We start from the raw sequence: 56898 nt of genomic DNA, 5'->3' as shown, positions 1-56898 counted from the left end.
CCGTGACGCCCTTGCGCGCGACTTCGAGCGCGAGCGACTTCGTGAAGCCGTGCATGCCGGCCTTCGCGGCCGCATAGTTGGTCTGGCCGACGGAGCCCTTCGAGCCGTTCACCGACGAGATGTTGACGATCCGCCCCCAGCCGCGCTCGACCATCCCTTCGCAGACGGGCTTGGTCATGTTGAACACGGAGTCGAGGTTGGTGCGGATCACCGCATCCCAGTTGACCTTGTCGAGCTTGCGGAACGTCATGTCGCGCGTGATGCCCGCGTTATTCACCAGCACGTCGATCGGGCCGACGTCCTGCACGATCTTCGCCACGCATTGCTGGCACGAATCGTGGTCGGCCACGTCCACCGGATACGCGCGGAACTCGCGGCCCGCTGCGTGCATCTCGGTCAACCAGCGGTCAGCGCCAGTATTGTTCGGCGAATACGTGACGACCACCTGGAAGCCCGCGTCGTGCAATCTGATGCTGATTGCCTCGCCGAGGCCGCCCATTCCACCTGTCACAACTGCAATTCGCTTAGTCATCCTATGAGTTACAGACAATTGAAGTAATCGGTGATGTGGTGCGGCAACGTGGCACACGCTGCCGTTCACACCGCTTCGATGCGCCGCCGGCCTGGTCTGGCCAACCGGCGCGGCACGCGCATCGCACACTCGCGCGACGTGTTGTGTACGACTTGTCCGGCGCGAAAAACATCTGGCGCGCGGGCGGGCGACTGCCTGCCTGCGCGCCGTGGGGTTCAAATCTTCAGTCGCGTTCGACCGCGAGCGCGACGCCCATCCCGCCGCCGATGCACAGCGACGCCAGGCCGCGCTTCGCATCGCGCTTCTGCATTTCGTGCAGCAGCGTCACCAGGATCCGGCAGCCCGACGCGCCGATCGGGTGGCCGATCGCGATCGCCCCGCCGTTCACGTTCACCTTCGACGTGTCCCAGCCCATCTGCTTGTGCACCGCCAGCGCCTGCGCCGCGAACGCCTCGTTGATCTCCATCAGGTCCAGGTCGCCCGGCGTCCATCCCGCGCGCTCCAGGCAACGGCGCGACGCCGGCACCGGGCCCATCCCCATCACGCTCGGGTCGACGCCTGCGTTCGCGTACGCCTTGATCCGCGCGAGCGGCGTCAGGCCGAGTGCCGCCGCCTTCTGCGCCGACATCACCAGCACCGCCGCCGCGCCGTCGTTCAGACCCGACGCGTTCGCCGCCGTCACCGTGCCGTCCTTCGTGAACGCCGGCTTCAGCCCCGCCAGCGCGTCCGCCGTCACGCCATGGCGCACGAATTCATCGGTCGCGAACTGCAGCGGCTCGCCCTTGCGTTGCGGGATCGACACCGGCACGATCTCGTCGTCGAAGCGGCCCGCCTTCTGCGCGGCTTCCGCCTTGTTCTGCGATAGCGCCGCGAATGCGTCCTGCTCTTCGCGCGTGATCCCGTATTCCTTCGCGACGTTCTCCGCCGTGATGCCCATGTGGTACTGGTTGTACACGTCCCACAGGCCGTCGACGATCATCGTGTCGACCAGCTTCGCGTCACCCATCCGGAAGCCGTCGCGCGAGCCCGGCAGCACGTGCGGTGCCGCGCTCATGTTCTCCTGCCCGCCCGCGATCACGATGTCCGCGTCGCCCGCCACGATCGCGTTCGCCGCCAGCATCACCGCCTTCAGGCCCGAGCCGCACACCTTGTTGATCGTCATCCCCGGCACCGCGCTCGGCAGCCCGGCCTTGATCAGCGACTGACGCGCGGGGTTCTGGCCCGAGCCGGCCGCCAGCACCTGGCCCATGATCACTTCGCTCACCTGCTCCGGCTTCACGCCGGCACGCTCCAGCACCGCGCGAATCACCGTCGCGCCCAACTCCGGCGCCGCGATCTTCGCAAGCGAGCCGCCGAATTTGCCGACCGCGGTCCGCGCGGCCGATACGATCACTACGTCCGTCATGTTCAGTTCCTGAATCCGAGTCACGTTGCTTTGCCGCCACCGGCTCGCGCCGGTCCGGCGCGGGATGCCGCGCACTGCGCGTGCGGCTCGACATGGCCGCTGGCTCGCTGGCGTGCGAGCCGTGCGCATGCCTGCCGCATGCCCTCGCAGCCACTGCGACGCACGGCAGCGCACGGCAGTCGAAGAATATGGCCACCGCCCGCCGCGTGGCACACGCGGCGTCCGGCGGCAAGAATGCTGCCCGGCGTGTCGCGCACATGCGCGACACGCACATGCCATTACGCTGCCGATTCGCGCGCAGCCGCTTCCTTGTCCTTGCGCCCGCCGTTCGCCGGCTTCGCGGCGCCTGCCGCCGCGCCGACCGCGTCGAAGCCGCTTTGCGCGGCCTCGATCACCTGGCCCGTGGCGGCGCGCACCGTTTCGGCCGCCGCGCTCGCCGCCGACAGCGCCGAGTTCAGCGCGGCGACGACCGGCGCCGTGCCGGCCGGCGCGTGCTTCGAGAATTCGCCGAGCGCGTCCTTCACGCGCTTGTCGGCCTGCTCGTACTGCGCCTGCGCGGCCTTCGCGAACTCGGCCTGCGTCGCCGTCGCGATGTCGAACAGGTGACGGCTGTACGACGCCGCCTTGCCGGCCGCCTGCTGCGTCGCGCCGAGCTGGCGCGTGAAGAAGTCCGCCGGGTTGCTGCCGTTGAACGCACCCTTCAGGTGGTCTTCGTATTCGGCGAGGGCCGCCTTCGTCGCCTGCACGTTGAGCTCGACCACGGCCTCCAAGCCGCGGAGCGCCGGTTGGGTGGCCGCGAACAACGCGGTCACGCCGGACTGGTAATCAGCAATGAATTTCTCGGGGGCGAAAACGGACATCGGGCACGCTCCTGTTAGCAATGCGAGAGATCATGTAAGAAAAACGGAAGTCGAACGATTCGTTCGGCCTCTTATTTATCGCACACATTTCATTGAATGCGAAAAGTTTAGAGCACCCATTCTAGACCGATTAATTGTCAATTAAATGGCATTAATACTCGGTATAAACCCTAACCCCGCTCGCACCCTCAATTCTTCATCAGCGGCGGTCACATTCTTTCAGGGACACATTACAACATGTTGTTTTTACGGAAATTTTACACACATCCCCGGCAAGCCACCGTATCGGAAGGCAAAATTTACGTGACCTTTATTGCGATTATTGGAAAATAGCGAACATTCATTGGCGAACGAGCCATTCGAAATCGTTTTCATATTTACTCAGAAAACCATTTCAGAATTGCTTGTCAAGCAATGGAATAAGGCCAGCTGTATCGACCCGAAAAGAACGAGCTATGGGAGGGAGAATCGCGCGGGCCCGGATGCCGCGCGGCCAGCAAGAATGAGGGTCAGCCGGCCAGTTCCTGATGCAGCGCGCGGAATTCCTGCGCGAGCTTGTGGCCCGGCTCGAGATGAATCACAGGGGTCGCCTGCTGATGCGACTCGCGGATCTTCACGGACGACGACAGCCGCGACGCGAGCACCGGCAGCCCTTCGCCGACGAGTTCGTCGACGAGCCGCTGCGGCAGGCTCGCACGCGGCTGGAACTGGTTGATCACGATCCCTTCGACCTCGAGCGCCGCGTTGTGATCCTGCTGGATCTCCTTCACGTTCTCGAGCAGCGTGTACAGCGCTCGGCGCGAGAAGTCGTCGCAGTCGAACGGGATCAGGCAGCGCTCGACCGCGATCAGCGCGGAACGCGTATAGAAGTTCAGCGCGGGCGGGGTGTCGATATAGACGGCGTCGTACGTGTCGAGCTCGTTCAGCGCGTCGCGCAGCTTGTAGATCTTGTAGCGCGACTCTAGCTTGCCGTGCAGCGTATCGAGATCCGGATGCGCAGGCATCACGTCGAGGTTCTCGAACGGGGTCGGATGGATGTACGACGTGATGTCGACCGGCCGGAAGTTGAACGTCAGCGCGGTTTCGAAGAAATCGGCGACGCCCGGCGCGGCTTGCGCGGCGCGCTCGCCGAGCAGGTACTGAGTCGAATTCATCTGCGCGTCGAGGTCGATCACGAGCGTGCGCAACCCTTCGCTCGCGCTGACCGCCGCGAGATTGCAGACGATCGTCGATTTGCCTACGCCGCCCTTCTGGTTGAACACGACACGCCGCATGGTTCCCTCTTGCCCGAAGCGCCGGAAAAAGAGCAGCATAGCCGAGTCAATATTGCAGTTGCGTGACTTTGCGCAACAACAACGAAGCGAGCCGCGGGCCGCCGTCCGACGCCGGGCAACGGATGCGACCCCGCAATGCGCAACGGTCGCCCGTCACCCGTCACCCGTCACCGTCACCCCCATCACGCGACGATCGGCTTGCGCCGCACCTCCGACAAATAGATCAGGATCAGAGACACCCACACGATCCCGTACAGGAACATGAAGCAGGTGGTCCGCACGCGCAGCAGGTCGAGCAGCATGCCGAACAGGATCGGCAGCAGGAACCCGCCGAGTCCGCCCGCCAGCCCGACGATGCCGGTCACGACACCCATGTTGTCCGGGAAATCGTCGGCGACATACTTGAAGGTGGACGCCATCCCGAGTGCGAACACCGCGCCGAGCACGAAGGTCAGCGCAACGAAGCCCGCAATCGGCATCGACATGTGCAGCGACGCGGTGCCGTCGATCGTGTGGATCACGAAGTCGGTGGCCGGATACGACAGCAGGAACAGGCTGATCCACGCGACCCACAGGCCCCACCACGTGACCGCGTGCGCGCCGAAGCGGTCGGCAAGCGCGCCGCCGAGCGCGCGCAGCACCGAGCCCGGCAGCGAGAAGCCGGCGGCGAACGCCGACGCCGCGACGAGCGACATCCCGTATTCGGCTTTCAGGTACTGCGGAATCCACAGCGACAGCGCGGTGAAGCCGCCGAACGTGATCGAGTAGTACTGGCACAGCCGCCACACGCGCGGATCGCGCAGCACCTTGAACGCATCGAGCCACGAGCCGCCCCGCTTGCCGGCGCCCGGATCGGGCGCCGACGCGAACCAGAAGATCGCCGCGGTGACGAGCAGCGCGACCGCGTACACACGCGGCACGAAACGCCAGCCGTACGCGGACAGCAGCAGCGGCGTGACGAACAGGTTGACCGCGGCGCCGGCCGTGCCCGCGCCGAACACGCCCATCGCGAAGCCGCGCCGCTGCGGCGGGAAGAAGCGCGCGACGTACGGCGTGCCGACCGCGAACGACGCGCCGACGCAGCCGAGGAACAGGCCGATCACGAGGAACTGCCAGAGCTGGGTCGCGTAGCTGACGATGTACACGGGCACCGCGCAGACGACGAGCAGCACCGTCATCACGATGCGTCCGCCGAAGCGGTCGGTCCACGTGCCGAGCGGCAGGCGCATCAGCGCGCCGGTGAGCACCGGCGTCGACGTGAGCAGCCCGAACTCCGTGCCGTTCAGGCCGAGATCGGTGCGCAGCTGCACGCCGAGCACGCCGAACATCATCCAGACGACGAAGCACACCATGAACGCGAGCGTGCTCGCGGCGAGCACCGACCATGCGCGCAGCGGCACCGCCTGCGCGTTCGCGAGCGTACCGGTATCACTAGTTGCCATGCCTCACACTCCGTTTCATTGAACGAGCGGCCCGTTCGCGCCATCGAGCGCGATGCCTTCGACGCGCGCATTGCCCGCGAGAATCGCCACGTACTGCCGCATCGCGTTGCGCCGCACCCGTTCCGCGAGGAACGCGGCAATCCGCGCTTCGACCTCGTCGAACGGCACAGGCTCGCCGGCCACGCGCTGCTCGATGCGCACGATGTGAAAACCGTAGCGCGTGTTGACGAGACGCGGCAGCACGCCGAGCGCGTCCGAGTCGAACAGCGCCGTTTCGAATTCGCGCACCGTGTCGCCGCGCAGCAATTGCCCGAGGCTGCCGCCGAGCGCCGCCGACGGACAGTTCGACGACGCGCGCGCGACTGCTTCGAACGTGTCGGGCGCGGCGAGCACGCCGGCCAGCGCCGCTTCCGCGCGGCTGCGCAGCGGTGCGAGCGGCACCCGGTCGGTCACCGCGAACAGGATGTGGCTCGCGTACACGATGTCGTTGCGGCGGAATCGCGCCGGATGCTGTACGTAATAACGTTCGCAGTCCGATCGATCCGGTTGCGGCACGTGCGTGAGTTCGCGTTCGAGCAGCGCGTCGAGCGCCGCGTCGTCGAGCGGCACGCCATCGGCAATCAGCGCAAGCGCGACTGCACGCTGGCGCAGCAGCTCGCGCACGACGAGCGCGCGCCGCGCGGCGTCATGCGGATCCGCCGCGTCGTCGTGATGCGCACACTCGGCCGCGATCACCTCGTCGCCGATCGCGACGCCGTTCACGCTGAGCGGTGCGGACAGGGCTTCCGGTATGGCGTTCATGCTGCCTCCCGCCGGGCCGCCCCAAGGGCGTAGCGGGGAATTCGCGGAGCACTGCTCCGCGCCCGCGCAGCCGGCCGGCTTTGCAAAGCCGGCCGTGGGACGGCATTCGCCCACTCGGGGGACAGCGAACGAACGTGAGCGTGTTGGCTGTTCATGCATCCTCCTCAGCGCTTGCGCACGAGCTGATACGGCCGGATCAGGTACGCGACCGACGCGATCCCGCTCCAGACATGCACCATCCGTGTGAACGGCGACACGAGGAAGATCGTGAAGCCGAGCAGGATATGCAGGCGGTAAGTCAGCGGCACGCCGACGAGCAGGCTCGCGATGTCGGGCCGGAACGTGACGACACCCTTCACGTAGCCGGTGAGCTGCTCGAACATCGCGCCGTCCATGTGGCGCGTCGACAGCACGACGGTGCCGAGCCCGAGCGCGAGCTGCACCCACAGCATCAGCACGATCAGGATGTCCGACTTGCGGCTGTTGCGACGGATGCGCGCGTCGCCGAGCCGCCGTGCGATCAGGATCGTCAGGCCGATGATCGACGCGACGCCGGCCGCGCCGCCCGCGACCATCGCGACGAGCTGGTGGCCCGACGCCGACAGGAACGGCGACACGAGCCAGTGCGGCGCGAGAAAGCCCGCGAAGTGCCCGAGCACGACGACGAGCACGCCCCAGTGGAACAGGTTGCTGCCGAGCCTGAGCGCACCGTGCCGCAGCAGTTGCGACGAATCGCTCTTCCACGTGTACTGCTCGCGGTCGAAGCGGATCAGGCTGCCGACCAGCAGCACCGCGACACAGATGTACGGATAGATTCCGAACAGGAATTGATGCAGGTAATCGTTCATGGCTTTCCCTTTCCTTCGCCTGTAGGGCCGATACGCCTATGCGCGCCGCGCAGGCCGTTGGTCGTAGAAGCGCACGGGCTCCTCGGCGGGCGCAGGAGTGGCCGCGCCGACGAAGCGCACCGCCTCGTCCGCGTACGCGGCGTCGAGTGCGCGGTAGTCGGCGGCGCTCGGCCGTTCGGCCGCCGCGTCGTCGTCCGGCTCCGACGGCGCATCGATCGGTGCAATGCCCGCGAGCGGCAGCAGCGCGCCGACGACGAAACCGTAGTGGCTGCCGCGCTTCGCGAGCTGTGCGGCGAGCGCGCGCAGGATCTCGCCCGTCTCGCCGAGCAGGCTGCGCGCGTCGGGCGCGGGCAGCCGCGACAGGTACTCGAGAAACGCCGGCAGGTGATCGGGCAGCTCGCCGGGCTTCAGGTACAGGCCGTGCCGCTCGTACATCTGCAGCAGGTCGACCATCGCCTGGCCGCGGTCGCGCGATTCGCCGTGCACGTGCTCGAACAGGTGCAGCGACGTCGCGCGGCCGCGATCGAACAGCGCGACGTAGTTTTCCTGCAACGTCAGCAGGTCGCGCTCGCGCAGGTAGGCGAAGAAACGCTCGAGCCCCACGCGCACCGGCTTCGGCAGGCGCACGTGGTCACGCACGTGCGCGTCGATCGAATCGAGCGCGTCGAGCAGCGTGTCGTCGGGGTATTCGAGCAGCGCGGCGAATGCCGCATAGGTCGGATCGGGTGCCGCGTTCATCAGGATGCCTCCCGGATCGGAATCGTCTTCGCGCCCTTCCTCGGGCTGAACAGGCTCGCCTCCGAACGGCCGTCCGAGCAGCCGTTGCCGAACGAGAAGCCGCATGACGCGCGCAGGTCGTACGCGTCCTCCGCGTATTCGCGGTGCGTCGTCGGGATCACGAAGCGATCCTCGTAGTTCGCGATCGCGAGATACCGGTACATCTCCTCGACCTGCTCGAGCGACAGGCCGACCTGACGCAGCACCCCCAGCGCATCGATGCCGTCGACGTGGCGCGCGCGCATGAACGCGCGCATCGCGAGCAGCCGTTCGAGCGCGAGCTTCACCGGCACCTCGTCGCCCGCCGTCAGCAGGTTCGCGAGATAGCGCAGCGGAATCCGCAGCGACTCGACATCCGGCAGGAAGCCGTTCATCCCGAGCGTGCCGCTGTTCGCGGCTGCGTTGATCGGCGACAGCGGCGGCACGTACCAGACCATCGGCAGCGTCCGGTATTCCGGATGCAGCGGGAACGCGATCTTCCAGCCGATCGCCATCTTGTACGTCGGCGAACGCTGCGCGGCATCGAGCCACGCGGCCGGCACGCCGTCGCGTTCCGCCTGCGCGATCACCGCGGGATCGTGCGGATCGAGGAACAGCGACAGTTGCGCTTCATACAGATCGGCTTCGTTCTCGACGCTGGCGGCCTCGCCGATCCGGTCCGCGTCGTACAGCAGCACGCCGAGGTAGCGGATGCGGCCGACGCAGGTTTCCGAGCACACGGTCGGCTGGCCGGCTTCGATGCGCGGATAGCAGAAGATGCACTTCTCCGCCTTGCCGCTCTGCCAGTTGTAATAGATCTTCTTGTACGGACACCCCGACACGCACATCCGCCAGCCGCGGCACTTGTCCTGGTCGATCAGCACGATGCCGTCCTCCTCGCGCTTGTAGATCGAGCCCGACGGACACGACGCGACGCACGCCGGGTTCAGGCAGTGCTCGCACAGGCGCGGCAGATACATCATGAAGGTGTTCTCGAACTGCCCGTAGATCTCCTTCTGCACGCTCTCGAAGTTGTAGTCCTTCGCGCGCTTCTCGAACTCGCCGCCGAGGATCTCTTCCCAATTCGGGCCCCATTCGATCTTCTCGAGCCGCTGGCCGCTCACCAGCGAGCGCGGCCGCGCGACCGGCATCGCCCGCGCGTCGCCCGCTTCCTGCAGGTGCGCGTAGTCGAACGTGAACGGCTCGTAGTAGTCGTCGATCTCGGGCAGATGCGGGTTCGCGAAGATCTGCGCAAGCAGTCGCCACTTGCTGCCGAGGCGCGGCTCGATCCTGCCGTCCGCACGCCGCTTCCAGCCGCCGCGCCAGCGCTCCTGGTTCTCCCAGTCCTTCGGATAGCCGATGCCCGGCTTCGTCTCGACGTTGTTGAACCACGCGTATTCCATCCCGTCGCGGCTCGTCCACACGTTCTTGCAGGTCACCGAGCAGGTATGGCAGCCGATGCACTTGTCGAGGTTCAGCACCATCGCGATCTGTGCGCGTACCTTCATGACGTTTCTCCCGCGCGAACATGTTGAGTGGCGGCTCCGGCCTCTTCCCCGTCGAGCCAGTCGATCTTGTTCATCCTGCGCACGACCAGGAACTCGTCGCGATTCGAGCCGACCGTCCCGTAGTAGTTGAAGCCGTACGACAGCTGCGCATAGCCGCCGATCATGTGCGTCGGCTTCAGCGCGATGCGCGTCACCGAGTTGTGGATGCCGCCGCGCGTGCCGGTGATTTCCGAGCCCGGAGTGTTCACGATCTTCTCCTGCGCGTGATACATCATCACCATCCCGGCCGGGATCCGCTGGCTCACGACCGCCCGCGCGCACAGCGCGCCGTTCGAGTTGAAGCATTCGATCCAGTCGTTGTCGGCAACGCCGATCGCCTTCGCGTCGTCCTCCGACATCCACACGATCGGGCCGCCGCGCGACAGCGTCAGCATCAGCAGGTTGTCCGTGTACGTGCTGTGGATCCCCCACTTCTGGTGCGGCGTGAGGAAGTTGAGCACGCGTTCCGGGTTGCCGTTCGAGCGCTTGCCGACCATGTGCGCGTAGCTGCCGGTATCGATCGGCGGCTTGTACACGCACAGCGCTTCGCCGAACGCGCGCATCCACGCATGGTCCTGGTAGAGCTGCTGACGGCCAGTCAGCGTGCGCCACGGCACGAGTTCGTGCACGTTCACGTAGCCCGCGTTGTACGACACGTGCTCCGATTCGATCCCGCTCCATGTCGGCGACGAGATGATCTTGCGCGGCTGCGCCTGGATGTCGCGGAAGCGGATCTTCTCGTCGGCGCGCGCCGCGGCGAGATGCGTATGGTCGATGCCCGTGATCCCCGACAGCGCGCGCCACGCCTTCACCGCCACTTCGCCGTTGGTTTCCGGCGCGAGCGACAGGATCACCTCGGCCGCATCGAGCGCGGTGTCGATGCGCGGCCGGCCCTGCGTCGCGCCGGCTTCGCTCACGCGATAGTTGAGCTCGCCGAGCAGCTTCACTTCATCCTTCGTGTCCCAGCCGATCCCCTTGCCGCTGTTGCCGAGCTTGTCCATCAGCGGCCCGAGCGACGTGAAGCGGCGGTACGTGTTCGGATAGTCGCGCTCGACCACCGTCACCGCCGGCATCGTGCGGCCGGGAACCGCATCGCACTCGCCGCGCTTCCAGTCGCGCACGTCGAACGGCTGCGCGAGTTCTGCCGGCGTGTCGTGCGCGATCGGCGCGAGCACGACGTCGCGCTCGACGCCGAGGTGCCCTTCGCACAGTTCGGAGAAACGCCTCGCGATCCCCTTGAAGATTTCCCAGTCGCTCTTCGACTGCCACGCCGGATCGACCGCCGCCGACAGCGGATGGATGAACGGATGCATGTCGGACGTGTTCATGTCGTCCTTCTCGTACCACGTCGCGGTCGGCAGCACGACGTCCGAGTACATGCAGGTCGTCGACATCCGGAAGTCGAGCGTGACGAGCAGGTCGAGCTTGCCGCGCGGCGCGTCGTCACGCCACGTCACCTCTTCGGGACGCGGGCCGCCCGTCGCGCCGAGATCCTCGCCCTGCACGCCGTGCGTCGTGCCGAGCAGGTGCTTCAGGAAATATTCGTGGCCCTTGCCGGACGAGCCGAGCAGGTTCGAGCGCCACACGAACAGGTTGCGCGGGAAGTTCTCGGGCGCGTCGGGGTCCTCGCACGCCATCTTCAGCGTGCCCGACTTCAGCTGCTGCGCGAGCTCGGCGCCCGCGCGCGCGGGGTCGGCAAGCTGCGCGCCGACCTGCAGCGGGTTCGTGCCGAGCTGCGGCGCGGAAGGCAGCCAGCCCATCCGCTCCGCGCGCACGTTGTAGTCGATCGGCGAACCGTGGAATTGCGTCTTGTCGGCGAGCGGCGACAGCAGCGCGCTCGGGTCCATCGTGTCGTAACGCCACTGGTCGGTGTGCGCATAGAAGAACGACGTCGCGTTCATGTGCCGCGGCGGACGGTTCCAGTCGAGCGCGAACGCGAGCGCGGTCCAGCCCGTCTGAGGCCGCAGCTTCTCCTGCCCGACGTAGTGCGACCAGCCGCCGCCCGGCTTGCCGACGCAGCCGCACATGATCAGCATGTTGATGATCGCGCGGTACGACATGTCCATGTGGAACCAGTGGTTGATCCCCGCGCCGATGATCACCATCGACTTGCCTTGCGTCTTGTGCGCATTCTCCGCGAACTGCCGCGCGACCGCGATCACGTCGGCGCGCTTCACGCCGGTGATCGCTTCCTGCCACGCGGGCGTGTACGGCAGATCGTCGTCGTAGCTCGTCGCAACGTCGCGGCCGCCGAGGCCCTGGTCGAGCCCGTAGTTCGCGACGAACAGGTCGTAGACGGTGGCGACCAGCATCTCGCCGTCGCGCGTCGCGACACGGCGCACGCCGATGCGGCGCGACAGCGCCGACTGGTGCGGCGTGTGATTGAAGTGCGCGTGCGGCTGGTTGCCGAAATACGGGAACAGCACGTCGACCACGTCATCATGCGCGGCCGTGCACGTCAGCCGCGGCGCCAGCGCCGCGCCTTTCGACGTTTCCGCGCGCAGGTTCCACTTGCCCTTGTCACCCGCGCCCTCCTTGTCCTGCTGCCCCCAGCGGAAGCCGACCGAGCCGACCGGCACGACGAATTCGCCGGTCGCGTCGTCGATCATCACGCTCTTCCATTCCGGATGCGCGGCTTCGCCGAGCGCATCGTCGAAGTCCGACGCGCGCACGAGCCGCTCCGGCACGTAGCCGTCGCCGTGCGGCACGAGCCGCACGAGACACGGCATGTCCGTGTAGCGCTTGCAGTAGTCAACGAAGTAGTCGCTCTTCCCGGCGAGATGGTATTCCTTCAGGATCACGTGCCCCATCGCGAGCGCAAGCGCCGCGTCTGTGCCCTGCTTCGGATGCAGCCACAAGTCGCCGAATTTCGCGCCTTCCGAGTAATCGGGAAACACCGACACGACCTTCGTGCCGCGATAGCGCGCCTCGACGAGGAAGTGCGCGTCCGGCGTGCGGGTCTGCGGGACGTTGGAGCCCCACATCATGATGAACGTCGAGTTGTACCAGTCGGCCGATTCGGGCACGTCGGTCTGCTCGCCCCAGGTCTGCGGCGACGCGGGCGGCAGGTCGCAATACCAGTCGTAGAAGCTGAGGCACACGCCGCCGATCAGCGACAGATAGCGCGAGCCCGCCGCGTACGACACCATCGACATCGCCGGGATCGGCGAGAAGCCGACCACGCGATCGGGGCCGTGCTGCTTCACCGTGTAGACGTTGGCCGCGGCGACGATCTCGTTGACCTCGTCCCAATTCGCGCGCACGAACCCGCCGAGGCCGCGCCGGCCCTGGTACGCGCGCCGTGCTTCGTCGTCCCCGACAATCGCGCGCCACGCGTCGACCGGCGCGAGTGTCTTGCGGCGCTCGCGCCACAGCTTCACGAGCGCGCTGCGCACGAGCGGATACTTGAGACGGTTCGCGCTGTACAGGTACCACGAATACGACGCGCCGCGCGAGCAGCCACGCGGCTCATGGTTCGGCATGTCGGCACGCGTGCGCGGATAGTCGGTCTGCTGGGTCTCCCACGTGACGATGCCGCCCTTCACGTAGACTTTCCACGAGCATGAGCCCGTGCAATTCACGCCATGGGTCGACCGGACGATCTTGTCGTGCTGCCACCGTTTCCGATAGCCGTCTTCCCATTTCCGGTCCTCGTCGGTGACGGCGCCGTGTCCGTCGGAGAACCGGGATCTCGTAGTCGTGAAATAGCGCAACCGGTCCAGGAAATGGCTCATTGGGGGACCTCGTTTCCGGTCTGTCGGCAGACCCTGGTTATTCAAGGAGGTCGAATCACCGTTGCAAAGGCGAATTCGTTCCTTGCAGGAACGAACGACGATCCGGCCAGATAGATCACAACGTGATAATTATTTCGGGCTTCCGGATCGGGGGTTTTGATCGATATCAGAAAAGGCGGCAAGGTATCCGGCATGGATCCGGAGAGATGAAACCGATTTCGGCGGCGATGCCGCGCGATGCGGGACGCGCGTGGCCAGCGTCCGCCGCTAGAAACTCCCCGCCACCGTTCCCAGCACGATCACCACGACCAGCGCCGCCAGCGCGCCGATCACGCCGACCATGACCATGTCGCGATAGCTTTGCCGGTGCGTCGTGCCGCACACCGACAGCAGCGTCACGACGGCGCCGTTATGCGGCAGGCTGTCGAGCGTGCCCGACGACATCACGGCCACGCGATGCAGCAACGCCGGATCGATATGATGCTGCGCGGCCAGTTGCAGATACGTGCCGCCGAGCGCATCGAGCGCGATGGTCAACCCGCCTGACGCCGAACCCGTCAGCGCCGCGAGCAGGTTCGTCGCAACCGCGAGCGACACGAGCGGGCCACCGCCGATGCCGAGCACCCACGCGCGCACCACGTCGAACGCCGGCAGCGCCGCGATCACCGCGCCGTACCCCACGAGGCTGCCGACGCTCAGCACCGGCAGCACCGACGCGTTCGCCCCCGCATCGACGCTCTCGCGCAGTTTGCCGAGACGGGCACGATTCATCGCGACGAGCAGCACGACGGCCAGCGCCAGCGCAACCGACACGCCCCATACGCCGCTCACCGCGGACAGCGTCGTGCCGCCCCAGCGCGCGTCGGCAAGATACGACGCATCGAGATGCGGCAGCACGATCATGTTCATCGCGAAGTTCGCGCACACGACGACCACGAGCGGCGCAATCGCGATGCCGATCGGCGGCCGGCGCTCGCTGACTTCGCCGCGCTCGATCTCGGCCGGATCGAACGATTGCGAGACGGTCGCGCGTTCGCGCACGAGTTCGGCATCGCCGCCGCTTGCGGGCAGGTCGGCGGCCCCGCCGAAGCCCTCGCCCGCGCGGCGCGCCGCCGCCTCCTGGCGCGCGAGCCACCACAGGCCGAACGCGACCATCGCGATGCTCGCGATGATGCCGAGCCCCGGTGCTGCGAACGGCGTCGTGCCGAAGAACGGCATCGGTATCGCGTTCTGGATCGCGGGCGTGCCCGGCAGCGCCGACATCGTGAACGTCGACGTGCCGAGCGTGATCGCGGCGGGCATCAGGCGGCGCGGAATGTTCGCCGCGCGGAACAGCGCCTGCGCCATCGGCGCGAGCACGAAGAATGCGACGAACAGACTCACGCCGCCGTATGTGACGACCGCGCCGCCGATCACGACCGCAAGGATCGCGCGCTTCGGTCCGAGCCTTTCGGTCATGCACTGCGCGATCGCGTCGACGGAGCCGCTGTCCTCCATCAGCTTGCCGAACAGCGCGCCGAGCAGGAACAGCGGAAAGAACTGCGCGAGAAAGCGCGCGGCACTGGACATGAAGGTCTGCGTCCAGTGCGCGAGCACCGGCTCGCCGGACACGAGCGCGGCCAGCATCGCCGCAACCGGCGCAAGCAGCAGCACGCTCCAGCCGCGATAGGCGAACCAGATCAGCAGCGCGAGACTCGCGAGCATGCCCGCGAGCCCGACGGCCAGCGACATCGACGACAGCGCGGCGCCGCTCATCGCAGTATCCCGTCGAGCAGCGCATCGAGATCGAGCGACGAACGCTCGCCGAGCGCGCCGCCGTGTTCGTCGAGAAACGCCTGCGCGGTGCGGCGCCCTTCGTCGCGCAGCATCGTCAGAAAGCGCCATTCGGCATTGAGCTTCGACGAATAGCCGAGCGACGTCATCATCGGACTCGCGATCCGGTGCATGCGCATCGTGGCCCAGCGCCGCCCTTCGTCGCTGCCGGGATCGGCCACCTTGTGCAGCAGCGCGATCATGCGCAACTCCTTCAGCAACGGCGCGTTGAACGCCACTTCGTTGAGCCGGCTGATGATCTCGCGCGCCGTGCGCGGCGTGTCCGGCCGTTCGACGGGGTTCACCTGCACGAGCAGCGTATCGGCCGAGCGCGTTTCGCGGATCAGTGGCGTGATCGTCGGATTGCCGGCGTAACCGCCGTCCCAGTAGGGTTCGCCGTCGATCTCGACCGCCTTGAACAGCGTCGGCAGGCAGGCCGACGCAAGCAGCACGTCGGGCGTGAGATCGGCGTTGCGAAACACGCGGCCCTGGCCGGTGCGCACATGCGTCGCCGTGACGAACAGCCTGATGCGCGACGCACGCACGGCGTCGAAGTCGATGCTTTCGGCCAGGATGCCGCGCAGCGGATTGAATGAGGTCGGATTGAGGTCGTACGGTGAAACGAGCCGCGCGATCATGTCCATCGCGAGAAAGAGCGGCGAATGATCGAGCGTCCATCGCCCGGAAAGCTGGTCGAGCAGGCTGCGCCGGAAAGGACTGAAAACGGCGGCATCCGACACGCGCCGCCAGAACCGCTCGAGCGCGCTGCGCGCGCCCGCCGGGCCGTCATGTTCGAAGCCGCTGACCAGCACGGCCGCGTTCATCGCACCCGCCGACGTGCCCGATACGCCCTCGATCTGCAATCGCGTTTCGTCGAGCAGCCGGTCGAGCACGCCCCATGTGAACGCGCCATGCGAGCCGCCGCCCTGCAGCGCGAGATCGACGGGCAACGGATTGCCGCTGTAATGGCCTGGTGCGTGACGGGCAACGGACGGATCGGTCATCGCGTGTTCCGGATCGTCGGGACACGAGCAAGGTTATACGGCGGATCGTCCGATTGCAAAAATGATCAGTCGGCGCGATTGCAATCGCGCGAACGGCGACGAACTTCCGCAGCGCGGCTGCGCCGCCGCGGCGCGTGACGCCGGCGGGCTTCCACGGCTGCGATGCAGTGCGCCAGCATGAAGCCGTGCAATTGCCGACGGGCGCGCCGGGCATCGGAACCCGGCGAGCTGAACTAGACTCCAAAGCGGGTCTTGTGCAGGTTTCCTTTTACTTGAGGAGCGACACCGTGACCGTCATCGTCCTTGCAGTGGATGGCTCGCCACAGAGCACGTCCGCAGCCAAGCAACTCGCAGAGCGCGCACTCCTGCAGCCCCCGCTGGTCCTGCATCTCGTTCATGTTTCGCCTGTCGTGGGCCGGACAGGCCTGCATACGGCCGACTTCCAGGAGGAAAACCGTCAGGAAGCCGATCGCGCGTTCGATACGGCCGAGGCCGTGCTCGAGCCGGTCGCGGCGGAAATGCATCGGCATTGGCTGCACGGCGATGCGGCAAGCGAGGTGATACGGGTTGCGTCGGACGTGAACGCGGATGTGATCGCACTGGGGGCGAAGGGGCGCGGTGCCGTGATGACGGCGATCATGGGATCCGTTGCATCCAGCGTCATCCAGAAGGCGACGGTGCCTGTCATCGTCGTCAATACCGCCGTCCCGGCACCCGCGGCAAAGCCGGGGACTTGAGACGGCAAGTGCGTTGCAGGCGCATATGAAACCATGCGCCGCTCGTGGCGCTGGACCCGTCCGCCTGAACCCGTCCGCGTTCGACGGCCCAACCGCGTCCTGCCCGGATCGCGGGCCAGCAAGGGCGTGAATCCGGAACACGCAAAGAAAAACCCCGCTCAAAGGCGGGGTTGATCTCTACAGCTCTCGGTGACGAGACCTCAGAACGGAATATCGTCGTCCATCTCGTCGAAGCCGCCGCCGGCCGGCGCGCTCGGGCGGCTCTGCGCCGCACCACCGCTACCGCCGCGCGCCGCGCCGCCGGCACGACCGCCGCCGCCACCGCCGCGCTCCATCTGCTCGCCACGGCCGCCGCCATAGCCGCCACCGTAACCGCCTTCGTCACCACCGCCGCCGCCGCCCGCACCGCCACGGCCGCCGAGCATCTGCATCTGGTCGGCGACGATTTCGGTCGAGTAACGGTCCTGGCCGTCCTGGCCTTGCCACTTGCGGGTGCGGATGCGGCCTTCGATATACACCGACGAACCCTTCTTCAGGTATTCGCTGACGATTTCCGCGAGACGGCCGAAGAATGCGACGCGATGCCACTCGGTCATTTCCTTGAAGTCGCCGCTCGCCTTGTCCTTGTAGCGGTCGGTCGTCGCGAGACGGATGTTCGCAACCGCGTCGCCGCTCGGCAGGTAACGGACTTCAGGATCGGCGCCGAGATTGCCGACGAGGATGACCTTGTTGACGGATGCCATGTGTTTCTCCAGTAAATTCGATGCCGGGCCGCTCGCATAAACCGTCGAGCCGGCCCGCCGGGCAGCCCGGCAAGCGCTGCCGATGCGTGCCCGGAATGAGGGGTCAGGCCTTGCGCGGCGGCGCTTTCATGCTGGCCGCGATTATAAGCCACGCTGCAACGAGGCCCGAGCACGCGTAGAAGACCGTGTCCGCGCCGCCGTGCTTCAGCAGCCAGCCGCCCGCGACACCGCCGAGCGCGAGCCCGATCGATTGCGTCGTGTTGTACACGCCGGTGGCCGCACCCTTGCGCGAGCCCGGCGCGAGCTTCGAGACCAGCGACGGCTGCGACGCCTCCAGGATGTTGAATCCCAGGAAATAGACGAACAGCACCGCTGCCACAATCAGGATGGTATGCGGCGCGCTGCCCAGCAGCAATTGGCCAATCAGGATAGCCAGGATGCCGCCGAGCAGCACCGGTTTCATCTTGCCCTGTTTTTCCGCGACGATGATCGCGGGCACCATCATCACGAACGCGAGCCCCATCACCGGCAGGTACACCTTCCAGTGCGACGCGACCGGCAGCCCGCCGTCGACGAGCAGGCGCGGCACGACGAGGAACAGCGCAGTCTGCGTCGCATGCAGCACGAGCACGCCGAAGTTGAGGCGCAGCAGCTCGACGTTGTGCAGCACTTCCGCGAACGGCGCGGGCACGTGCACGGGCTTCGCCGCATCCGGCACGACCCACAGCACGACGCCGATCGCGAGAATCGACAGCACGCCGACGACCGCGAACAGCCCGCTCATCCCGACCCAGTGGAACACGATCGGCGCGCCGACGATCGCGACCGCGAACGACACGCCGATCGAGCCGCCGACCATCGCCATCGCCTTCGTGCGGTTCTGCTCGGAGGTCAGGTCGGCGATGAACGCGAGCACGGCTGACGACACGGCGCCCATCCCCTGGATCACGCGGCCGACGATGATCCACGTGATGTCGTGCGCGAACGCGGCGACGAAGCTGCCGATCGCGAAGATCACGAGGCCGGTCGCGATCACCGGCTTGCGGCCGAACTTGTCGGACGCCCAGCCGTAGAAGATGTAGAACAGCGACTGCGTGACGCCGTAGGCCCCGAGCGCGACGCCGACGAGCAGCACGTTGTCGCCGCCCGGGATGGTTTTCGCGTAGACCGAGAACACCGGCATGATCATGAACAGGCCGAGCATGCGCAGCGCGAAGATCGCCGCGAGCGACGTGGTCGCACGCAGTTCGGGCGCGGTCATGCGGGAAGACGTGGCGGACGGATTGGACATCGGGAACGAATTTCGAATGATCGGATGATCCGCCCGGCGCCGGGCGGCGGAAGATCAGGGCCGTGGGTCCGGCGAGTCGGGCAGGCGGACGTGACGCGGGCCGCCGGCGGGCCGCTCGAGACGCAAAAGGCCGTGCAGAGCCATGCGGCAGGGCGGCTGTCCCGGCGCAGGCGCCGCCTTGCTGACAGCTGCTGCAAAGGCTGGGAGCCCTGAACGACGGTCTCGAAAAGCCGCTATAGTAGCAGGTTTGGTTCCCTCCTTTTTCGCCAGGTTCATGGAACAAATCCGTATCCGTGGGGCGCGTACCCACAACCTGAAGAACGTCAATCTCGACCTGCCGCGCCACAAGCTGATCGTGATTACCGGGCTGTCCGGATCGGGCAAGTCGTCGCTCGCGTTCGACACCCTTTATGCCGAGGGCCAGCGCCGCTACGTGGAAAGCCTGTCCGCGTACGCCCGCCAGTTCCTGCAGCTGATGGAGAAACCGGACGTCGACCTGATCGAGGGCCTGTCGCCCGCGATCTCGATCGAGCAGAAGGCGACGTCCCACAACCCGCGTTCGACCGTCGGCACGGTCACGGAAATCCACGACTACCTGCGACTTTTGTACGCACGGGTCGGCACGCCGTACTGCCCCGACCACGACATCCCGCTGGAAGCGCAGAGCGTGTCGCAGATGGTCGACGCCGCGCTCGCGCTGCCCGACGAAACCAAGCTGATGATCCTCGCACCCGTTGTCGCGAACCGCAAGGGCGAGCACGCCGAGCTGTTCGAGGACATGCAGGCACAGGGCTTCGTGCGTTTTCGCGTGCGCTCGGGCGGCGGCACCGCGAACGAGGGCGTCGCGAAGATCTACGAGGTCGATTCGCTGCCCAAGCTCAAGAAGAACGACAAGCACACGATCGATGTCGTCGTCGATCGTCTCAAGGTGCGCCCGGACATGAAGCAGCGGCTCGCCGAGTCGTTCGAGACGGCGCTGCGCCTCGCCGACGGCCGCGCGATCGCGCTCGAGATGGATACCGACAAGGAGTACCTGTTCAGCTCGAAGTTCGCGTGCCCGATCTGCTCGTACTCGCTGCAGGAGCTCGAGCCGCGGCTGTTCTCGTTCAACAACCCGATGGGCGCGTGCCCGGAATGCGACGGCCTCGGCCAGATCACGTTCTTCGACCCGAAGCGGGTCGTCGCACACCCGTCGCTGTCGCTCGCCGCCGGCGCGGTGAAGGGCTGGGACCGGCGCAACCAGTTCTACTTCCAGATGCTGCAAAGCCTCGCGGCGTTCTACGATTTCGACATCGACGCCGCGTTCGAGGATCTCCCCGAGAAGATCAAGAAGGTGCTGCTGTACGGCTCCGGCAAGCAGACGATCCCGTTCTCGTACATGAACGAGCGCGGCCGCACGACGATCCGCGAGCACGTGTTCGAGGGGATCATCCCGAACCTCGAGCGCCGTTACCGCGAGACCGATTCGGTCGCGGTGCGCGAAGAGCTGTCGAAGTACCAGAACAACCAGCCGTGCCCGTCGTGCGAAGGCACCCGCCTGCGCCGCGAGGCGCGTCACGTGCGGGTCGGCACCGGCGACTACGCGCGCGGCATCTATGAAATCAGCAGCTGGCCGCTGCGCGACGCGCTCGGCTACTTTGACGGGCTGACGCTCGAAGGCGCGAAGGGCGAGATCGCCGACAAGGTGATCAAGGAAATCGTCGCGCGGCTGACCTTCCTGAACAACGTCGGCCTCGACTACCTGTCGCTCGAACGCAGCGCGGAAACGCTGTCTGGCGGCGAGGCGCAGCGCATCCGGCTCGCGTCGCAGATCGGCTCGGGCCTCACCGGCGTGATGTACGTGCTCGACGAACCGTCGATCGGCCTGCACCAGCGTGACAACGACCGGCTGATCGCGACGCTCAAGCACCTGCGCGACCTCGGCAACTCGGTGATCGTCGTCGAGCACGACGAAGACATGATCCGCACGGCCGACTACGTGGTCGACATGGGCCCCGGCGCGGGCGAGCACGGCGGCGTGGTGGTCGCCGAAGGCACGCCGAAGCAGGTGCAGGTGAACCCGCAGTCGCTGACGGGCCAGTACCTCGTCGGCAAGCGCACGATCGAGTATCCGGACGAGCGGATCGCCCCCGATCCGGAACGGATGCTGCGCATCGTCGACGCGCACGGCAACAACCTGAAGCACGTCGACCTCGAGCTGCCGGTCGGGCTGCTGACCTGCATCACCGGCGTGTCGGGTTCCGGCAAGTCGACGCTGATCAACGACACGCTGTACCACGCGGTCGCGCGCCACCTGTACGGCTCGGCCGCCGAGCCGGCGCCGCACGAGGCGCTCGAGGGCCTCGAGCACTTCGACAAGGTGATCAACGTCGACCAGTCGCCGATCGGCCGCACGCCGCGCTCGAATCCGGCCACCTACACGGGCCTGTTCACGCCGATCCGCGAGCTGTTCGCGGGCGTGCCGACGTCGAAGGAGCGCGGCTACGATCCGGGCCGCTTCTCGTTCAACGTGAAGGGCGGCCGCTGCGAGTCGTGCCAGGGCGACGGCGTGCTGAAGGTCGAGATGCACTTCCTGCCGGACGTCTACGTGCCGTGCGACGTGTGCCACGGCAAGCGCTACAACCGCGAGACGCTCGAAGTCCAGTACAAGGGCAAGAACATCAGCGAAGTGCTCGACATGACCGTCGAGCACGCGTACGAGTTCTTCAACGCGGTGCCCGTCGTCGCGCGCAAGCTGAAGACGCTGCTCGACGTCGGCCTCGGCTACATCCGGCTCGGCCAGTCGGCGACGACGCTGTCAGGCGGCGAAGCGCAGCGCGTGAAGCTGTCGCTGGAACTGTCCAAGCGCGACACGGGCCGCACGCTGTACATCCTCGACGAGCCGACGACCGGCCTGCACTTCCACGACATCGCGCTGCTGCTCGAAGTGATCCACCGGCTGCGCGACCAGGGCAACACGGTCGTGATCATCGAGCACAACCTCGACGTGATCAAGACGGCCGACTGGGTGATCGACCTTGGCCCCGAAGGCGGCGCCGGCGGCGGCCAGATCATCGCGCAGGGCACGCCCGAGCAGGTCGCGAAGACGAAGGCGAGCTTCACCGGCAAGTACCTCGCGCCGCTGCTCAAGCGCAACAACCGCAAGGTCGCGGCGGGCTGAGCCGGCTCCCGCCACCGCGCGCGGCCGGGCGGCCGCGCGCGCCGCTTCCCCTCCCTCGCCCACCGGCCGCTGCCGGCCGTGCGCTTCATCGTTTTCCCTTCTGCGTTTACACCACGCGCCAAACGCCCGGTTGCGGACCATAATGGCGGCTATACTTTACGGTCGTAAGGTTCGCCACCCGCACCAATTCGGTGCAGCGACGGGCGGACGCCGCCCGCCGGACTCGCAAGGCCCGGCGCACGAACGACCGCTTTGCATGGGCTCGGAGCAAGCGCTGAAGCGCCAACTCCGGCCGACACAGGAAAACACGATGGAGAAACAAGAGTCGCCGCGCGAAGCGCAGAACAAGGAGCCGCACCTGCGCAGCGTGCGGCTGACGAGCGACTTCAGCCTGCCGAAGCTGTCGGCGATCGAGATCGGCAGCTACCTGCTGGCGCTCGTCGCGATGTGGCTCGTCCTCGACCTGAAGCTGCTCGGCGGGCTGCTGGCCGGCCTGCTCGTGTACCAGCTCATCCACACGATCGCGCCCGTGATCGAGCGCCATACGACGAGCATGCGGGCGCGCTGGGTCGCCGTCGTGCTGCTGTCCGCCGCGATCGTCGGCGGGCTCGCGGGCCTGACGATCGGCATCATCGACCACTTCGAGCATGCGGTGCCGAACCTGCAGGACCTGCTCGGCCAGGTGATGCAGATCGTCGAGCAGACCCGCACACGCACGCCGGCCTGGATCGCGAACCTGCTGCCCGTCGACGTCGAACAGATGAAGGCGAAGGCCGCCGTGATGATGCATGCGCACATGGACGAGCTGCAGCAAAGCGGCAAGAACGTCGCGCGCGGCTTCGGCCACGTGCTGTTCGGGATGATCATCGGCGCGATGATCGCGATCGGCGTCGAGCACGGCAAGGTGCGCCGGCCGCTGTCGACCGCGCTCGTCACGCGCGTGTCGCGGTTCTCCGACGCGTTCCGCCGGGTCGTGTTCGCGCAGATCAAGATCTCCGCGATCAACGCGCTCTTCACGGGCCTCTACCTGCTCGTCGCGCTGCCGATCTTCCACCAGCGGCTGCCGCTGTCGAAAACGCTCGTGCTCGTCACGTTCATCGTCGGCCTGCTGCCGGTGATCGGCAACCTGATCTCGAACACGCTGATCGTCGCCGTGTCGCTGTCGGTCAGCATGGGCACCGCGATCGCGTCGCTCGTGTTCCTCGTGGTCATCCACAAGCTCGAGTACTTCCTGAACGCGAAGATCATCGGCGGCCAGATCGAATCGCGTGCGTGGGAGCTGCTGCTCGCGATGCTCGTGATGGAAGCCGCGTTCGGGCTGCCGGGCGTGATCGCCGCGCCGATCTTCTACGCGTACCTGAAGCGCGAGCTGTACATGTTGCGGCTGATCTGACGTATTGCGCCGCTGCCCCTCGCGGCACCGGATCCAAATAAGAAACGCCGCACCCGTTGCCGGGTGCGGCGTTTTTATTTCACGCAGGCGAACGGCGCGTCAGCGGGTTAGCGGAACACGACCGTCTTCGTCCCGTTCAGCACGATGCGATGCTCGACGTGCCATTTCACCGCACGTGCGAGCGTCACGCACTCGACGTCGCGGCCGATCGCGGTCAGCTGGTCCGGCGTCATGCTGTGGTCGACGCGCTCCACTTCCTGCTCGATGATCGGGCCTTCGTCGAGGTCGGTCGTCACGTAGTGCGCGGTCGCGCCGATCAGCTTCACGCCGCGGTCGAACGCCTGGTAATACGGCTTCGCGCCCTTGAAGCTCGGCAGGAACGAATGGTGGATGTTGATCGCGCGCCCGGCGAGCTGCTCGCACATGGTCGGCGACAGGATCTGCATATAGCGCGCGAGCACGACGAGGTCGGCCCGGTGCTCGTCGATCACTTCCAGCACGCGCGCTTCCTGCGCGGCCTTCGCGGCGTCGGACGAGCCGCCGACGAGCGGGAAGTGATGGAACGGGATGTCGTAGCTCGCGGCGAGCTGGTAGAAATCCTTGTGGTTCGACACGATCGCCGGAATCTCGATCGGCAGCTGGCCCGTGCGATAGCGGAACAGCAGGTCGTTCAGGCAATGGCCGATCTTCGACACCATGATCACGACGCGCGGCTTCACCGCCGCGTCGTGCATCTCCCAGCGCATCGCGAACTGCTCGGCGAGCGGCGCGAACTGCGTGCGCAGCGCGTCGAGCGCCGTCGCGACGTCCGAACCGCTGCCGTCCTGGTCGAAATGCACGCGCATGAAGAATTCGCCGGTGCGGCTGTCGCCGAACTGCGCCGAATCGAGGATGTTGCTGCCGCGCTCGAACAGGAAGCCCGAGACCGCGTGGACGATGCCGTGCCGGTCGGGGCACGACAGTTTCAAGATAAAGCTGTGATCGGCCGACATGACCGCTACTCCCTTCGTTTCCGTATTCGTGAAATGGCCCGTGCGGCGCCGCCCGTGTACAGCCGGTAACACCCGGCGCGGGCGGTCAGGCCGCCGGCGCGAACAGCGCGTCGATCCCCGCCGCGTCCGCGGACGCGATCCACCGGTGCCGCAGCAACGTGTCGAGCATCGCGAGGCTCGCATCCATCGTCGCGTCGCCGTCCCGCAGCCAGCCGATCACCTCGGGCACGCCGGCCAGCAGGTGCTCGGCGACTTCGCCGTCCTGGTTGTGCGGCGCGAAGTCGCGCGGCAGCGGCAGGTCGTAGACGAAGATCAGTTCGGACTGCGTGCCTTCCGGCAGCGAGCACAGCACCTGCACCGCGCGGCCCGCAATCGCGCGCGCCGCCAGTTCGGCCGGAATGCCGGCTTCTTCCCAGCATTCCTTCGTCAGCGTCTCGTGAACGCCGAGCCCCCAGCCGATGCCGCCCGCGACGACGTTGTCGAGCATGCCTGGATCGGTCGCCTTGGTCGCGCTGCGGCGGCCGAGCCACATCTGCGGCGCCGCCGCGTTGCCTTCCTGCCCCGGCGTAGCCGCATATTCTACGATGCCGTTCAGGTGCACCGCATAAGTCTGCGTACCGAAGAACCGCGACGCGGCCCGCTCGATGTACGCGAGCGGCGGATCGTCGAATCGGTTGCGGATCGCATAGATCTCGTCGCGCCAGCCGGGAATCGCGCCTTCGGCCGCCAGTGCGCCGATCGCGCTCGCGAGCGCCATGCTGCGCGCATCGACCGAGTCGTAGCGGTCGGACAGCACGACGCGCTCGCCCGTCAGATCGAACACGTCGGGCCAGCGCGCGAGCCGTGCGGCGTCCGCACGGCGCACCCAGCCGACCGGTACGCCGGCGATCTCGAAGCGCAGGTGCGCGGCCGGATCGAAACGGCGCGCGGCGGCGATGCAGGGAAACGTCATCGGCCGCTCCGTCAGTCCTTCAGCGCGACGCGGATGCCGATCGCGATGAACGTTGCGCCCGCGAGCCGGTCGAGCCACACGCCGACCTTCGGCCGGCGCTTCAGCCACGCGCCGATCGCGCCCGCGCACACGCCGAACAGCGAGAAGATCGCGGCCGTCTGCAGCATGAACAGCGCGCCGAGCTCGAACATCTGCAGCGCCACGGACTGCGCGCCGTGCGGATCGACGAACTGCGGCAGGAACACGACGAAGAACAGCGTGACCTTCGGATTCATCAGGTTGCCGATCACGCTCTGCCGGAAGATCGACCACAGCGGCTGCGGCTCACGCGCGTGCGCGGTCGCGAGGCCCTGGCTGCGCAACGCCTTGATGCCGATCCACACGAGGTACGCGGCGCCCGCGAGCTTCAGGATCTGGAACGCGACCGGCGACGAACGCAGCACCGCCGCGACGCCGAGCGCCGCGAGCGTCGTGTGGAACGTCACGCCGGCGGCGAAGCCGAGCGCGGCGACGAGCCCTGCCGCACGCCCCTGCGAGATGCCGCGCGCGAGCACCTGCAGGTTGTCGGGGCCGGGCGCGAACGTGATCGCGATCGACGTGGCGAGAAACAGCATGAAATTCGGCATCGTGGCCTCGCTTCGTGGGGGCCGGCGCTCAGTGGCCGGCGAACTCGGTGACGGTATAGACGGGCAGCCCCGCTTGGCGCAATAGCGCCGAGCCGCCGAGATCCGGCAGGTCGATGATCGCGGCGCCCTCGACGACGACCGCGCCGAGCCGCTGCAGCAGGTTGCGCCCCGCCATCATCGTGCCGCCGGTCGCGATCAGGTCGTCCATGATGATCACGCGGTCGCCGGGCCGGCACGCATCCTCGTGGATCTCGACGGTCGCGCTGCCGTATTCGAGGTCGTACGACTCGCGCTGCGTCTTGTACGGCAGCTTGCCAACCTTGCGGATCGGCACGAAGCCGACGCTCAGCTCGTACGCGACGATCGGCGCGATGATGAAGCCGCGTGCGTCGAGGCCCGCGACATAGTCGAGCTTCGCGTCGACATAGCGTTCGACGAACAGGTCGACGAGCACGCGCAGCGCCTTCGGGCTCTGCAGCAGCGTCGTGATGTCGCGGAACTGCACGCCCGGCTGCGGCCAGTCGGGCACCGTGCGGATCTGGCTGTGGATGAAGGCGGCAGGATCGAGCAGCGCCCCCGACGACGAATGCGGCATGAAACTCTCCGAAAAAAACGGTGCGCGACGTTTCGGGCACCGTTCGATAATACGGGTCAGATTATGAATGTGGATGGCCGACGCTCAGACCGCCGCGGCCGGCGGCTCCCGCCGGTGGCGCGACAGGCGCTCCTCCGCGAGCGCGAGCGCTTCGGGCAGCCCGCGCAGCACGACGATGTCGCTCGCGCGCAGCTTGGTCTGCGGATCCGGTTCGACACCGCGGATCCCGTGCCGGCGGATCGCCGTCACCTCGAGCCCGAGCGCGAACAGCCCGAGCTCGTCCAGCGAGCGCCCGACCGCGTCCGCGCGCGCGTCGACCGGCACCGATTGTAGCCGCACCTGCTCGTGGTCGTCGTCCTCCGCGTCGTCGGCGCCGCGGAAATAGCCGCGCAGCAGGCTGTAGCGCTCGTCGCGCATCTCCTCGACGCGCCGCACGACCTTGCGCATCGGCACGCCGACCAGCACCAGCGTATGCGACGCGAGCATCAGGCTGCCTTCGACGATTTCCGGAATCACCTCGGTCGCGCCGGCCGCGAGCAGCTTTTCGAGGTCGGCGTCGTCGACGGTGCGCACGATCGCCGGCAGCGTCGGCTCGAGCTCGTGCACATGATGCAGCACGCGCAGCGCCGACGGCGTGTTCGCATAGGTGATCGCAACGGCCGCCGCGCGGTGGATGCCGGCCGCGAGCAGCGACTCGCGGCGCGCGGCGTCGCCGAACACGACCGATTCGCCGGCCGCCCCGGCCGCGCTCACGCGATCGGGGTCGAGATCGAGCGCAACGTACGAGATGCCTTCCTGTTCGAGCATCCGCGCCAGGTTCTGGCCCGCGCGGCCGTAGCCGCAGATGATCACGTGGCCGCGCTGCTTGAGGCTTTGCGTCGCGATCCGGGTCATCTGCAGCGACTGCATCATCCATTCCGTCGACGACAGCCGCATCACGATCCGGTCCGCGTTCTGGATCAGGAACGGCGCCGCGAGCATCGACAGCAGCATCGACGCGAGGATCGCCTGCAACAGCGTCGAATCGACGAGATGCCGGTCGAGGATCAGGTTCAGCAGCACGAAGCCGAATTCGCCGGCCTGCGCGAGGCCGAGGCCCGTGCGCATCGCGACGCCCGGCGTCGCGCCGAACAGCCGCGCGAGCCCCGTGATCATCGTCCCCTTGAACAGGATCTGCCCGAAGAAGAAGCCGAGCACGAGCAGCGGGTGCTCCCAGATCACGCGCGGATCGAGCAGCATCCCGGTGGTCACGAAGAACAGCCCGAGCAGCACGTCGCGGAACGGCTTGATGTCCTCCTCGACCTGATGGCGGAACGGCGTCTCGGAAATGAGCATCCCCGCGATGAACGCGCCGAGCGCGAGCGACAGGCCGAACTTGTCGGTGATGAACGCGGCGCCGAGCGTGACGAGCAGCAGGTTCAGCACGAACAGCTCCTGCGAGCGGCGCCGCGCGACGACGTTGAGCCAGCGGGTCATGAAGCGCTGCCCGACGATCAGCAGCAGCGCCAGCGCGATCACGATCTTGACGGCCGCGAACCCGAGCGTCAGCGCGAGATCCTTCGACGACTCGGCGCCGAACGCGGCGATCACGATCAGGAGCGGCACGACCGCGAGATCCTGGAACAGCAGCACGCCGAAGATGTTGCGGCCGTGCTCGGTCTCGATCTCGAGGCGCTCGGCGAGCATCTTCGACACGATCGCGGTCGACGACATCGCGAGCGCGCCGCCGAGCGCGATGCAGCCCTGCCACGTGATGTGCACCCAGCGCTCGAACAGCAGGCCGAGCACGAGCGCGAGCACGAGCGTCGCGACCACCTGCAGCAGGCCCAGGCCGAACACGAGCCGCTGCATCGCCCGCAATTTCGCGAGCGAGAACTCGAGGCCGATCGAGAACATCAGGAACACCACGCCGAATTCCGCGAGATGCTCGGCCCGTTCGAGATCCGCCGCGATGCCGAACGCGTGCGGGCCGACCAGGATGCCGACGGTCAGGTAGCCGAGCATCGGCGGCAGGTTCAGCGAGCGGAACACGACGACGCCCACCACCGAAGCCAGCAGCAGCATGAGCGTCATTTCGAGCGGGGAAATCACAGGCAAAGCGTCCTCGTTCGTCGGGGCCACGGCAATGCGGGCGCGGGTGGTGGCGGTGGTCAGGCGACCTCGGACGAGTCCGACGTGCCGGCGCGGCGAACAAACGCCTTTGCTATACTCCGCGCATGATAGCGAAAATCAATGATGATCGGGCGCTCGCGCTCGCCCGCGACGTGCTCGACATCGAGGCGGACGCCGTGCGCGCGCTGCGCGACCAGCTCGACGGCGACTTCGTCAAGGCCGTCGCGCTGCTGCTCGGCTGCGGCGGCCGCGTAGTGGTCTCCGGAATCGGTAAATCGGGGCATATCGCCCGCAAGATCGCGGCCACGCTGGCCAGCACCGGCACGCCCGCGTTCTTCGTCCATCCGGCCGAGGCGAGCCACGGCGACCTCGGGATGGTCACGGCCGACGACGTGTTCATCGGCATCTCCTACTCCGGCGAATCGGAAGAACTCGTCGCGATCCTGCCGCTCGTCAAGCGGATCGGCGCGAAGCTGATCGCGATCACGGGCCGCCCGGATTCCAGCCTCGGCACGCTCGCCGACGTGAACCTGAACGCCGCGGTGTCGAAGGAAGCGTGCCCGCTGAACCTCGCGCCCACCGCGAGCACGACGGCCGCGCTCGCGCTCGGCGACGCGCTCGCCGTCGCGGTGCTCGACGCGCGCGGCTTCGGCTCCGAGGATTTCGCGCGCTCGCACCCGGGCGGCGCGCTCGGCCGGCGCCTGCTCACCTATGTGCGCGACGTGATGCGCACCGGTGACGAGATCCCGTCCGTCGGGCTCGACGCGACGCTGTCCGACGCGCTGTTCCAGATCACCGCGAAGCGGCTGGGCATGACGGCCGTGGTCGGCGCGGATGGCAAGGTCGCGGGCATCTTCACCGACGGCGACCTGCGCCGCGTGCTCGCGCGCGACGGCGATTTCCGCACGCTGCCGATCGCCGACGTGATGACACGCAATCCGCGTACGATCGCGCCGGACCATCTGGCGGTCGAGGCCGTGGAACTGATGGAGCGTCACCGGATCAACCAGATGCTGGTGGTCGATGCCGACGGCGCGCTGATCGGCGCGCTGAACATGCACGACCTGTTCTCGAAGAAGGTGATCTGATGACCGCTCCGCTGACCGCGGCCGAACGCGCGAGCCGCGTGAAACTGATGATTTTCGACGTCGACGGCGTGCTGACCGACGGCGGCCTGCTGTTTACGGCCGCCGGCGACGCGATGAAGTCGTTCAATTCGCTCGATGGCCACGGCGTGAAGCTGCTCGGCGAAGTCGGCATCGCGACCGCGATCATCACCGGCCGGAAGTCGGAGATCGTCGCCGCGCGCGCGAAGGAAATGAAGATCACGCACCTGTTCCAGGGCGTCGAGAACAAGCTCGCCGTGTTCGGCGAGCTGGCCGGCTCGCTCGGCCTCGCGGCCGACGCGTGCGGCTACATGGGCGACGACTGGCCCGACCTGCCCGTGATGCTGCGCTGCGGCTTCGCGGCCGCGCCGGCGAACGCGCACCCCGAGGTGATCGCCCGTGCGCACTGGGTCGCCGAGGCCCGCGGCGGCCAGGGCGCCGTGCGCGAAGTCTGCGACGCGGTGCTGCGCGCGCAGCACCGGTACGACGCGCTGCTTGCAGCCGCCTGCGGAGCCTGACGGATGAACACCCATTTCCGCTGGACCCAGCTGCTGCCGCTCGTCGCGGTCGCGGCGCTCGCGGGCATCACGTGGTGGCTGCTGCAGGCGACGCTGCCACCGCCCGGCGAAGGCCCCGCGCCGCAAAAGCGCCACACGCCCGACTACTTCGCCGACAACTTCTCGGTCACCGAGCTCGACCAGTCCGGCGCGACCCAGTACCGGCTGACGGCGGCGAAGCTGATCCACTACGAAGATACCGAATCGAGCGACCTGACCGATCCGGCGATGCGCGCATTCCAGCCCGGCAAGCCGGTCGTGACGACCACCGCGAAGCGCGGCACCGTCAACGGCGACGTGTCGATCGTCGACCTGTACGACGACGCGCGCATCCTGCGCGCGGCGGGCGGCGGCGATCCGCAGATGCAGGCGGATTCCCAGCATTTCCGGATCTTCGTCAATGACGATGTGATCCAGACCGAAAAGCCGGTTAAACTTCAGCGCGGCCTGTCGCTCGTCAACGCGACCGACGGCATGAAGTACAACAACGTCACCCGGGTCATCGAGCTTTACGGCAACGTGCGCGGCACGATTGCCGCGCCGGACGCGTCCGGCGGCTCGAAAGGTCAACCCAAGTAACGCATCCCTCACGTGACTGCATGAACGAATCGTTCCCTCGTCAGAATACCGGCGGCGCCGTGCGCGCCGTCCGCGCCGCGCTCGCCGCGACGCTCGTCGCGCTCCCGCTGGCCGGGGTGGCGCCGCTCGCCCATGCCGAGAAGGCCGACCAGAACAAGCCGATCAACGTCGAGGCGGACAACCTGACCTATGACGACCTGAAGCAGGTGACCGTCGCAACCGGCAATGTCGTGATCACGAAGGGCACGATCGTCATCAAGGGCGATCGCGTCGAAGTGCGGCAGGATCCGGAAGGCTACCAGTACGCAACGTCGTACGGCAGCGGCAAGAAGCACGCGTCGTTCCGCCAGAAGCGCGAAGGCCTCGACGAATACATCGACGGCGACTCGGAACGCATCGACTACGACGGCAAGCAGGACCTGACGACGCTCACGACGGCGGCGACGGTGCGCCGCCTGCAGGGCACGTCGACAATCGCCGACACCGTGCACGGCAGCGTGGTCACGTACGACGGCCAGCGCGACTTCTACACCGCGCGGGGCGGCAAGGACGTTGCAGCGCCGGGCAACCCGAACGGCCGCGTGCGCGCGATGCTGTCGCCGAAGAACGGCGGCCCCGCGCCGCTGAACGGCGCGCCGGCCAAGCTCGCGCCGTCGAACGCGATCCAGGGAGCGCCTGGCCAATGAACGCGCTACCGAACCGCCAGCCGGCCGGCACCAGCAGCTCGCTCGTCGTCCGCAACCTGAAAAAGCGCTACGGCTCGCGCACCGTCGTCAAGGACGTGTCGCTCGACGTGAAGAGCGGCGAAGTCGTCGGCCTGCTCGGCCCGAACGGCGCCGGCAAGACCACGTCGTTCTACATGATCGTCGGGCTCGTGCCGCTCGACGCGGGTGAAATCTCGCTGAACGGCAGCTCGATCAGCCTGCTGCCGATCCACAAGCGCGCGTCGCTCGGCCTGTCTTACCTGCCGCAGGAAGCGTCCGTGTTCCGCAAGCTGACCGTCGAGGAGAACATCCGCGCGGTGCTCGAGCTGCAATACGGCGACGACGGCAAGCGGCTGTCGAAGGACGCGATCGCGGCACGCACCGAGGCGCTGCTCGACGAACTGCAGATCGGCCACCTGCGCGAGAATCCGGCGCTGTCGCTGTCGGGCGGCGAACGCCGGCGCGTCGAGATCGCGCGCGCGCTCGCGACCAACCCGAGCTTCATCCTGCTCGACGAGCCGTTCGCGGGCGTCGACCCGATCGCGGTGCTCGAGATCCAGAAGATCGTCAAGTTCCTGAAGCAGCGCAACATCGGCGTGCTGATCACGGACCATAACGTGCGCGAAACGCTCGGCATCTGCGACCACGCGTACATCATCAGCGACGGCTCGGTGCTCGCGGCCGGCGCCCCGAGCGAAATCATCGAGAACGAAAGCGTGCGCCGCGTGTACCTCGGCGAACACTTCCGCATGTAACGCGCCGTCACGGCAACGCTCTGCGCGGCCCCGCCCGGCTCTGCCGCGCGGGGCCGCGCCCCGTTTTGCCGCGTGTTGTCCCATTCCGCGCCCGGCCGCACCGCCGCGCGTAATCGCGGATGGCCCAACGCGCCTGCGTCGTGGCAAACTCCGGGTATGACTCCCTTCTTGCCATGAAAGCCAGCCTTCAACTCCGCCTGTCGCAACACCTGGCGCTGACGCCGCAACTGCAGCAGTCGATCCGGCTCCTGCAGCTGTCGACGCTCGAACTCCAGCAGGAAGTGGCGATGGCGGTCGCCCAGAATCCGCTGCTCGAGAACGACGACGAATGGATCGCGAGCCCGCTGCGCGTCGCAGCGGACGGTTCGCTGATCGCGCAGACGCCGCCCGCGTCGAACCCCGAGCCGATGGCGGGCACCAATGGCACCGGCCAGACCGGCGAGCGCGCCGAACGCGACGAGTCCGCCGGCGGCGACGATTACGACGGCTACGCAAACAGCGACAGCGGCGACGGGCCGCAGTGGAACCTCGACGAATTCGGCCGCGCGAGCGGCGCGTCCGACGACGACGACCTCCCGCCGCTGCAGGTGCAGGAAGCCGCGACGTCGCTGCGCGACCACCTGTCCGCGCAGCTGCGCGTCACGCAGGCCGGGCCGCGCGACCGCGCGCTCGTGATGTTCCTGATCGAATCGCTCGACGACGACGGCTACCTGACCGCGACGCTCGACGAGGTGCTCGCCGACCTGCCGCCCGAGCTCGAGGTCGACTGCGACGAATTGAACGCCGCGCTCGCGCTGCTGCACAGCTTCGACCCGGCCGGGGTCGGCGCCCGCTCGGCGTCCGAATGCCTGAAGCTGCAGCTGCTGCGGCTCGATCCGTCCCCGGCGCGCACGCTGTCGCTCGAGATCGTGTCGCAATACCTCGAGCTGCTGGCCGCGCGCGACTTCACACGGTTGCGCAAGCACCTGAAGGCGACCGACGACGCGCTGCGCGACGCGCACGCGCTGATCCGCTCGCTGGAGCCGTTCCCCGGCGCCGCATACGGCAAGGCCGAGGCCGACTACGTCGTGCCCGACATCATCGTGAAGAAGGTCGGCCAGGGCTGGCAGGCGGAACTCAATCCCGAAGTCGTGCCGCGCCTGCGGATCAACAACCTCTACGCAAACATCCTGCGCAACAGCCGCGGCGATCCGTCCGCCGGTTCGCTCAAGCAGCAACTGCAGGAAGCGCGCTGGCTGATCAAGAATATCCAGCAGCGCTTCGACACGATCCTGCGCGTCGCGCAGGCTATTGTCGAACGTCAGAAGAATTTCTTTGCGCACGGCGAAATTGCGATGCGCCCCTTGGTTTTGCGGGAGATTGCTGATACGCTGGGCCTACACGAGTCAACTGTCAGCCGTGTGACAACCGGGAAGTACATGCTGACCCCGTTCGGGACGCTTGAATTTAAGTACTTCTTCGGATCGCACGTCTCGACCGACACCGGTGGCGCCGCATCGTCAACCGCCATCCGTGCCCTGATCAAGCAACTGATAGGAGCCGAAGACACAAAATCGCCTCTTTCGGACAGCCGAATTGCCGAACTGCTGGCAGAACAAGGCTTCGTGGTCGCGCGCCGCACGGTTGCCAAGTATCGCGAAGCCCTCAAGATCCCGGCAGTAAATCTGCGCAAGTCTCTTTAAGCCTGCTGCCTGCCCGGCGGCAGGCGTGTTCCGGCCGCCGCGCATTCGGCGGACAAGCCGGACGACCTGTCCGCACTCGGCCGCCTCGGGCGGCACGGGCAAGTCGACCGGACGACCGCATCGAAGCGGATTGGTGGTCACTCGCTTGGAGAAGCACTATGAACCTGAAGATCAGTGGACATCATCTCGAAGTCACGCCTGCAATTCGCGAATACGTGATCACCAAGCTGGACCGGGTGCTACGGCATAGCGATCAGGTGATCGATGGCACTGTGATCCTCTCGGTCGACAACCACAAGGAAAAGGACAGGCAACAACGCGCGGAAATCAATCTGCACCTGAAGGGCAAGGACATCTTCGTCGAAAGCGCAAACGGCAACCTGTATGCGGCCATCGATCTGCTGATCGACAAGCTGGACCGCCAGGTCGTCAAGCACATGGAGCGCCTGCAAACGCACGCACACGATCCGATCAAGCTTCAGCCGGCGGTCGAGCAATTCGAACAGATCGAACTGCCGCCGCAATGACCGCTTCATGACCGCTTCATCGCATCAGCACGCCGCCCGGTTCGCCGGGCGGTTTTTTTATGTCCGCGCTTTATGTCCGCGCACTACGCCGCGGGCACCGTGCCCCACTCGCGCCAGCCGCCCGAGCGCGTCGCGCCACGCGCTCGGCTGTGTTCTATAATGCTCCGGTTATTGCCGGGGGGCGTTGGGTACGGTCGCCGTGCCTTGCAGGTCTCCATCGCCAAACGCCTTGATATTGCCAACCATGGATAATCAGTCTGCCGCCGCGAGGAGACCCCAGGCCGCCCAATCGCCTGCCAACATGAATCGCCTAGCCAAAATCCTGCCCCTAGAGAACGTCGTCATCGACCTCTCCGTCACCAGCAAGAAGCGCGTCTTCGAACAAGCCGGGCTGATGTTCGAGAATCAGAACGGCGTCGCCCGCAGCACCGTCACGGACAACCTGTTCGCGCGCGAGCGCCTCGGCTCGACCGGGCTTGGCGAAGGCGTCGCGATTCCGCACGGGCGCATCAAGGGCCTCAAGCATCCGCTCGCCGCGTTCGTGCGGCTCGCCGATCCGATTCCGTTCGAGGCGCCCGACGGCCAGCCGGTTTCCCTCCTGATTTTCCTGCTCGTCCCCGAGCAAGCCACCCAGCAGCACCTCGAAATCCTGTCGGAAATCGCGCAGCTGCTGTCCGACCGCGACGCGCGCGAGCGTTTGCACAACGAAACGGATCGCGTCGAGTTGCATAGCCTGCTCACTCAGTGGCAACCTTGAGTTGATCCGGGCGGTACATTTCCCCGAACGAGGCGGCGCAAGCCGCCGTCCCGGGCCGCCCGGCGCCGGCCCGGCATGGCGACGCCCGTCGCCGCGCGCACGCACCGGCTCATTGGAGTGACGGAGTCATGGATACGTCCAGCATCAACGCCCAGAGCATCTTCGACGACAACGCGGCCACGCTGAAACTCAGCTGGCTGACGGGGCATGAAGGCTGGGAACGCGGTTTTTCGGCCGACACCGTCGCCAATGCGACGTCGAGCGCCGACCTCGTCGGCCACCTGAACCTCATTCACCCGAACCGGATCCAGGTGCTCGGCGAAGCCGAGATCGACTACTACCAGCGGCAGACCGACGAGGACCGTTCGCGCCACATGGCCGAACTGATCGCCCTCGAGCCGCCGTTCCTCGTCGTCGCCGGCGGCGCCGCCGCGCCGCCCGAACTGGTGCTGCGCTGCACGCGCTCGTCGACCCCGCTGTTCACGACGCCGATGTCGGCCGCCGCGGTGATCGACAGTCTGCGCCTGTACATGTCGCGGATCCTCGCGCCGCGCGCGACGCTGCACGGCGTGTTCCTCGACATCCTCGGGATGGGCGTGCTGCTCACGGGCGACTCGGGCCTCGGCAAGAGCGAACTCGGCCTCGAGCTGATCAGCCGCGGGCATGGCCTCGTCGCCGACGACGCGGTCGACTTCGTCCGTCTTGGCCCCGATTTCGTCGAAGGCCGCTGCCCGCCGCTGCTGCAGAACCTGCTCGAAGTGCGCGGCCTCGGTCTCCTCGACATCAAGACGATCTTCGGCGAGACTGCCGTGCGCCGGAAAATGAAGCTGAAGCTGATCGTTCAGCTCGTGCGCCGCCCCGACGGCGAGTTCCAGCGCCTGCCGCTCGAAAGCCAGACCGTCGACGTGCTCGGTTTGCCGATCAGCAAGGTCACGATCCAGGTCGCGGCCGGCCGCAACCTCGCGGTGCTCGTCGAGGCGGCGGTCCGCAACACGATCCTGCAGTTGCGCGGAATCGACACGTTGCGCGATTTCATGGATCGGCAACGACTCGCAATGCAAGATCCGGATAGCCAGTTCCCCGGCAAGCTCGTATAGGGGCTGTCCATACCGACAACAGGCTTGCGCCGGCCGGCCGCGCAGCGCGGGCGCGTCTTGCCGGTGCTATGATGAAACGTCAGGATTTTCTGCTTCCCATGCGCATAGTTCTCATCACCGGCATTTCCGGCTCCGGCAAATCCGTCGCGCTGAACGCGCTGGAGGACGCAGGCTACTACTGCGTCGACAACCTGCCGCCGCACGTGCTGCCCGAGCTGACCCGCTACCTCGCCGAAGCGGGCCAGCAGCGGCTCGCGGTCGCGATCGACGCACGTTCGAGCGCATCGCTCGACGAAATGCCCGGCCTGATCCGCACGCTGTCGTGCGACCACGACGTGCGCGTGCTGTTCCTCAATGCGAGCACCCCGGCACTGATCCAGCGCTTTTCCGAAACGCGCCGCCGGCATCCGCTGTCCGGCTCCCCGTCGCACGACGCCGACGTCGGCCTGCTGTCGTCGCTCGAGGAGGCAATCGAGCGCGAGCGCGAACTCGTCGCGCCGCTCGCCGAATTCGGCCACCAGATCGACACGAGCAACCTGCGCGCGAACGCGCTGCGCACCTGGGTCAAACGCTTCATCGAGCAGAAGAACAACGATCTGATGCTGATGTTCGAATCGTTCGGCTTCAAGCGCGGCGTGCCGCTCGATGCCGACCTGATGTTCGACGTGCGGGCGCTGCCGAACCCGTATTACGACCATGAATTGCGCCCGCTCACCGGGCTCGATCAGCCGGTCATCGCGTTTCTCGACGCACTGCCGATCGTCCATCAGATGATCGACGACATCCATGCGTTCCTGATCAAATGGCTACCGCACTTCCGCGAAGACAACCGCAGCTACCTGACCGTCGCCATCGGCTGTACGGGCGGCCAGCATCGCTCGGTCTTCATCGCGGAAACGCTCGCCGCGCGCGTCGCGCGCGAGGCGAACGTGATCGTGCGGCATCGTGACGCGCCCGTGGATGTCGACGCGTCGTCGCGGCTCGTGACCGAGGTCGACAGACCTTAGCGACGCCGCTTCTCCGTAAGCGCCATGTCCTCTCTATCGACCACCCTGCTCGACCTGCCGCTGTTTCCGCTGCATACGGTGCTGTTTCCGGGAGGCCTGCTGCCGCTCAAGGTCTTCGAGGCGCGTTATCTCGACATGTCGCGCGCGTGCCTGCGCGACGACGCGCCGTTCGGCGTCTGCCTGCTGAAGAGCGGGCCGGAAGTCGCGCAGGAAGGCGCCGTGTCGGTGCCCGAAACGATCGGCTGCATGGCGCGCATCGTCGAATGCGACACCGGCGAATTCGGAATGCTGTTTCTGCAGGCAATCGGCACGCAGCGCTTCGAGCTGCTGTCGTATCGCGTCGAGGCCAACGGGCTGCTCGTCGGCATCGCCGAACCGCTGCCCGACGACATTCCGCTCGAGGGCGAGCAGGCGCTCGCGCAGTTCGGTGCATGCGCCGAGGTGCTGGAACGCATCATCGATGCGCTGAAACAGAAGATCGACAAGGAAAAGGAGAAGCTGCCGTTCTGCGAGCCGTTCCGGCTCGACGATCCGAGCTGGGTGTCGAACCGTCTCGCCGAACTGCTGCCGCTCGACCTGCGCGCGCGGCAGAAGCTGATGGAGTTTCCCGACGTCGGTGCGCGCATCGACGCCGTGCATCACGTGCTGAACCGGCACGGCTGGCTCTGACGCGACAGAGCGCGCACCGCGGCGCGCGCCCAGCGTTACGTCACGACTGCAGTCACAACAGCGAACCGCCCAATCCGGCGAGCAGCTTGCGCACAGGCGCGGGCACGCCATAGGCGTCGAGGCCGCTCAGCGGCACCCACGCAGTCTGCGCGTCCTGCACGACGGGTTCGCCGCTACCGTCACCCATCTCGCTCAACCGCGGCTCGATCTCGAGCTTGAAGTGCGTGAACGTGTGCGTCAGCGGCGCGAGCGGCACCGGGCCGCCGCCGCCGAATCCGCGCGCGCGCGCAGCCAGCGCGGCATCGCCATCGGCTTCCGGCAGGCTCCAGAGCCCGCCCCAGATGCCGGCGGGCGGACGCCGCTCGAGCAGCACCGCATCGCCGTCGCGCAGCACGAGCATCCACGTCTTCTTCGTCGGCACCTTCTTCTTCGGACGCGCGGCCGGCAACTCGCGCTGGCGGCCCGTCGACTGCGCGACGCAATCCCCCGCGAACGGGCAGCGCGCGCAATCCGGCTTGCCGCGCACGCACAGCGTCGCGCCGAGATCCATCAGCCCCTGCGTGTAGGCGCTCACGTCGGCCGCGTTCGCGGCGTCGGGCAAAAGCGATTCGGCAAGCGCCCACATGTCGTTCTCGACGCGCTTTTCGCCCGGGAACCCCTCGACGCCGAACACCCGTGCGAGCACGCGCTTCACGTTGCCGTCGAGAATCGTCGCGTGCGCGCCGAACGCGAACGACGCGATCGCCGCGGCGGTCGAGCGGCCGATGCCGGGCAGTTCGGCGAGCGCGTCCGGCGTCGACGGAAACGCGCCGCCATGCTCGGCAACCACGACCTGCGCGCAGCGATGCAGGTTGCGCGCGCGCGAGTAGTAGCCGAGGCCGGCCCACAGCGCCATCACGTCGTCGATCGGCGCGGCCGCGAGCGCGGCAACGTCGGGGCAGCGTTCGAGAAAGCGCAGGTAGTACGGCACGACGGTCGATACCTGCGTCTGCTGCAGCATGATTTCCGACAGCCAGATGCGATACGGGTCGCGCGTGTTCTGCCACGGCAGGTCGTGGCGCCCGTGCACGCGCTGCCACGCGATCAGGCGTGTGGCGAACGTGCGGTGCAGCGGTGTGACGGGAAACGGAGCGGGAGCGGTACGGGGTGGCTTCAAGGTTTCAAGAATGTGGCGAAAGGTTTAACGCTGGCAGGCCGGACAATAGTAGGTCGACCGCTGGCCCTGCACGATCTGCCGGATCGGCGTGCCGCACACGCGGCAAGGCTGCCCGGCGCGATCATAAACGAAGCAGTCGAGCTGGAAGTAGCCGCTCTCGCCGTTGCTGCCGACGAAATCGCGCAGCGTGCTGCCGCCGCGGTCGATCGCATCGGCGAGCGTCGCGCGCACGGCAACGGCGAGCCGCTCGTAGCGCGGCAGCGACACCTTGCCGGCCGCGGTGGTCGGCCGGATGCCCGCGCGGAACAGGCTCTCCGACGCGTAGATGTTGCCGACGCCGACGACGATGTCGCCCGCAAGCAGCGCCTGCTTGACCGACACGGAACGCCCGCGCGTGCGCGCGTGGAGCAGCGCGCCGGTGAAGGCCGGCGAAAAAGGCTCGACGCCGAGGCCGGCGAGGAGCGGATGGGCGTGCACGTCACCGGCCTCGCGCGGATGCCACAGCACGGCGCCGAAACGCCGCGGATCGCGAAAGCGCAGCACGAACTCGTCGAAAATCCAGTCGATGTGGTCGTGCTTGGCGGCGGCGGGCGGTGCACCGGCCGTCGGCAGCACGCGCAGCGTGCCCGTCATGCCGAGGTGCACGATGAACCAGCCGGCATCGACTTCGAACAGCAGATACTTGCCGCGCCGCTCGACGCCAAGCACCTCGCGCTCGCGCAACTGTTCCGCAAGCCCGGCGGGCACGGGCCAGCGCAGCATCGCGGTACGCACGTCGACGCGCTCGACGCGGCGGCCCGCGACAAAGGGTTCGATACCCCGGCGCGTCACTTCGACTTCTGGCAACTCTGGCATGTTCTTGGGGTCTTAAGCTCGATGATGACGATCGTGCGTGTATTGTAGCGAGCGCGTTACAATCGGCTGAAACATCGAACGGATTTCCATGACTCTGCCCTCGAAGCTGCTTCAGAAGCGCCCCGCCACCGCCGCTGCGCGTGGCTCGCGTGTCTTCCCGATCCGCCGCGCGCTCGGCGCCGCGCTGGTCGCCGCATGGACGCTCGCCGCCTTCCCGGCTCACGCACAGGATCCGGCTCCGGACGATGCCGAGTCTCAGAGCGCGTTCGATCACGTGTTGCCGGACGAGAAAAAGGATCTCCCGAACGTCGCGCTGACGAGCCAGATCGTCTACCAGGTGCTCGCCGCCGAAGTGGCGCTGCAGCGCAACCAGCCGGCGCCTGCGTTCCAGACCTACCTCGCGCTCGCACGCGACACGCACGATCCGCGCATGGCGCAGCGTGCGACCGAAATCGCGCTCGGCGCGCAGAGCCCGGCCGACGCGCTGTCCGCCGCGAACCTGTGGCTGCAGTACGCGCCCGATTCGAGCCGCGCGTCGCAGGTCGACGCCGCGCTGCTGGTGCTCTCCGGCAAGCCGGCCGACGCGCAGCCGATGCTCGCGCGCGAACTGGCACGCGCGACCGGCGACACGCGCGGCCCCGCGATCCTCGCGCTGCAGGCGCTGCTTGCGCGCGGTGCCGACCGCGTCGGCGGCCTAGCGGTGCTGAAGGACATGCTGAAGAACGACATGAACCGTCCCGAGGCGCAGCTCGCGATCGCCCGGCAGCAGCTCGCGGTCGACGACAAGGATGGCGCCGCGCAGTCGCTGAGGCAGGCGCTGCAGCTCCGGCCGGACTACCTGCCCGCGGCGCTGATGCTGTCGCAGATGGGGCCGGCGGAGCGCGCGGCGGGCATCGCGTCGTTCGAGAAATATGTTCAGCAGAATCCGAAGTCGCGCGACGCGCGCCTCGCGCTGTCGCAGCTGTATCTCGCCGACGACCGGCTCGACGATGCGCGGAAACAGTTCGAGACGATGCGCAAGCTCGACTCGAAGGACCCGACGCCGTTGATGGCGCTCGCGCTGATCAAGATCCAGCAGAAGAAGTTCGACGATGCGACAGCCTACCTGAAGCAGTACGTGCAGCTCGGCGAGAAGGATTCGAATCTCGACGTCGGCCAGGGCTACATCTACCTCGCGCAGATCGCGATCGACCAGGGCAACGATGCGCAGGCGTCGCAGTGGCTCGACAAGGTCGACCAGACGAGCCAGCACTACCTCCCCGCGCAGATCACGCGCGCGGAGCTGCTGCAGAAGCAGGGCAAGACCGACGAGGCGCGCAAGGTGCTCGACAACCTGTCGGTCACCGATCCGCGCGACGCTGCCGTGATCGCGCGCACCGACGCATCGATCCTGTTCACCGCAAAGCGGTACAACGAAGCGGAAGCTCGCCTGTCGCGGGCAGTCGACGATTTCCCGGACGATCCGGACCTGCGCTACGACTATGCGATGGCGGCCGAAAAGACCGGCCACTACTCGACGATGGAGAAGCAGCTGCGCGAATTGATCCGCACGCAGCCCGACAACCCGCAGGCGTACAACGCGCTCGGCTATTCGCTCGCCGACCGCAACCAGCGCCTGCCCGAGGCCAGCAAGCTGATCGAGAAGGCGGTCGCCCTCGCGCCGAATGACGCGTACATCATGGACAGCCTCGGCTGGGTGAAGTACCGGATGGGCGACACGGCCGGCGCGACGAAGATCCTGCAGCGCGCGTACGACCTGCAGCCGAATGCCGAAATCGGCGCGCATCTCGGCGAGGTGCTGTGGAAGGCCGGCGCACAGGACGAGGCACGCACCGCGTTGCGCGCGGCGCAGAAGCTCGAGCCGGACAACGACACGCTCGTGCAGACGCTCAAGCGACTCCAGATCAACGGTCTCTGATGCAGGGATTCCGGATGTTTTCCCCGTCTTCCCGTGTGGCGCGCGGCGCTGCCGCGGCCGCTGCAGCGCTCGCGCTCGCCGGCTGCGCGAGCACGCCGCCTTCGGCGAGCGCGCCGTCCGGCGGCGTGCTGCAGACCGCCGCGACGCACGCGTATCACGGCCGCTTCGCGGTGCAGTACAGCGACCGCCTCGGCAAGCCCCAGAACGTGTACGGCAACTTCGACTGGCAGGAACACGGCGACGATGTGTCGCTCGAACTGCGCAGCCCGCTCGGCCAGACGCTCGCGATCGTCAAGTCGTCGCCGCGCGAAGCGTCGCTCGAACTGCCGAACCGCGAGCCGAAATTCGCGCCGGACGTCGGCGAGCTGATGCAGAACACGCTCGGCTTCGCGTTGCCGCTCGCCGGCCTGCGCTACTGGCTGCTGCCGACGCCCGCCCCCGCGACGCCCGCGCAGACGGTACGCGATCCCGACGACGGCACGCACATCAAGCAGATCCGCCAGGATGGCTGGACGATCGATTACCTCGCCTACGCGGATGCGCCGGCCACCGGCGTCAAGCGCGTGAACCTCGTGCGCGAGACCCCTCCGCTCGACATCAAGCTCGTGCTCGACCAGTGAGCACGCACGCAGCCCGACACGACACCAGCATGACCGACTCGACCCGCTCGCTGCGCAACTGCCTTGCGCCCGCGAAACTCAACCTGTTCCTGCACATCACCGGCCGCCGCCCGAACGGCTACCACGACCTGCAAAGCGTGTTCCAGCTGCTGAACTGGGGCGACACGCTGCACTTCACGCTGCGCGACGACGGCAAGGTCGCGCGCGCGACCGACGTGCCCGGCGTGCCCGAGCAAAGCGATCTCGTCGTGCGCGCGGCGAACCTGCTGAAAGCGCACACGGGCACCACGGCCGGCGTCGACATCGAAATCGACAAGCGCCTGCCGATGGGCGCAGGCCTTGGCGGCGGCAGCTCCGATGCGGCGACGACGCTGCTCGCGCTGAACCGTCTCTGGCAAGTGAATCTGTCGCGCGCCGAATTGCAGTCGCTCGCGGTGAAACTCGGCGCGGACGTGCCGTTTTTTATTTTTGGAAAAAATGCGTTCGCAGAGGGTATCGGTGAAGAATTAGCTGAGGTACAATTGCCGACTCGCTGGTTCTTGGTTGTGACGCCAAGCGTTCATGTCCCAACCGCTGAAATTTTTTCAGATAAGTTGTTGACAAGAGATTCGAAGCCCGTCACAATAGCAGACTTTCTTGCACGACAAAGCAGCGACGCAGGATGGCCAGACAGTTTCGGTCGGAATGACATGCAGCAAGTTGTGACAAGTAAGTACGTGGAAGTTGCGCAGGTGGTCAAATGGTTGTATGATGTGACCCCCGCGAGGATGACCGGCTCAGGAGCAAGCGTGTTTGCGGCGTTTCGCAGCAAACAGGAGGCAGAAGCGGTGAAAGCCAATCTGCCCACCGGTTGGAACGGTGCAGTTGCCGAGAGTTTGAACGAGCATCCGCTCTTCGCTTTCGCGTCATGAAGTTTTACTTTGTCGGATGACCTACAGTCCGGCGAGGTTCAAAGTTGAGTGTAGGGGAGTCGCCAAGTTGGTCAAGGCACCGGATTTTGATTCCGGCATGCGAGGGTTCGAGTCCTTCCTCCCCTGCCAAAAATTTTCCCGCATTTCCCGCCCAAGCCCGAAGCAGGTGCACGATGAGCAGCCACAGCCATGATGGCCTGATGGTCTTTACTGGCAACGCGAATCCCGCGCTTGCTCAGGAAGTCGTCAATATTCTTGGAATTCCCCTCGGCAAAGCAATGGTCAGCCGTTTCTCCGACGGCGAGATCCAGGTCGAGATCCAGGAAAACGTGCGCGGCAAGGACGTCTTCGTCCTGCAATCCACGTGCGCGCCGACCAACGACAACCTGATGGAACTGATGATCATGGTCGATGCGCTGAAGCGCGCATCCGCAGGCCGGATCACCGCAGCCATCCCCTACTTCGGCTACGCCCGCCAGGACCGCCGCCCGCGTTCGGCGCGCGTCGCGATCTCGGCGAAGGTCGTCGCGAACATGCTGGAAATCGCCGGCGTCGAGCGGATCATCACGATGGATCTGCACGCCGACCAGATTCAGGGCTTCTTCGACATTCCGGTCGACAACATCTATGCAACGCCGATCCTGCTCGGCGACTTGCGCAAGCAGAACTATTCGGATCTGCTCGTCGTGTCGCCGGATGTCGGCGGCGTGGTCCGCGCCCGTGCGCTCGCGAAGCAGCTGAACTGCGATCTCGCGATCATCGACAAGCGTCGCCCGAAGGCGAACGTTGCCGAAGTGATGAACATCATCGGTGAAGTCGAAGGCCGCACCTGCGTGATCATGGACGACATGGTCGACACCGCCGGCACGCTCTGCAAGGCCGCGCAAGTGCTGAAGGACCGTGGCGCGAAGCAGGTGTTCGCTTACGCGACGCACCCGGTGCTGTCGGGTGGCGCTGCCGAGCGCATCGCCGCGTCGTCGCTCGACGAACTCGTCGTCACCGACACGATCCCGCTGTCCGCCGAATCGCTGGCCTGCTCGAAAATCCGCTCGCTGACGAGCGCGAGCCTCCTGGCCGAGACGTTCTCGCGGATCCGCCGCGGCGATTCGGTGATGTCGCTGTTCGCGGAATCCTGATCGGATACCGACACACAAAGCATGCGTAGAAAGCGAAGCGGCAACGCTTCGCTTTTTGCACAATCGGCCGGGACTTACGAAACCCCGGCCGTTTCATCGGGGGCCGCGCTGTCGACGGCCCCGTTTTACTGCCTGGTCGCGGGCAGCAAATGGAGAAACACATGAAAGTCGTCGCTTTCGAGCGCCAACTGCAAGGTACGGGTGCGAGCCGCCGCCTGCGCAACGCCGGTAAGACCACGGGTATCGTCTACGGTGGTGAAGCAGCGCCGCAAATGATCGAACTCGATCACAACGCCCTGTGGCATGCGCTGAAGAAGGAAGCCTTCCACTCGTCGATCCTCGAACTCGAAGTGGCCGGCGCATCGCAGCAAGTCCTGCTGCGTGATGTTCAGTACCACCCGTTCAAGCAACTCGTGCTGCACGTTGACTTCCAGCGCGTCGACGCGAAGAAGAAGCTGCACACGAAGGTGCCGGTTCACTTCGTGAACGCCGAAACGAGCCCGGCCGTTAAGCTGGCAAGCGCGATCATCGCGCACGTCGTGACGGAAATCGAAGTCGAGTGCCTGCCGGCCGACCTGCCGGAATTCGTCGAAATCGATCTGTCGAAGATCGAAGCGGGCCAGTCGCTGCACGCGAAGGACATCGCGCTGCCGAAGGGCGTCGCGCTGACCGCGCACGTCGACGCAGAAAACCCGGTCGTCGCTTCGGCAGCTCTGCCGGCTGGCGCCGTGGCGGATGCGGCTGAAGGCGAAACGCCGGCTGCCTAAGCGCCCTTTCGATCCGTTTTCCGAAACGGTCGACGCAACCCGCCGCGGCTTGCCCGGCGGGTTTTTCTTTTTTGCGCCCTGGCGGCTTGCGGCCGCCATCGAAACGTCATGATCAAACTGATCGTCGGCCTCGGCAATCCCGGGGCGGAATACACCGCGACACGCCACAACGCCGGCTTCTGGCTGATCGACCAGCTGGCCCGCGACGCGGGTGCCACGCTGCGCGACGAGCGCCGCTTCCACGGCTTTTACGCAAAGGCCCGCCTGCACGGCGAGGAAGTCCATCTGCTCGAGCCGCAGACCTACATGAACCGCTCCGGCCAGTCAGTCGTCGCGCTCGCGCATTTCTTCAAGATTCTGCCCGACCAGATCCTCGTCGCGCACGACGAGCTCGACCTGCCGCCCGGCACCGTCAAGCTGAAGCTCGGCGGCGGCAGCGGCGGCCACAATGGCCTCAAGGACATCTCCGCGCACCTGTCGACGCAGCACTACTGGCGGCTGCGGATCGGCATCGGCCACCCGCGCGACCTGATCCCCGAAAGCGCGCGCGCCGGCGCAAAGCCGGACGTCGCGAACTTCGTACTGAAGCCGCCGCGCCGCGAAGAGCAGGACGTGATCGACGCGGCGATCGAACGCGCGCTCGCCGTGATGCCGATGGTCGTCAAGGGCGAACTCGACCGCGCGACGATGCTGCTGCATCGCAACGGCTGACACTGCGCCGCGCGGCGTGCCACTTCCGCGCACAGCGCACCACCGGGAACGCACGCCGCGTCGCACCATGCGGCGCGCATGAGGTAATCTCGTTGTTTTACCCGTCAGGAGCCAAGCGGTGAGCCGTTACTGGAGCGACGTCGTTCAGCAACTCGTGCCCTACGTGCCGGGCGAACAGCCCGCACTCGCGCACCCGGTCAAGCTGAACACCAACGAGAATCCCTATCCGCCTTCGCCGCGCGTCGTCGCAGCGATCACGCACGAACTCGGCGAGGCCGGCGACGCGCTGCGCCGCTACCCCGATCCGCTCGCGCGCAAGCTGCGCGAGACGGTCGCCGACCATCACCACATCGCCCCCGAGCAGGTCTTCGTCGGCAACGGCTCCGACGAAGTGCTCGCGCACACGTTCCACGCGCTGCTCAAGCACGACCAGCCGCTGCGCTTCCCGGACATCTCGTACAGCTTCTACCCGACCTACGCGCGCCTGTACGGCGTGCAATACGACGCGTTGCCGCTCGCCGACGATTTCTCGATCCGTGTCGACGACTATCTCGGCGATGCGGGCGGCGTGCTGTTCCCGAACCCGAATGCGCCGACCGGCCGCGCGCTGCCGCTCGCGGACATCGAGCGGATCGCGGCCGCGAACCCGTCGTCGCCCGTCGTGATCGACGAGGCATATGTGGATTTCGGCGCGGAGTCGGCGATCGCGCTGATCGACCGCTACCCGAACCTGCTCGTCGTCCATACGACGTCGAAGGCGCGTTCGCTCGCCGGGATGCGGGTCGGTTTCGCGTTCGGCCACACCGGGCTGATCGAAGCGCTCAATCGCGTGAAGGACAGCTTCAACTCGTATCCGCTCGACCGGCTCGCGCAGGTCGCGGCACAGGCGGCGTATGAAGACGACACCTACTTCGACGCGACCTGCCGGCGCGTGATCGACAGCCGCACGCGGCTCACGCAGGCGCTGGAGGGATTGGGATTCGAGGTGGTGCCGTCGGCCGCGAACTTCGTGTTCGCGCGCCATCCGGCGCACGACGCGGCCACGCTCGCGGCGCGGCTGAAGGAACGGGAAATCTTCGTGCGGCACTTCAAGCTGCCGCGGATCGACCAGCATCTGCGCATCACCGTCGGCACCGACGCCGAATGCGACACGTTCGTCGCGGCGCTGTGCGACCTGCTGGGCTGAGCCCGAAACAGCACGGGCGGCATGAGCAGCGCGGGCGGCACATGCCGCCCGGCCTGTCATTGCGTCACGATGCGTCGTCGCCCTTCGCGGCGATCAGCGCGTGGTATTTCGCCATCAACTGCTCGTGCGTTTCCTCATGCTGCGGGTCACGCGGAATGCATTCGACCGGACACACCTGCTGGCACTGCGGTTCGTCGAAATGGCCGACGCACTCGGTGCACTTGTTGGGGTCGATCACGTAGATTTCCGGGCCCATCGAAATTGCGCCGTTCGGGCACTCGGGCTCGCACACGTCGCAATTGATGCACTCGTCGGTAATCGTCAAAGCCATACTGATCTCACTTCATCGGGCCGGCCGCCGGTTTCGAAGAAACCGGCCGGCGCCGCGCTTCACGCGGCCCCACCCATCGAGGCCACTTTTTCCGTCAGCCACTTCTCGACCGACGGGAACACGAACTTGCTGACATCTCCGCCCAACTGGGCGATTTCGCGCACGATCGTCCCGGAAATGAACTGGTACTGATCGGACGGCGTCATGAACATCGTCTCGACGTCCGGCAGCAGATAGCGGTTCATCCCCGCCATCTGGAACTCATATTCGAAATCGGACACTGCGCGCAGGCCGCGCACGATCACCCGCGCGTTGTTGGTGCGGACGAAATCCTTCAGGAGGCCGGTGAAGCCCATCACCTTCACGTTCGGGTAATGGCCGAGCACCTCGTTCGCAATCTCCAGCCGCTCTTCCAGCGAGAAGAACGGCTTTTTCGCGCGGCTGTCGGCGACGCCGACTACCAGCGTATCAAAAATGCTCGACGCACGCCGCACGAGATCTTCGTGCCCACGCGTCAGCGGATCGAACGTACCCGGATACACGGCGACTACCATGTCGCTCCTCCTGTCATCACGCAAATGGGGGCGCAGCCGTGCGACGCGCACGCCACTGCCGAGATGGGCGCACGTCGCGTGGATCGCTCGGCGCCTCTTGTGGAACGCGCATTATTCATCATTTTCGCGTCGCAGCAAATGATAGTGCACCACGCCCGCCTTGCCATGCTTTGCGATCTGCCAGCCGGCGAGCGCGTCGTGCGCGGCCGGATCGAGTTCCTCGCCGGTCTCGACGTACAGCCAGCCGCCCGGTGCGACGAGCGGCGCGGTCAGCGCGATCGCGCGTGCGAGCACGGCCGCGTCGCCGAACGGCGGATCGAGGAACACGACGTCGAACGCGCCCGGCGTGAGCCCGGCCGCAAGACGCAATGCATCGGCCTCGGCGACCTCGACCGCGCGCGCGCCGAGCTTGTCCTTGATCGCACGCAGCTGCTGCGCCGCACGCGGATGCCGCTCGACCATCACGACGCTCGCCGCGCCGCGCGACGCGGCCTCGAAGCCGAGCGCGCCGGTGCCGGCGAACAGGTCGAGACAGCGCTGCCCGTCGAGATCCTGGCCGAGCCAGTTGAACAGCGTCTCGCGCACGCGATCGGGCGTCGGCCGCAGGCCGTCGAGATCCAGCACCGCGAGCGGCGTGCGTTTCCAGTCGCCGCCGATGATGCGGACCGTGTGCGGCTTGCCGCCGCGGCTCGTGGAGGCCGCCGGGCGGCCGGAAGATGAACGGGATGAACGGGACATACGGAAGGAAGATCGACTACGGAGGACCGGGCGCGCACGGGGCGCGCCGCCAAACAGGCGCACGTTACCACAAGCGGCGCCGCAAGCTGGCGCAAGCGCAGCGCGCTCGCCTGATAAAATGCGTGGTTTCGGCAGTCGCGCGCCGCGCCCGCACGGGTGCGCGCGACGGCCCGCACGCAGTCCGCGCGCCCACCGGCGGCGGCCTGCCCTCTTCCCGACGTCAGACCATGTTCAGTTTCTTCAAACGATTCAAGAAAGCGCAGGAGCCGACTCCCGCGGAATCGCTGCCGGCCGACGCGCCGCAACCGGAAGCGCAGCGCGCCGACAGCCGGCCGGCCGATGCGTCTCCGGCGAGCGTGCCGCAAGCACCGTTCGCCGCGCGCGAACCGGCGCCGCCCGCAAGCGCTTCGGCAACGCCGGCAGCGCAGCCGCCGGTTTCGGCCAAGCCCGCCGCGCCCTCCGTCGTGATGACGGTCACGCCGACCGGCAACGGCCGCGACGAAGTCGTCGAGACGGTCGAGATCGTCCCGCCGCCCGCGCAGGATCCGTCCGCCAGGAAGTCGTGGCTCGCCCGCCTGAAGTCCGGTCTCGCGAAGACGGGCTCGAGCATCACGAATGTGTTCGTCAACACGAAGATCGACGAGGATCTGTACGAGGAGCTCGAAACCGCGCTGCTGATGTCCGACGCGGGCGTCGACGCGACCGAGTTCCTGCTCGCCGCGCTGCGCGAGAAGGTGCGCACGGGCCGGCTGACCGATCCGCAGCAGGTCAAGGGCGCATTGCGCGACCTGCTCGTCGAGTTGCTGAAGCCGCTCGAGAAATCAATGACGCTCGGCCGCGCGCAGCCGCTCGTGATGATGATCGCGGGCGTCAACGGCGCGGGCAAGACGACCAGCATCGGCAAGCTCGCGAAGCATCTGCAGAGCTTCGACCAGTCGGTGCTGCTGGCCGCCGGCGACACGTTCCGCGCGGCCGCGCGCGAACAGCTGACGGTCTGGGGCGAGCGCAACAACGTGACGGTCGTGCAGCAGGAAAGCGGCGATCCGGCCGCGGTGATCTTCGACGCGGTCAGCGCCGCGCGTGCGCGCGGCATCGACGTGATGATGGCCGACACGGCCGGCCGCCTGCCGACGCAGCTGCACCTGATGGAAGAGCTGAAGAAAGTGAAGCGCGTGATCGCGAAGGCGCACGACGGCGCGCCGCACGAGGTGCTGCTCGTGATCGACGCGAACACGGGCCAGAACGGGCTCACGCAGGTGAAGGCGTTCGACGATGCGCTCGGGCTGACCGGCCTCATCGTCACGAAGCTCGACGGCACCGCGAAGGGCGGCATCCTCGCCGCGATTGCGCGCCAGCGTCCGGTGCCCGTCTACTTCATCGGCGTCGGCGAAAAGGTCGAGGACCTGCAGCCGTTCAGCGCAGAGGAATTCGCCGACGCGCTGCTCGGCTGAACGCGATACGCGGCCGCGAACACAGGGCGCCATGCAGGCGCCCTTTTTTCATGCCGCGGCGGTCGGCGTCAGTCGCCTCAGTCGCCTCAGTCGCCTCAGTCGCCTCAGTCGCCTCAGTCGCCTCAGTCGCCTCAGTCGCCTCAGTCAGCTTCGGTCGGCCGCTGCCGGTTGACCACCCAGCCTCACTCGGCGTCGGGCTGCGCGCCCGGCGCGGCCGCCTTGAACGCGTCGAGCGTTGCCGCATAGTCGGCAATCCGCTGGATCGTCGGATAACGCGCGGTATCGATCGAGAAGCGATTCGCGTTGAACACCTGCGGCACGACGCAGATGTCGGCGAGCGTCGGCGTATCGCCGAAGCACAGCTTGCCGGTGCGCGGATCGTTCGCGAGGCGCGTCTCGAGCGACGCGAAGCCCGTCTCGATCCAGTGGCGGTACCAGTCGTTCTTCGCCTCTTCCGGCACCTGCATCATGTGCTTCAGGTACTTCAGCACGCGCAGGTTGTTGAGCGGATGAATCTCGCACGCGACCTGCAGCGCGATTGCCCGCACGTACGCTCGATCGACCGGCTGCTTCGGCAGCAGCGCCGGCTCCGGATGCGTTTCTTCCAGGTATTCGATGATCGCGAGCGACTGCTGCAGCGTCGCGTCGCCGTCGATCAGCGTCGGCACGAGCGAATCCGGGTTCAGCGCGCGATAGTCGTCCTTCAGTTGCTGGCCGCCTTCGCGCAGCAGGTGCACGGGCACGTAGTCGAACGGCAGTTGCTTCAGGTTCAGGGCGATCCGCACGCGATACGCGGCGGAACTGCGGAAATAGCTGAAAAGCTTCATCGGATGTCTCTCGTTGTCATGATCGGCCGGCGGCGGCGCAAGCCGGAAACCGGAAACCGGCCTGCGCGGCATGGGCATCGCGCATCGTGCCGGCCGGCGGGGCCGGTGCCGGCGCCGGGGCGCGGTCGAATCGCGCGTCGCCGGGATCATGAGTGTAGCGCGCCGGCACGCCGCCGCGCGCTTGCAGGAACCGCGCGAATGCGTGCGATACTCGGTGGGTTCCCCACCGCCACCGCGCGGCCCGCTCGCCGATGCGACGCGAGCCGCCCCATACGCTTCGATGACCGCTACCCACGATCCCGCCGCCGCTGCGGCCGAACCGTTCCACTGCGCCCGCTTCATCAAGGAGATCGGCCGCGGCCCGCATGGCGCCCGCGCGCTGTCCGCCGAAGACACGTTCGAGCTGTATCGCGCGATGCTGAATACGCGCGTGTCGGACGTCGAACTCGGCGCGATCCTGATCGCGTACCGCCTGAAGGGCGAGACCGCCGACGAGCTCGCCGCGATGCTCGCCGCCGCGCACGCGTCGTTCGAGCCCGTGCATGTGCGGGACAGCGCGTTCCGCGCGGTGTCGATCCCGAGCTACAACGGCGCGCGCAAGCAGCCGAACCTCGTGCCGCTGCTCGCGCTGCTGCTCGCACGCGTTGGCGTGCCGGTGCTCGTGCACGGCGTCACACACGATCCGGGCCGCGTGACGAGCGCGGAAATCTTCGCCGCACTGTCGATCCCGCCGTCGGCCTCGCACGACGCGATCGAGGACATGCTCGCCGAACGCCGCGTCGCGTTCGCGCCGATCGACGCGCTCGCGCCGCGGCTCGCGCGCCTGCTGGCGATGCGCAGCGTGCTTGGCGTGCGCAATTCGACGCATACGCTCGTGAAGATCCTGCAGCCGTTCGCGCCCGCGGGCCTGCGGCTCGTCAACTACACGCATCCGCCGTATCGTGACAGCCTCGCGCAGCTGTTCCGCGACCATCCGGACGCTGCGCAGGGCGGCGCGCTGCTCGCGCGCGGCACCGAGGGCGAGGCCGTCGCCGACACGCGGCGCCAGGTGCAGGTCGACTGGCTGCACGACGGCGTGTGCGACACGCTGATCGAAGCCGAACGCTCGTCGGCCGACGCGCCGCCCGTCGCGCTGCCGGAATCGCGCGATGCGGCCACCACCGCCGCGTGGACGGACGCGGTGCTGCGCGGCGAGATTCCGGTGCCGGAGATGGTCGCCCGGCAGGTCGACACGATCGTGCGGATCGCGCGCATCGAAGCGTGAGCCCTTGCCTGCGCATCGGCGCGCGGCCACGCGCCGGCACGCCCGGTGCGCAGCGCCGCAGTCGCACCCGATGCATCCGTCCTGAAACGACTCATTTGACAGGCGCAGGCGACTTCGCATAGAGTTGTCGCCATGCGTTCCTTTCCGAACACCCTCCGAATTACCTCCGGTCGCCTAGCGCGGCCGCTATCGCTACGCCTAGCCTAAGGCTGTCGTAGCGCCGTGTGCTGTCCGCACGGTCCCTCCTCAGCAGTTCCTCGCAGTACCTTCTCGCAGTTTTTTACAACCCGAAGTCGTCAGCTTTCGTCCGTCCATCCGTCGGCCGAACCGCGAAGATCATCCGCATCCGCAGCGCTATCCGGCGCCACGGTGCGAGGCAGCGCTACCGCCGCTCATGCCGCCCGTCTTCGCTTGCGACTCGAGACCCGAGGTCATGAAGATGATGCGCAACCCGCAAGAGAAGTACCGATCGTTCGAACCTGTCCGCATCAACGGCCGCAAATGGCCGACCCGCACGGTCGAGCGTGCGCCGGTCTGGATGAGCACCGATCTGCGCGACGGCAACCAGTCGCTGATCGAGCCGATGAGCATCGAGCAGAAGCTCGAGTTCTTCGAGATGCTCGTCGCGATCGGCTTCAAGGAGATCGAAGTCGGTTTTCCGTCGGCGTCGCAAACCGACTTCGATTTCGTGCGCAAACTGATCGACGAGAAGCGCATTCCCGACGACGTGACGATCGAAGTGCTCGTGCAGTCGCGCGAAGACCTGATCGCGCGCACGTTCGACGCGCTCGAAGGCGTGCCGCGCGCGATCGTGCACCTGTACAACGCGATCTGCCCGTCGTTCCGCCGCATCGTGTTCGGGATGTCGAAGGACGACGTGAAGGCGCTCGCGGTCGAGGGCACGCGCCTCATCAAGGAATACGCGGCGGCGCGCCCCGGCACGCACTGGACCTACCAGTACTCGCCCGAGACCTTCAGCATGACCGAGCTGTCGTTCGCGCGCGAGGTGTGCGACGCGGTCGCGCAGACCTGGCGGCCGACCCGCGACCACAAGATGATCGTCAACCTGCCGGCAACCGTCGAAGCCGCGATGCCGAACGTGTTCGCCGACCAGATCGAATGGATGGACCGCAATCTCGGCTATCGCGACAGCATCGTGCTGTCCGTGCATCCGCACAACGACCGCGGCACTGCGGTCGCCGCCGCCGAACTCGCGCTGCTCGCGGGCGCCGACCGCATCGAGGGCTGCCTGTTCGGCAACGGCGAACGCACCGGCAACGTCGACCTCGTCACGCTCGCGCTCAATCTCTATACGCAGGGCATCGATCCGGGCCTCGATTTCTCGGACATCGACGCGGTGCGCCGCGTCGTCGAGCGCTGCAACCAGATTCCCGTGCATCCGCGTCATCCGTACGCGGGCGACCTCGTGTTCACCGCATTCTCGGGCTCGCACCAGGACGCGATCCGCAAGGGCTTCGCGCAGCAGCGCCCCGACGCGATCTGGGAAGTGCCGTACCTGCCGATCGACCCCGCCGACGTCGGCCGCAGCTACGACGCGGTGATCCGCGTGAACAGCCAGTCCGGCAAGGGCGGCGCGACGTTCCTGCTCGAACGCGGCCTGGGCTTCACGCCGCCGCGCCGCGTGCAGATCGAGTTCAGCCATGCGGTGCAGACGCTCGCCGACGTGTCGGGCGAGGAAGTCACGGGCGACGCGATCTGCGCGCTGTTCTCGCGCGAGTTCCTCGAGACCGACGGTCCCGCTGCCCGCAACGGCGGCAGCGTACGCTGGAAGCACCGCGAAATCGCCGGCGCGAGCCCGGCCGATGCGTCCCCGGAACAGGTCGTGCAGCGCGCGGCCGCGGCGTTCGCGGCGGCCGCGGGTGCGGCGCTCGACGTCGCTTCCTGCGAGCACGTGCGCACGGCGGACGGCCGCACGGCGGTGTTCGTCGGCTGCCGGGTCGGCGACGCGCCGATGCGGCACGGGATCGGTGTGCATGCCGATGCGGCGGCCGCCGCACTGGATGCCGTCGTCAGCGCCGTCAACCGCTCGGCATGGCATTGCGCCGATCGCCGTGCCGCGGCCTGACGGATCGCATCAGGGTTTGAAGAGGGTCGGGTAGCAGTGCGAGACCGCCCGTGCAACGCGCAACCCGCGCTGCACGGGCCAACAAAAAGCGGCCCAGCAGGCCGCTTCGGACGAGACACGAAAAGGAATGCCACGCGCGTTCATGTCTCGGTCGCGCACCGCGTCGCCTGCCACGCGAGCAGGCGCCAGCGCCCCTGCTCCTGCGTCTGCACGGCCGTGTACGCAATCGGAAACACGAGGCCGCCGTTGTTCGTCTCCATCTCGATCAGCGCGCGTCCGGTGACGATGCAGGTCTCGTCGCCGACGGGCAGCACGTCCTGCGACTGGATCTCGATCTGGCGATAGCGGCGGCGGCCGGCGGCAATGGCGTCGATGAACTGCTGCTTCGTTTCCCGTTTGCCGTTGGTGTGAACATAGAACACCTTGTCCGACAGCAGCGACTCGAGCGTCTCGCCGTCCCCGTCCACCATTGCACGGAACCGATCGCGCTCGAGCGCGCGGATCGCATCGACCACCTTCGCCATCGCCTGACTCCTCGTCAACGCGCACGCCGAGCGCGGGCGTGCGGATCAGAAGTTGTACTGCACGTAGAACTGGTGGAAATTTATACCAGGATTCGGCTCTTTGATACCCGCGTTAGACACATGTTGAAAACGGTAGCCGACCTGATACTGTTGCCGTTCTCCGAACTGCGCGCCGACGCCGACCACATCCGCGAACTGGAACGCGGTCGACAGCGACAGATTGGTCGCAATCGTCGGATGGGACAGCAGCCGCACGCCCGCGCCGGCCTCGACGAACGGTCGCACCTGCCCCGCGCTCTTGATGAAACGGAACATCGGCGTCGCGCCGAATTCCCAGATGCTGCTGTGGACGTTGCCGCCCGTGTGCCAGTAGCCGACGTGGCCTTCCATCACGAACGCGAAGTGCCAGCCGCCGACCTCCCACCATGTCCAGCCCGGATCCCAGACGACGCCGAGGTCGCCCTTGTCGATCCCGTGGCGATCGGAAAACCCGCCGCCTGCCTGGATCCCCCATCGATCCGCAAACGCCGCGCCGGACCCGCCCAGCAATGCCGCAGCCAGGACCGCATGCATCGCAAGCCGGCCGCGCAGCCGACCATTCTTCTTATTGTTCATCTGACACTCCAACTCTGTGGGTTGAATGGCACCGGCCGTGGTTCGGCCTGGCTCGAGCGAACAGAATGTTATGGTAAAGGACTTTTCCGATCGGCATCGCGAAGCGAAATGGTTTGCTTCCTAAACGACAAAAATCGAAATCGTCTACTGATTCCTCATAAAAACAACGGGTTACGGAACTTGTCGGCGTTCGAGCGGTCACGCCTAATGCTATCGACATCGAAAGATCGATAGAAAATCGGGAACTCGAAAGCCCGTGCCCCCTCTAAGGAATTAGCACTCAGTTGGCTGGAGTGCTAAGATTGACCGCGGAATCATCCGAGTCCGGGGTTCATCCCTGATTCCAAAGGAGTTTTCTTAAGTGAGCAACGCTCTGACCCTTCCGAACACCCTGAGCCCGGCGTCTGCTAAGGCCGAATCGGCAGGCTCGCTGGCGCTCGCAACCCATTCGATGTTGCCGGGCCAGCTGGGCAACATCGACGCCTATATCCAGGCAGTCAATCGTATCCCGTTGCTGACGGCCGAGGAAGAACGCCAGTATGCAACCGAGTTCCGCGAGCAGAACAACCTCGACTCGGCCCGCCGTCTCGTGCTGTCGCACCTGCGGCTCGTCGTGTCGATCGCGCGCAACTACCTCGGCTACGGCCTGCCGCACGGCGACCTGATCCAGGAAGGCAACATCGGCCTGATGAAGGCCGTGAAGCGCTTCGATCCGGCGCAGAACGTGCGTCTCGTGTCGTATGCGATCCACTGGATCAAGGCCGAGATCCACGAATACATCCTGCGCAACTGGCGCATGGTGAAGGTCGCGACGACGAAGGCGCAGCGCAAGCTGTTCTTCAACCTGCGCAGCCACAAGAAGGGCATGCAGGCGATGACGCCCGAGGAGATCGACGGCCTCGCGCAGGAACTCAACGTCAAGCGCGAAGAAGTGACCGAGATGGAAACGCGGCTGTCGGGTGGCGACATCGCGCTGGAAGGCCAGGTCGAGGACGGCGAGGAAAGCTATGCGCCGATCGCGTATCTCGCCGATTCGCACAACGAGCCGACCGCCGTGCTCGCCGCGCGTCAGCGCGACACGCTGCAGACGGACGGCATCGCGCAGGCGCTCGACGCGCTCGACGCGCGCAGCCGCCGCATCATCGAGGCGCGCTGGCTGAACGTCGAGGACGACGGCTCGGGCGGCTCGACG

Annotated in this window: 52 protein-coding genes and 1 tRNA gene (2 of these 53 only partly in view); 26 read left to right on the top strand and 27 right to left on the bottom strand. The window is 66.8% G+C overall.

The features are described 5' to 3' along the window. From phbB to ACV22Z_RS15250, 12 genes are all read right to left on the bottom strand, one after another. On the bottom strand, nt 1-532 hold the 5' portion of the coding sequence (phbB, locus tag ACV22Z_RS15305; protein ID WP_448077137.1) for an acetoacetyl-CoA reductase. Its footprint begins 212 nt before the window's first position; 532 of the gene's 744 nt are visible here — the first part of the coding sequence; its start codon is at nt 530-532; its stop codon lies off the left edge, out of view. Nucleotides 533-755: 223 nt separating this feature from the next. Continuing rightward, nucleotides 756-1937, bottom strand: coding sequence for an acetyl-CoA C-acetyltransferase (locus ACV22Z_RS15300; RefSeq protein WP_448077136.1), 1182 nt, complete (start codon nt 1935-1937; stop codon nt 756-758). A 278-nt stretch (nt 1938-2215) separates the two neighbouring features. After that, entirely contained in the window at nt 2216-2797 is a 582-nt protein-coding gene (phaP, locus tag ACV22Z_RS15295) for a TIGR01841 family phasin (protein ID WP_448077135.1), read from the bottom strand. A 509-nt stretch (nt 2798-3306) separates the two neighbouring features. Continuing rightward, nucleotides 3307-4071, bottom strand: a complete 765-nt coding sequence (locus ACV22Z_RS15290; RefSeq protein WP_448077134.1) for a ParA family protein — start codon at nt 4069-4071, stop codon at nt 3307-3309. A 182-nt stretch (nt 4072-4253) separates the two neighbouring features. Further along, complete coding sequence (locus ACV22Z_RS15285; RefSeq protein WP_448077133.1) at nt 4254-5513, bottom strand: MFS transporter; 1260 nt, start codon at nt 5511-5513, stop codon at nt 4254-4256. A 15-nt stretch (nt 5514-5528) separates the two neighbouring features. Continuing rightward, the gene (locus ACV22Z_RS15280; RefSeq protein ID WP_448077132.1) at nt 5529-6314 is read right to left on the bottom strand and encodes a peptidylprolyl isomerase; all 786 of its coding nucleotides are present in this window, start codon (nt 6312-6314) and stop codon (nt 5529-5531) included. Nucleotides 6315-6478: 164 nt separating this feature from the next. Beyond that, entirely contained in the window at nt 6479-7162 is a 684-nt protein-coding gene (narI, locus tag ACV22Z_RS15275; RefSeq protein WP_448077131.1) for a respiratory nitrate reductase subunit gamma, read from the bottom strand. A gap of 36 nt (nt 7163-7198) precedes the next feature. Next, nucleotides 7199-7900: a nitrate reductase molybdenum cofactor assembly chaperone gene (narJ, locus tag ACV22Z_RS15270; RefSeq protein ID WP_448077130.1), complete on the bottom strand. Its 702-nt coding sequence runs from the start codon at nt 7898-7900 to the stop codon at nt 7199-7201. Further along, a complete protein-coding gene (gene narH, locus ACV22Z_RS15265) occupies nt 7900-9426 on the bottom strand; it encodes a nitrate reductase subunit beta (RefSeq protein ID WP_448077129.1) in 1527 nt (508 codons plus the stop codon). The genes narJ and narH overlap by 1 nt, the downstream gene beginning before the upstream one ends. Next, complete coding sequence (locus ACV22Z_RS15260; RefSeq protein WP_448077128.1) at nt 9423-13199, bottom strand: nitrate reductase subunit alpha; 3777 nt, start codon at nt 13197-13199, stop codon at nt 9423-9425. Before ACV22Z_RS15260 ends, narH begins: the two co-directional genes overlap by 4 nt. A 267-nt stretch (nt 13200-13466) precedes the next feature. After that, the gene (locus tag ACV22Z_RS15255; protein ID WP_448077127.1) at nt 13467-14954 is read right to left on the bottom strand and encodes a GntP family permease; all 1488 of its coding nucleotides are present in this window, start codon (nt 14952-14954) and stop codon (nt 13467-13469) included. Then, complete coding sequence (locus ACV22Z_RS15250; RefSeq protein ID WP_448077126.1) at nt 14951-16015, bottom strand: patatin-like phospholipase family protein; 1065 nt, start codon at nt 16013-16015, stop codon at nt 14951-14953. The genes ACV22Z_RS15255 and ACV22Z_RS15250 overlap by 4 nt, the downstream gene beginning before the upstream one ends. A 287-nt stretch (nt 16016-16302) precedes the next feature. Between ACV22Z_RS15250 and ACV22Z_RS15245 the strand changes: the two genes are divergently transcribed. Next, nucleotides 16303-16752: a universal stress protein gene (locus ACV22Z_RS15245; RefSeq protein ID WP_448077125.1), complete on the top strand. Its 450-nt coding sequence runs from the start codon at nt 16303-16305 to the stop codon at nt 16750-16752. Between the two features lie 200 nt (nt 16753-16952). Here the strand turns inward: ACV22Z_RS15245 and ACV22Z_RS15240 are convergent, their stop codons facing one another. Both ACV22Z_RS15240 and ACV22Z_RS15235 read right to left on the bottom strand, forming a co-directional pair. Further along, nucleotides 16953-17495: a single-stranded DNA-binding protein gene (locus ACV22Z_RS15240; protein ID WP_448077124.1), complete on the bottom strand. Its 543-nt coding sequence runs from the start codon at nt 17493-17495 to the stop codon at nt 16953-16955. A 103-nt stretch (nt 17496-17598) separates the two neighbouring features. Beyond that, nucleotides 17599-18786, bottom strand: a complete 1188-nt coding sequence (locus ACV22Z_RS15235) for an MFS transporter (RefSeq protein ID WP_448077123.1) — start codon at nt 18784-18786, stop codon at nt 17599-17601. A 274-nt stretch (nt 18787-19060) separates the two neighbouring features. Between ACV22Z_RS15235 and uvrA the strand changes: the two genes are divergently transcribed. Next, nucleotides 19061-21946: an excinuclease ABC subunit UvrA gene (uvrA, locus tag ACV22Z_RS15230; protein ID WP_448077122.1), complete on the top strand. Its 2886-nt coding sequence runs from the start codon at nt 19061-19063 to the stop codon at nt 21944-21946. 310 nt (nt 21947-22256) lie between these two features. Continuing rightward, nucleotides 22257-23339, top strand: a complete 1083-nt coding sequence (locus ACV22Z_RS15225; RefSeq protein WP_448077121.1) for an AI-2E family transporter — start codon at nt 22257-22259, stop codon at nt 23337-23339. Between the two features lie 107 nt (nt 23340-23446). Here the strand turns inward: ACV22Z_RS15225 and purU are convergent, their stop codons facing one another. The 5 genes from purU to ACV22Z_RS15200 form a co-directional block, all read right to left on the bottom strand. After that, nucleotides 23447-24331 (bottom strand): formyltetrahydrofolate deformylase, encoded by an 885-nt coding sequence (purU, locus tag ACV22Z_RS15220; protein ID WP_448077120.1) that lies wholly within the window; start codon nt 24329-24331, stop codon nt 23447-23449. Between the two features lie 85 nt (nt 24332-24416). Beyond that, nucleotides 24417-25283 carry a DUF4743 domain-containing protein gene (locus ACV22Z_RS15215; RefSeq protein WP_448077119.1) on the bottom strand — a complete coding sequence of 289 codons (867 nt, stop codon included), beginning with the start codon at nt 25281-25283 and terminating at the stop codon, nt 24417-24419. 11 nt (nt 25284-25294) lie between these two features. Next, nucleotides 25295-25909, bottom strand: coding sequence for a LysE family translocator (locus ACV22Z_RS15210; protein WP_448077118.1), 615 nt, complete (start codon nt 25907-25909; stop codon nt 25295-25297). A 28-nt stretch (nt 25910-25937) separates the two neighbouring features. Continuing rightward, nucleotides 25938-26504 (bottom strand): adenine phosphoribosyltransferase, encoded by a 567-nt coding sequence (locus tag ACV22Z_RS15205; RefSeq protein ID WP_448077117.1) that lies wholly within the window; start codon nt 26502-26504, stop codon nt 25938-25940. 84 nt (nt 26505-26588) lie between these two features. Beyond that, nucleotides 26589-28595 carry a cation:proton antiporter domain-containing protein gene (locus ACV22Z_RS15200; protein WP_448077292.1) on the bottom strand — a complete coding sequence of 669 codons (2007 nt, stop codon included), beginning with the start codon at nt 28593-28595 and terminating at the stop codon, nt 26589-26591. 125 nt (nt 28596-28720) lie between these two features. On the opposite strand from ACV22Z_RS15200, the gene kdsD reads away from it, so the two are divergent. The 11 genes from kdsD to ACV22Z_RS15145 all read left to right on the top strand — a co-directional run bounded on the left by kdsD (nt 28721) and on the right by ACV22Z_RS15145 (nt 38056). Continuing rightward, nucleotides 28721-29704 carry an arabinose 5-phosphate isomerase KdsD gene (gene kdsD / locus ACV22Z_RS15195; RefSeq protein ID WP_448077116.1) on the top strand — a complete coding sequence of 328 codons (984 nt, stop codon included), beginning with the start codon at nt 28721-28723 and terminating at the stop codon, nt 29702-29704. Continuing rightward, a complete protein-coding gene (locus tag ACV22Z_RS15190) occupies nt 29704-30240 on the top strand; it encodes a KdsC family phosphatase (RefSeq protein ID WP_448077115.1) in 537 nt (178 codons plus the stop codon). Before kdsD ends, ACV22Z_RS15190 begins: the two co-directional genes overlap by 1 nt. Before the next feature lie 3 nt (nt 30241-30243). Then, entirely contained in the window at nt 30244-30858 is a 615-nt protein-coding gene (lptC, locus tag ACV22Z_RS15185) for an LPS export ABC transporter periplasmic protein LptC (protein WP_448077114.1), read from the top strand. A 20-nt stretch (nt 30859-30878) separates the two neighbouring features. Then, the gene (gene lptA, locus ACV22Z_RS15180; RefSeq protein ID WP_448077113.1) at nt 30879-31544 is read left to right on the top strand and encodes a lipopolysaccharide transport periplasmic protein LptA; all 666 of its coding nucleotides are present in this window, start codon (nt 30879-30881) and stop codon (nt 31542-31544) included. Then, nucleotides 31541-32317 carry an LPS export ABC transporter ATP-binding protein gene (lptB, locus tag ACV22Z_RS15175; RefSeq protein ID WP_448077112.1) on the top strand — a complete coding sequence of 259 codons (777 nt, stop codon included), beginning with the start codon at nt 31541-31543 and terminating at the stop codon, nt 32315-32317. Before lptA ends, lptB begins: the two co-directional genes overlap by 4 nt. Nucleotides 32318-32490: 173 nt before the next feature. Then, nucleotides 32491-33999, top strand: a complete 1509-nt coding sequence (locus ACV22Z_RS15170; RefSeq protein ID WP_448077111.1) for an RNA polymerase factor sigma-54 — start codon at nt 32491-32493, stop codon at nt 33997-33999. Between the two features lie 158 nt (nt 34000-34157). Next, nucleotides 34158-34526, top strand: a complete 369-nt coding sequence (gene hpf, locus ACV22Z_RS15165; protein ID WP_448077110.1) for a ribosome hibernation-promoting factor, HPF/YfiA family — start codon at nt 34158-34160, stop codon at nt 34524-34526. Nucleotides 34527-34770: 244 nt separating this feature from the next. Next, a complete protein-coding gene (locus tag ACV22Z_RS15160; protein WP_448077109.1) occupies nt 34771-35283 on the top strand; it encodes a PTS sugar transporter subunit IIA in 513 nt (170 codons plus the stop codon). A 128-nt stretch (nt 35284-35411) separates the two neighbouring features. Continuing rightward, nucleotides 35412-36380: an HPr(Ser) kinase/phosphatase gene (gene hprK, locus ACV22Z_RS15155; protein WP_010090664.1), complete on the top strand. Its 969-nt coding sequence runs from the start codon at nt 35412-35414 to the stop codon at nt 36378-36380. Nucleotides 36381-36478: 98 nt separating this feature from the next. After that, complete coding sequence (gene rapZ, locus ACV22Z_RS15150) at nt 36479-37387, top strand: RNase adapter RapZ (RefSeq protein ID WP_448077108.1); 909 nt, start codon at nt 36479-36481, stop codon at nt 37385-37387. A gap of 24 nt (nt 37388-37411) precedes the next feature. Then, on the top strand, nt 37412-38056 hold the full coding sequence (locus ACV22Z_RS15145) for an LON peptidase substrate-binding domain-containing protein (protein WP_448077107.1): 645 nt from the start codon (nt 37412-37414) through the stop codon (nt 38054-38056). A gap of 52 nt (nt 38057-38108) precedes the next feature. Here ACV22Z_RS15145 and mutY read toward each other — a convergent pair whose 3' ends face one another. Together mutY and mutM are read right to left on the bottom strand one after the other, a co-directional pair. After that, on the bottom strand, nt 38109-39212 hold the full coding sequence (gene mutY / locus ACV22Z_RS15140) for an A/G-specific adenine glycosylase (protein ID WP_448077106.1): 1104 nt from the start codon (nt 39210-39212) through the stop codon (nt 38109-38111). Nucleotides 39213-39236: 24 nt separating this feature from the next. Continuing rightward, nucleotides 39237-40067 (bottom strand): bifunctional DNA-formamidopyrimidine glycosylase/DNA-(apurinic or apyrimidinic site) lyase, encoded by an 831-nt coding sequence (gene mutM, locus ACV22Z_RS15135; RefSeq protein WP_448077105.1) that lies wholly within the window; start codon nt 40065-40067, stop codon nt 39237-39239. Between the two features lie 88 nt (nt 40068-40155). On the opposite strand from mutM, the gene ACV22Z_RS15130 reads away from it, so the two are divergent. The 8 genes from ACV22Z_RS15130 (at nt 40156) to hisC (ending at nt 47316) form a co-directional block, all read left to right on the top strand. Then, nucleotides 40156-41985, top strand: coding sequence for a tetratricopeptide repeat protein (locus ACV22Z_RS15130; protein WP_448077104.1), 1830 nt, complete (start codon nt 40156-40158; stop codon nt 41983-41985). Next, complete coding sequence (gene lolB, locus ACV22Z_RS15125) at nt 41985-42605, top strand: lipoprotein insertase outer membrane protein LolB (protein WP_448077103.1); 621 nt, start codon at nt 41985-41987, stop codon at nt 42603-42605. The genes ACV22Z_RS15130 and lolB overlap by 1 nt, the downstream gene beginning before the upstream one ends. A 29-nt stretch (nt 42606-42634) precedes the next feature. Continuing rightward, a complete protein-coding gene (gene ispE, locus ACV22Z_RS15120) occupies nt 42635-43516 on the top strand; it encodes a 4-(cytidine 5'-diphospho)-2-C-methyl-D-erythritol kinase (RefSeq protein WP_448077102.1) in 882 nt (293 codons plus the stop codon). A 52-nt stretch (nt 43517-43568) separates the two neighbouring features. Further along, nucleotides 43569-43645, top strand: a tRNA-Gln gene (locus ACV22Z_RS15115). Between the two features lie 44 nt (nt 43646-43689). Then, entirely contained in the window at nt 43690-44652 is a 963-nt protein-coding gene (locus tag ACV22Z_RS15110; protein ID WP_448077101.1) for a ribose-phosphate pyrophosphokinase, read from the top strand. A gap of 161 nt (nt 44653-44813) precedes the next feature. Beyond that, entirely contained in the window at nt 44814-45419 is a 606-nt protein-coding gene (locus tag ACV22Z_RS15105; protein WP_448077100.1) for a 50S ribosomal protein L25/general stress protein Ctc, read from the top strand. A gap of 108 nt (nt 45420-45527) precedes the next feature. Then, nucleotides 45528-46130, top strand: a complete 603-nt coding sequence (gene pth / locus ACV22Z_RS15100) for an aminoacyl-tRNA hydrolase (protein WP_448077099.1) — start codon at nt 45528-45530, stop codon at nt 46128-46130. Between the two features lie 118 nt (nt 46131-46248). Further along, complete coding sequence (gene hisC, locus ACV22Z_RS15095; RefSeq protein WP_448077098.1) at nt 46249-47316, top strand: histidinol-phosphate transaminase; 1068 nt, start codon at nt 46249-46251, stop codon at nt 47314-47316. A 64-nt stretch (nt 47317-47380) separates the two neighbouring features. Here hisC and ACV22Z_RS15090 read toward each other — a convergent pair whose 3' ends face one another. The 3 genes from ACV22Z_RS15090 to rsmD all read right to left on the bottom strand — a co-directional run bounded on the left by ACV22Z_RS15090 (nt 47381) and on the right by rsmD (nt 48939). Further along, the gene (locus tag ACV22Z_RS15090; RefSeq protein ID WP_448077097.1) at nt 47381-47647 is read right to left on the bottom strand and encodes a YfhL family 4Fe-4S dicluster ferredoxin; all 267 of its coding nucleotides are present in this window, start codon (nt 47645-47647) and stop codon (nt 47381-47383) included. 59 nt (nt 47648-47706) lie between these two features. Further along, nucleotides 47707-48201 (bottom strand): pantetheine-phosphate adenylyltransferase, encoded by a 495-nt coding sequence (gene coaD / locus ACV22Z_RS15085; RefSeq protein ID WP_448077096.1) that lies wholly within the window; start codon nt 48199-48201, stop codon nt 47707-47709. Between the two features lie 111 nt (nt 48202-48312). Further along, nucleotides 48313-48939: a 16S rRNA (guanine(966)-N(2))-methyltransferase RsmD gene (rsmD, locus tag ACV22Z_RS15080; RefSeq protein ID WP_448077095.1), complete on the bottom strand. Its 627-nt coding sequence runs from the start codon at nt 48937-48939 to the stop codon at nt 48313-48315. A gap of 227 nt (nt 48940-49166) precedes the next feature. Here rsmD and ftsY point away from each other — a divergent pair, with 227 nt between their 5' ends. Further along, on the top strand, nt 49167-50390 hold the full coding sequence (gene ftsY, locus ACV22Z_RS15075) for a signal recognition particle-docking protein FtsY (RefSeq protein WP_448077094.1): 1224 nt from the start codon (nt 49167-49169) through the stop codon (nt 50388-50390). Nucleotides 50391-50572: 182 nt separating this feature from the next. Here ftsY and maiA read toward each other — a convergent pair whose 3' ends face one another. Then, the gene (gene maiA, locus ACV22Z_RS15070) at nt 50573-51217 is read right to left on the bottom strand and encodes a maleylacetoacetate isomerase (protein WP_448077093.1); all 645 of its coding nucleotides are present in this window, start codon (nt 51215-51217) and stop codon (nt 50573-50575) included. Nucleotides 51218-51497: 280 nt separating this feature from the next. On the opposite strand from maiA, the gene ybiB reads away from it, so the two are divergent. After that, nucleotides 51498-52481 (top strand): DNA-binding protein YbiB, encoded by a 984-nt coding sequence (gene ybiB / locus ACV22Z_RS15065; RefSeq protein ID WP_448077092.1) that lies wholly within the window; start codon nt 51498-51500, stop codon nt 52479-52481. Between the two features lie 439 nt (nt 52482-52920). Then, on the top strand, nt 52921-54567 hold the full coding sequence (gene leuA, locus ACV22Z_RS15060) for a 2-isopropylmalate synthase (RefSeq protein WP_448077291.1): 1647 nt from the start codon (nt 52921-52923) through the stop codon (nt 54565-54567). 140 nt (nt 54568-54707) lie between these two features. On the opposite strand, the gene ACV22Z_RS15055 is transcribed toward leuA, so the two are convergent. Both ACV22Z_RS15055 and ACV22Z_RS15050 read right to left on the bottom strand, forming a co-directional pair. Further along, entirely contained in the window at nt 54708-55091 is a 384-nt protein-coding gene (locus tag ACV22Z_RS15055; RefSeq protein WP_448077091.1) for a nuclear transport factor 2 family protein, read from the bottom strand. 45 nt (nt 55092-55136) lie between these two features. Beyond that, a complete protein-coding gene (locus ACV22Z_RS15050; protein WP_448077090.1) occupies nt 55137-55706 on the bottom strand; it encodes an acyloxyacyl hydrolase in 570 nt (189 codons plus the stop codon). A gap of 361 nt (nt 55707-56067) precedes the next feature. On the opposite strand from ACV22Z_RS15050, the gene rpoH reads away from it, so the two are divergent. Beyond that, nucleotides 56068-56898: the 5' portion of an RNA polymerase sigma factor RpoH gene (gene rpoH, locus ACV22Z_RS15045; RefSeq protein WP_448077089.1), read on the top strand. The gene runs 105 nt beyond the window's last position; the window shows 831 of its 936 coding nt (coding positions 1-831); it begins with the start codon at nt 56068-56070; its stop codon lies off the right edge, out of view.

Source organism: Burkholderia sp. PU8-34, assembly GCF_053427725.1.
The sequence above is the reverse complement of the archived record's forward strand: the minus strand, read 5'-3'. Positions and strand labels throughout refer to the sequence as shown.

Excerpts from the sequence above, each read along its gene's own strand:
- ACV22Z_RS15090 (WP_448077097.1), bottom strand. The coding sequence starts at position 47,647 with ATGGCTTTGACGATTACCGACGAGTGCATCAATTGCGACGTGTGCGAG.
- phaP (WP_448077135.1), bottom strand. The coding sequence starts at position 2,797 with ATGTCCGTTTTCGCCCCCGAGAAATTCATTGCTGATTACCAGTCCGGC.
- rapZ (WP_448077108.1), top strand. The coding sequence starts at position 36,479 with ATGCGCATAGTTCTCATCACCGGCATTTCCGGCTCCGGCAAATCCGTC.
- rsmD (WP_448077095.1), bottom strand. The coding sequence starts at position 48,939 with ATGTCCCGTTCATCCCGTTCATCTTCCGGCCGCCCGGCGGCCTCCACG.
- ACV22Z_RS15235 (WP_448077123.1), bottom strand. The coding sequence starts at position 18,786 with ATGTCCAATCCGTCCGCCACGTCTTCCCGCATGACCGCGCCCGAACTG.
- ACV22Z_RS15250 (WP_448077126.1), bottom strand. The coding sequence starts at position 16,015 with ATGACCGATCCGTCCGTTGCCCGTCACGCACCAGGCCATTACAGCGGC.
- ACV22Z_RS15170 (WP_448077111.1), top strand. The coding sequence starts at position 32,491 with ATGAAAGCCAGCCTTCAACTCCGCCTGTCGCAACACCTGGCGCTGACG.
- ACV22Z_RS15105 (WP_448077100.1), top strand. The coding sequence starts at position 44,814 with ATGAAAGTCGTCGCTTTCGAGCGCCAACTGCAAGGTACGGGTGCGAGC.
- kdsD (WP_448077116.1), top strand. The coding sequence starts at position 28,721 with ATGATAGCGAAAATCAATGATGATCGGGCGCTCGCGCTCGCCCGCGAC.
- lolB (WP_448077103.1), top strand. The coding sequence starts at position 41,985 with ATGCAGGGATTCCGGATGTTTTCCCCGTCTTCCCGTGTGGCGCGCGGC.
- ACV22Z_RS15300 (WP_448077136.1), bottom strand. The coding sequence starts at position 1,937 with ATGACGGACGTAGTGATCGTATCGGCCGCGCGGACCGCGGTCGGCAAA.
- lptB (WP_448077112.1), top strand. The coding sequence starts at position 31,541 with ATGAACGCGCTACCGAACCGCCAGCCGGCCGGCACCAGCAGCTCGCTC.
- ACV22Z_RS15290 (WP_448077134.1), bottom strand. The coding sequence starts at position 4,071 with ATGCGGCGTGTCGTGTTCAACCAGAAGGGCGGCGTAGGCAAATCGACG.
- ACV22Z_RS15130 (WP_448077104.1), top strand. The coding sequence starts at position 40,156 with ATGACTCTGCCCTCGAAGCTGCTTCAGAAGCGCCCCGCCACCGCCGCT.
- ACV22Z_RS15210 (WP_448077118.1), bottom strand. The coding sequence starts at position 25,909 with ATGCCGAATTTCATGCTGTTTCTCGCCACGTCGATCGCGATCACGTTC.
- ftsY (WP_448077094.1), top strand. The coding sequence starts at position 49,167 with ATGTTCAGTTTCTTCAAACGATTCAAGAAAGCGCAGGAGCCGACTCCC.
- leuA (WP_448077291.1), top strand. The coding sequence starts at position 52,921 with ATGATGCGCAACCCGCAAGAGAAGTACCGATCGTTCGAACCTGTCCGC.
- ACV22Z_RS15190 (WP_448077115.1), top strand. The coding sequence starts at position 29,704 with ATGACCGCTCCGCTGACCGCGGCCGAACGCGCGAGCCGCGTGAAACTG.
- maiA (WP_448077093.1), bottom strand. The coding sequence starts at position 51,217 with ATGAAGCTTTTCAGCTATTTCCGCAGTTCCGCCGCGTATCGCGTGCGG.
- ispE (WP_448077102.1), top strand. The coding sequence starts at position 42,635 with ATGACCGACTCGACCCGCTCGCTGCGCAACTGCCTTGCGCCCGCGAAA.
- coaD (WP_448077096.1), bottom strand. The coding sequence starts at position 48,201 with ATGGTAGTCGCCGTGTATCCGGGTACGTTCGATCCGCTGACGCGTGGG.
- lptA (WP_448077113.1), top strand. The coding sequence starts at position 30,879 with ATGAACGAATCGTTCCCTCGTCAGAATACCGGCGGCGCCGTGCGCGCC.
- pth (WP_448077099.1), top strand. The coding sequence starts at position 45,528 with ATGATCAAACTGATCGTCGGCCTCGGCAATCCCGGGGCGGAATACACC.
- ACV22Z_RS15240 (WP_448077124.1), bottom strand. The coding sequence starts at position 17,495 with ATGGCATCCGTCAACAAGGTCATCCTCGTCGGCAATCTCGGCGCCGAT.
- ACV22Z_RS15255 (WP_448077127.1), bottom strand. The coding sequence starts at position 14,954 with ATGAGCGGCGCCGCGCTGTCGTCGATGTCGCTGGCCGTCGGGCTCGCG.
- mutM (WP_448077105.1), bottom strand. The coding sequence starts at position 40,067 with ATGCCAGAGTTGCCAGAAGTCGAAGTGACGCGCCGGGGTATCGAACCC.
- ACV22Z_RS15110 (WP_448077101.1), top strand. The coding sequence starts at position 43,690 with ATGAGCAGCCACAGCCATGATGGCCTGATGGTCTTTACTGGCAACGCG.
- ACV22Z_RS15205 (WP_448077117.1), bottom strand. The coding sequence starts at position 26,504 with ATGCCGCATTCGTCGTCGGGGGCGCTGCTCGATCCTGCCGCCTTCATC.
- hprK (WP_010090664.1), top strand. The coding sequence starts at position 35,412 with ATGGATACGTCCAGCATCAACGCCCAGAGCATCTTCGACGACAACGCG.
- ybiB (WP_448077092.1), top strand. The coding sequence starts at position 51,498 with ATGACCGCTACCCACGATCCCGCCGCCGCTGCGGCCGAACCGTTCCAC.
- ACV22Z_RS15055 (WP_448077091.1), bottom strand. The coding sequence starts at position 55,091 with ATGGCGAAGGTGGTCGATGCGATCCGCGCGCTCGAGCGCGATCGGTTC.
- ACV22Z_RS15215 (WP_448077119.1), bottom strand. The coding sequence starts at position 25,283 with ATGACGTTTCCCTGCATCGCCGCCGCGCGCCGTTTCGATCCGGCCGCG.
- ACV22Z_RS15260 (WP_448077128.1), bottom strand. The coding sequence starts at position 13,199 with ATGAGCCATTTCCTGGACCGGTTGCGCTATTTCACGACTACGAGATCC.
- lptC (WP_448077114.1), top strand. The coding sequence starts at position 30,244 with ATGAACACCCATTTCCGCTGGACCCAGCTGCTGCCGCTCGTCGCGGTC.
- narH (WP_448077129.1), bottom strand. The coding sequence starts at position 9,426 with ATGAAGGTACGCGCACAGATCGCGATGGTGCTGAACCTCGACAAGTGC.
- ACV22Z_RS15225 (WP_448077121.1), top strand. The coding sequence starts at position 22,257 with ATGGAGAAACAAGAGTCGCCGCGCGAAGCGCAGAACAAGGAGCCGCAC.
- ACV22Z_RS15160 (WP_448077109.1), top strand. The coding sequence starts at position 34,771 with ATGGATAATCAGTCTGCCGCCGCGAGGAGACCCCAGGCCGCCCAATCG.
- ACV22Z_RS15145 (WP_448077107.1), top strand. The coding sequence starts at position 37,412 with ATGTCCTCTCTATCGACCACCCTGCTCGACCTGCCGCTGTTTCCGCTG.
- ACV22Z_RS15285 (WP_448077133.1), bottom strand. The coding sequence starts at position 5,513 with ATGGCAACTAGTGATACCGGTACGCTCGCGAACGCGCAGGCGGTGCCG.
- ACV22Z_RS15280 (WP_448077132.1), bottom strand. The coding sequence starts at position 6,314 with ATGAACGCCATACCGGAAGCCCTGTCCGCACCGCTCAGCGTGAACGGC.
- uvrA (WP_448077122.1), top strand. The coding sequence starts at position 19,061 with ATGGAACAAATCCGTATCCGTGGGGCGCGTACCCACAACCTGAAGAAC.
- narI (WP_448077131.1), bottom strand. The coding sequence starts at position 7,162 with ATGAACGATTACCTGCATCAATTCCTGTTCGGAATCTATCCGTACATC.
- purU (WP_448077120.1), bottom strand. The coding sequence starts at position 24,331 with ATGTCGGCCGATCACAGCTTTATCTTGAAACTGTCGTGCCCCGACCGG.
- ACV22Z_RS15050 (WP_448077090.1), bottom strand. The coding sequence starts at position 55,706 with ATGAACAATAAGAAGAATGGTCGGCTGCGCGGCCGGCTTGCGATGCAT.
- hpf (WP_448077110.1), top strand. The coding sequence starts at position 34,158 with ATGAACCTGAAGATCAGTGGACATCATCTCGAAGTCACGCCTGCAATT.
- narJ (WP_448077130.1), bottom strand. The coding sequence starts at position 7,900 with ATGAACGCGGCACCCGATCCGACCTATGCGGCATTCGCCGCGCTGCTC.